General features: G+C 71.5%; 51 protein-coding genes (1 of these 51 running past the window's edge). 12 read left to right on the top strand and 39 right to left on the bottom strand.

Annotated elements, in window-relative coordinates:
- The 3 genes from ACZ53K_RS09765 to ACZ53K_RS09755 form a co-directional block, all read right to left on the bottom strand.
- Positions 1 to 978, bottom strand: the 5' portion of a protein-coding gene (locus ACZ53K_RS09765; RefSeq protein ID WP_468833991.1) for a sugar-binding transcriptional regulator. It extends 12 nt beyond the left edge of the window; the window shows 978 of its 990 coding nt (coding positions 1–978); the start codon lies at positions 976 to 978; its stop codon lies beyond the left edge, outside the window.
- A 238-nt stretch (positions 979 to 1,216) separates the two neighbouring features.
- On the bottom strand, positions 1,217 to 1,900 hold the full coding sequence (gene rpe, locus ACZ53K_RS09760; protein WP_125057405.1) for a ribulose-phosphate 3-epimerase: 684 nt from the start codon (positions 1,898 to 1,900) through the stop codon (positions 1,217 to 1,219).
- Between the two features lie 92 nt (positions 1,901 to 1,992).
- Positions 1,993 to 2,349 (bottom strand): hypothetical protein, encoded by a 357-nt coding sequence (locus tag ACZ53K_RS09755; RefSeq protein ID WP_468833491.1) that lies wholly within the window; start codon positions 2,347 to 2,349, stop codon positions 1,993 to 1,995.
- Between the two features lie 580 nt (positions 2,350 to 2,929).
- Here ACZ53K_RS09755 and ACZ53K_RS09750 point away from each other — a divergent pair.
- The gene (locus tag ACZ53K_RS09750) at positions 2,930 to 3,382 is read left to right on the top strand and encodes a DUF6188 family protein (RefSeq protein WP_468833490.1); all 453 of its coding nucleotides are present in this window, start codon (positions 2,930 to 2,932) and stop codon (positions 3,380 to 3,382) included.
- 191 nt (positions 3,383 to 3,573) lie between these two features.
- Here ACZ53K_RS09750 and ACZ53K_RS09745 read toward each other — a convergent pair whose 3' ends face one another.
- Complete coding sequence (locus ACZ53K_RS09745) at positions 3,574 to 5,004, bottom strand: RsmB/NOP family class I SAM-dependent RNA methyltransferase (RefSeq protein WP_468833489.1); 1,431 nt, start codon at positions 5,002 to 5,004, stop codon at positions 3,574 to 3,576.
- Between the two features lie 120 nt (positions 5,005 to 5,124).
- A complete protein-coding gene (gene fmt / locus ACZ53K_RS09740; RefSeq protein ID WP_468833487.1) occupies positions 5,125 to 6,057 on the bottom strand; it encodes a methionyl-tRNA formyltransferase in 933 nt (310 codons plus the stop codon).
- A gap of 247 nt (positions 6,058 to 6,304) precedes the next feature.
- Here fmt and ACZ53K_RS09735 point away from each other — a divergent pair, with 247 nt between their 5' ends.
- Positions 6,305 to 6,847, top strand: a complete 543-nt coding sequence (locus ACZ53K_RS09735; RefSeq protein WP_468833486.1) for a hypothetical protein — start codon at positions 6,305 to 6,307, stop codon at positions 6,845 to 6,847.
- Positions 6,848 to 6,973: 126 nt separating this feature from the next.
- On the opposite strand, the gene ACZ53K_RS09730 is transcribed toward ACZ53K_RS09735, so the two are convergent.
- Entirely contained in the window at positions 6,974 to 9,097 is a 2,124-nt protein-coding gene (locus tag ACZ53K_RS09730) for a primosomal protein N' (RefSeq protein WP_468833484.1), read from the bottom strand.
- Positions 9,098 to 9,676: 579 nt separating this feature from the next.
- Here ACZ53K_RS09730 and ACZ53K_RS09725 point away from each other — a divergent pair.
- The 5 genes from ACZ53K_RS09725 to ACZ53K_RS09705 all read left to right on the top strand — a co-directional run bounded on the left by ACZ53K_RS09725 (position 9,677) and on the right by ACZ53K_RS09705 (position 16,359).
- Positions 9,677 to 10,870 (top strand): DUF6895 family protein, encoded by a 1,194-nt coding sequence (locus tag ACZ53K_RS09725; protein WP_468833483.1) that lies wholly within the window; start codon positions 9,677 to 9,679, stop codon positions 10,868 to 10,870.
- 262 nt (positions 10,871 to 11,132) lie between these two features.
- Positions 11,133 to 12,263, top strand: coding sequence for a helix-turn-helix domain-containing protein (locus ACZ53K_RS09720; protein WP_468833480.1), 1,131 nt, complete (start codon positions 11,133 to 11,135; stop codon positions 12,261 to 12,263).
- A gap of 157 nt (positions 12,264 to 12,420) precedes the next feature.
- Positions 12,421 to 13,194, top strand: coding sequence for a toll/interleukin-1 receptor domain-containing protein (locus ACZ53K_RS09715; protein ID WP_468833478.1), 774 nt, complete (start codon positions 12,421 to 12,423; stop codon positions 13,192 to 13,194).
- The gene (locus tag ACZ53K_RS09710; protein WP_468833476.1) at positions 13,191 to 15,149 is read left to right on the top strand and encodes an ABC transporter substrate-binding protein; all 1,959 of its coding nucleotides are present in this window, start codon (positions 13,191 to 13,193) and stop codon (positions 15,147 to 15,149) included. The genes ACZ53K_RS09715 and ACZ53K_RS09710 overlap by 4 nt, the downstream gene beginning before the upstream one ends.
- A 19-nt stretch (positions 15,150 to 15,168) precedes the next feature.
- Positions 15,169 to 16,359 carry a hypothetical protein gene (locus ACZ53K_RS09705; RefSeq protein ID WP_468833475.1) on the top strand — a complete coding sequence of 397 codons (1,191 nt, stop codon included), beginning with the start codon at positions 15,169 to 15,171 and terminating at the stop codon, positions 16,357 to 16,359.
- Positions 16,360 to 16,458: 99 nt separating this feature from the next.
- On the opposite strand, the gene metK is transcribed toward ACZ53K_RS09705, so the two are convergent.
- The 13 genes from metK to pyrR form a co-directional block, all read right to left on the bottom strand.
- Positions 16,459 to 17,667, bottom strand: a complete 1,209-nt coding sequence (metK, locus tag ACZ53K_RS09700; protein WP_468833473.1) for a methionine adenosyltransferase — start codon at positions 17,665 to 17,667, stop codon at positions 16,459 to 16,461.
- A gap of 205 nt (positions 17,668 to 17,872) precedes the next feature.
- Positions 17,873 to 19,171 (bottom strand): bifunctional phosphopantothenoylcysteine decarboxylase/phosphopantothenate--cysteine ligase CoaBC, encoded by a 1,299-nt coding sequence (coaBC, locus tag ACZ53K_RS09695; RefSeq protein WP_468833470.1) that lies wholly within the window; start codon positions 19,169 to 19,171, stop codon positions 17,873 to 17,875.
- 164 nt (positions 19,172 to 19,335) lie between these two features.
- Positions 19,336 to 19,608 (bottom strand): DNA-directed RNA polymerase subunit omega, encoded by a 273-nt coding sequence (gene rpoZ / locus ACZ53K_RS09690; protein ID WP_003982715.1) that lies wholly within the window; start codon positions 19,606 to 19,608, stop codon positions 19,336 to 19,338.
- A gap of 40 nt (positions 19,609 to 19,648) precedes the next feature.
- A complete protein-coding gene (gene gmk, locus ACZ53K_RS09685; protein WP_468833469.1) occupies positions 19,649 to 20,242 on the bottom strand; it encodes a guanylate kinase in 594 nt (197 codons plus the stop codon).
- A gap of 38 nt (positions 20,243 to 20,280) precedes the next feature.
- Positions 20,281 to 20,604, bottom strand: coding sequence for an integration host factor (locus ACZ53K_RS09680; protein WP_468833467.1), 324 nt, complete (start codon positions 20,602 to 20,604; stop codon positions 20,281 to 20,283).
- A 192-nt stretch (positions 20,605 to 20,796) separates the two neighbouring features.
- Positions 20,797 to 21,654: an orotidine-5'-phosphate decarboxylase gene (gene pyrF, locus ACZ53K_RS09675; RefSeq protein WP_468833465.1), complete on the bottom strand. Its 858-nt coding sequence runs from the start codon at positions 21,652 to 21,654 to the stop codon at positions 20,797 to 20,799.
- A complete protein-coding gene (locus tag ACZ53K_RS09670; RefSeq protein ID WP_468833464.1) occupies positions 21,651 to 22,760 on the bottom strand; it encodes a quinone-dependent dihydroorotate dehydrogenase in 1,110 nt (369 codons plus the stop codon). Before ACZ53K_RS09670 ends, pyrF begins: the two co-directional genes overlap by 4 nt.
- Positions 22,761 to 22,849: 89 nt before the next feature.
- The gene (gene carB / locus ACZ53K_RS09665; protein WP_468833462.1) at positions 22,850 to 26,161 is read right to left on the bottom strand and encodes a carbamoyl-phosphate synthase large subunit; all 3,312 of its coding nucleotides are present in this window, start codon (positions 26,159 to 26,161) and stop codon (positions 22,850 to 22,852) included.
- Entirely contained in the window at positions 26,154 to 27,335 is a 1,182-nt protein-coding gene (gene carA / locus ACZ53K_RS09660; protein WP_468833460.1) for a glutamine-hydrolyzing carbamoyl-phosphate synthase small subunit, read from the bottom strand. The genes carB and carA overlap by 8 nt, the downstream gene beginning before the upstream one ends.
- Positions 27,332 to 27,913 (bottom strand): PH-like domain-containing protein, encoded by a 582-nt coding sequence (locus tag ACZ53K_RS09655; protein ID WP_468833458.1) that lies wholly within the window; start codon positions 27,911 to 27,913, stop codon positions 27,332 to 27,334. Before ACZ53K_RS09655 ends, carA begins: the two co-directional genes overlap by 4 nt.
- The gene (locus ACZ53K_RS09650; RefSeq protein ID WP_468833456.1) at positions 27,910 to 29,205 is read right to left on the bottom strand and encodes a dihydroorotase; all 1,296 of its coding nucleotides are present in this window, start codon (positions 29,203 to 29,205) and stop codon (positions 27,910 to 27,912) included. The genes ACZ53K_RS09655 and ACZ53K_RS09650 overlap by 4 nt, the downstream gene beginning before the upstream one ends.
- Positions 29,206 to 29,207: 2 nt before the next feature.
- Positions 29,208 to 30,245 carry an aspartate carbamoyltransferase catalytic subunit gene (locus ACZ53K_RS09645; RefSeq protein ID WP_468833453.1) on the bottom strand — a complete coding sequence of 346 codons (1,038 nt, stop codon included), beginning with the start codon at positions 30,243 to 30,245 and terminating at the stop codon, positions 29,208 to 29,210.
- A 94-nt stretch (positions 30,246 to 30,339) separates the two neighbouring features.
- Complete coding sequence (gene pyrR, locus ACZ53K_RS09640) at positions 30,340 to 30,915, bottom strand: bifunctional pyr operon transcriptional regulator/uracil phosphoribosyltransferase PyrR (protein WP_468833451.1); 576 nt, start codon at positions 30,913 to 30,915, stop codon at positions 30,340 to 30,342.
- A 222-nt stretch (positions 30,916 to 31,137) separates the two neighbouring features.
- Here pyrR and bldD point away from each other — a divergent pair, with 222 nt between their 5' ends.
- On the top strand, positions 31,138 to 31,638 hold the full coding sequence (gene bldD / locus ACZ53K_RS09635; RefSeq protein WP_003982726.1) for a transcriptional regulator BldD: 501 nt from the start codon (positions 31,138 to 31,140) through the stop codon (positions 31,636 to 31,638).
- Positions 31,639 to 31,811: 173 nt separating this feature from the next.
- Here the strand turns inward: bldD and nusB are convergent, their stop codons facing one another.
- The 14 genes from nusB to ACZ53K_RS09565 form a co-directional block, all read right to left on the bottom strand.
- Entirely contained in the window at positions 31,812 to 32,246 is a 435-nt protein-coding gene (gene nusB, locus ACZ53K_RS09630; RefSeq protein ID WP_468833449.1) for a transcription antitermination factor NusB, read from the bottom strand.
- 2 nt (positions 32,247 to 32,248) lie between these two features.
- Positions 32,249 to 32,815: an elongation factor P gene (gene efp, locus ACZ53K_RS09625; RefSeq protein ID WP_468833448.1), complete on the bottom strand. Its 567-nt coding sequence runs from the start codon at positions 32,813 to 32,815 to the stop codon at positions 32,249 to 32,251.
- 66 nt (positions 32,816 to 32,881) lie between these two features.
- Positions 32,882 to 33,988, bottom strand: a complete 1,107-nt coding sequence (locus tag ACZ53K_RS09620) for a M24 family metallopeptidase (protein WP_468833445.1) — start codon at positions 33,986 to 33,988, stop codon at positions 32,882 to 32,884.
- Between the two features lie 122 nt (positions 33,989 to 34,110).
- Positions 34,111 to 34,956: an AAA family ATPase gene (locus ACZ53K_RS09615; RefSeq protein WP_468833443.1), complete on the bottom strand. Its 846-nt coding sequence runs from the start codon at positions 34,954 to 34,956 to the stop codon at positions 34,111 to 34,113.
- A 271-nt stretch (positions 34,957 to 35,227) separates the two neighbouring features.
- Complete coding sequence (aroQ, locus tag ACZ53K_RS09610) at positions 35,228 to 35,665, bottom strand: type II 3-dehydroquinate dehydratase (protein ID WP_468833440.1); 438 nt, start codon at positions 35,663 to 35,665, stop codon at positions 35,228 to 35,230.
- Complete coding sequence (gene aroB / locus ACZ53K_RS09605; protein WP_468833438.1) at positions 35,662 to 36,753, bottom strand: 3-dehydroquinate synthase; 1,092 nt, start codon at positions 36,751 to 36,753, stop codon at positions 35,662 to 35,664. The genes aroQ and aroB overlap by 4 nt, the downstream gene beginning before the upstream one ends.
- On the bottom strand, positions 36,750 to 37,331 hold the full coding sequence (locus ACZ53K_RS09600) for a shikimate kinase (RefSeq protein WP_468833435.1): 582 nt from the start codon (positions 37,329 to 37,331) through the stop codon (positions 36,750 to 36,752). The genes aroB and ACZ53K_RS09600 overlap by 4 nt, the downstream gene beginning before the upstream one ends.
- A complete protein-coding gene (gene aroC / locus ACZ53K_RS09595; protein WP_468833434.1) occupies positions 37,328 to 38,512 on the bottom strand; it encodes a chorismate synthase in 1,185 nt (394 codons plus the stop codon). Before aroC ends, ACZ53K_RS09600 begins: the two co-directional genes overlap by 4 nt.
- Positions 38,513 to 38,629: 117 nt before the next feature.
- Entirely contained in the window at positions 38,630 to 39,469 is an 840-nt protein-coding gene (locus ACZ53K_RS09590; protein ID WP_468833433.1) for a shikimate dehydrogenase, read from the bottom strand.
- A gap of 111 nt (positions 39,470 to 39,580) precedes the next feature.
- On the bottom strand, positions 39,581 to 41,422 hold the full coding sequence (gene mltG, locus ACZ53K_RS09585) for an endolytic transglycosylase MltG (protein WP_468833430.1): 1,842 nt from the start codon (positions 41,420 to 41,422) through the stop codon (positions 39,581 to 39,583).
- A 125-nt stretch (positions 41,423 to 41,547) separates the two neighbouring features.
- A complete protein-coding gene (gene ruvX / locus ACZ53K_RS09580) occupies positions 41,548 to 42,012 on the bottom strand; it encodes a Holliday junction resolvase RuvX (protein WP_468833989.1) in 465 nt (154 codons plus the stop codon).
- Between the two features lie 13 nt (positions 42,013 to 42,025).
- Positions 42,026 to 44,695: an alanine--tRNA ligase gene (gene alaS, locus ACZ53K_RS09575; protein ID WP_468833428.1), complete on the bottom strand. Its 2,670-nt coding sequence runs from the start codon at positions 44,693 to 44,695 to the stop codon at positions 42,026 to 42,028.
- Entirely contained in the window at positions 44,695 to 45,048 is a 354-nt protein-coding gene (locus ACZ53K_RS09570) for a DUF6167 family protein (protein ID WP_468833427.1), read from the bottom strand. Before ACZ53K_RS09570 ends, alaS begins: the two co-directional genes overlap by 1 nt.
- Positions 45,049 to 45,056: 8 nt before the next feature.
- A complete protein-coding gene (locus ACZ53K_RS09565) occupies positions 45,057 to 45,491 on the bottom strand; it encodes a DUF948 domain-containing protein (RefSeq protein WP_468833425.1) in 435 nt (144 codons plus the stop codon).
- Between the two features lie 168 nt (positions 45,492 to 45,659).
- On the opposite strand from ACZ53K_RS09565, the gene ACZ53K_RS09560 reads away from it, so the two are divergent.
- Positions 45,660 to 47,945: an ATP-binding protein gene (locus tag ACZ53K_RS09560; RefSeq protein ID WP_468833422.1), complete on the top strand. Its 2,286-nt coding sequence runs from the start codon at positions 45,660 to 45,662 to the stop codon at positions 47,943 to 47,945.
- A gap of 55 nt (positions 47,946 to 48,000) precedes the next feature.
- On the opposite strand, the gene rpsD is transcribed toward ACZ53K_RS09560, so the two are convergent.
- Complete coding sequence (rpsD, locus tag ACZ53K_RS09555; RefSeq protein WP_030023487.1) at positions 48,001 to 48,612, bottom strand: 30S ribosomal protein S4; 612 nt, start codon at positions 48,610 to 48,612, stop codon at positions 48,001 to 48,003.
- Between the two features lie 185 nt (positions 48,613 to 48,797).
- Here rpsD and ACZ53K_RS09550 point away from each other — a divergent pair, with 185 nt between their 5' ends.
- On the top strand, positions 48,798 to 49,556 hold the full coding sequence (locus ACZ53K_RS09550) for a DUF2470 domain-containing protein (protein WP_468833986.1): 759 nt from the start codon (positions 48,798 to 48,800) through the stop codon (positions 49,554 to 49,556).
- A gap of 63 nt (positions 49,557 to 49,619) precedes the next feature.
- Here the strand turns inward: ACZ53K_RS09550 and ACZ53K_RS09545 are convergent, their stop codons facing one another.
- The 5 genes from ACZ53K_RS09545 to ACZ53K_RS09525 all read right to left on the bottom strand — a co-directional run bounded on the left by ACZ53K_RS09545 (position 49,620) and on the right by ACZ53K_RS09525 (position 54,769).
- Positions 49,620 to 50,135 (bottom strand): 2,4'-dihydroxyacetophenone dioxygenase family protein, encoded by a 516-nt coding sequence (locus ACZ53K_RS09545; protein ID WP_468833420.1) that lies wholly within the window; start codon positions 50,133 to 50,135, stop codon positions 49,620 to 49,622.
- A gap of 340 nt (positions 50,136 to 50,475) precedes the next feature.
- On the bottom strand, positions 50,476 to 51,831 hold the full coding sequence (locus ACZ53K_RS09540; protein WP_468833418.1) for a replication-associated recombination protein A: 1,356 nt from the start codon (positions 51,829 to 51,831) through the stop codon (positions 50,476 to 50,478).
- Positions 51,832 to 51,923: 92 nt separating this feature from the next.
- Complete coding sequence (locus tag ACZ53K_RS09535) at positions 51,924 to 52,568, bottom strand: vitamin K epoxide reductase family protein (RefSeq protein WP_468833416.1); 645 nt, start codon at positions 52,566 to 52,568, stop codon at positions 51,924 to 51,926.
- A gap of 207 nt (positions 52,569 to 52,775) precedes the next feature.
- Complete coding sequence (gene hisS / locus ACZ53K_RS09530) at positions 52,776 to 54,038, bottom strand: histidine--tRNA ligase (protein ID WP_468833414.1); 1,263 nt, start codon at positions 54,036 to 54,038, stop codon at positions 52,776 to 52,778.
- An 11-nt stretch (positions 54,039 to 54,049) separates the two neighbouring features.
- The gene (locus ACZ53K_RS09525) at positions 54,050 to 54,769 is read right to left on the bottom strand and encodes an MBL fold metallo-hydrolase (RefSeq protein WP_468833413.1); all 720 of its coding nucleotides are present in this window, start codon (positions 54,767 to 54,769) and stop codon (positions 54,050 to 54,052) included.
- 155 nt (positions 54,770 to 54,924) lie between these two features.
- On the opposite strand from ACZ53K_RS09525, the gene ACZ53K_RS09520 reads away from it, so the two are divergent.
- Both ACZ53K_RS09520 and ACZ53K_RS09515 read left to right on the top strand, forming a co-directional pair.
- Positions 54,925 to 55,755, top strand: a complete 831-nt coding sequence (locus ACZ53K_RS09520; RefSeq protein WP_468833411.1) for a peptidylprolyl isomerase — start codon at positions 54,925 to 54,927, stop codon at positions 55,753 to 55,755.
- 252 nt (positions 55,756 to 56,007) lie between these two features.
- Complete coding sequence (locus ACZ53K_RS09515; RefSeq protein ID WP_468833408.1) at positions 56,008 to 57,240, top strand: DUF349 domain-containing protein; 1,233 nt, start codon at positions 56,008 to 56,010, stop codon at positions 57,238 to 57,240.
- The last annotated feature ends 128 nt before the right edge of the window (positions 57,241 to 57,368 follow it).

Below are 57,368 nucleotides of genomic sequence, written 5' to 3'. Positions count from 1 at the left end.
CGGGTCCGCCCGCTCCAGCGCCGGACGCGGCCCGGGGCCCGTCTCCAGCAGCAGATGATCAGCCGCGGCCGTGTCCGTCACCAGGCTGGTCACCAGCCCGGAACGCAGCACCGCGCCGATCGCCGCCGCCTTCTGCCGGCCGCCCGCGATGGCCACCACCTCGGGGATGCGGCGCAGCCGGTCCGCCTCGACCGTGATGCACCGCTCGCCCAGGTCCCGCCCGATACGGCGGCCCTCCGCGTCGAAGAGGTGCGCGGACATCTCGGCGGCGGCCCCCAGCGAGGCGTAGTGCTCCCGCTCCTGCTCCGAGAGCATGTCGTAGACGGTCGAGATGCCCGGCGCCCAGGAGCCGATGGAGACGCAGGCGACGGTGACCTTGTCGAAGTACTCGAAGGCGCGGGCGATACCGGTCTGGCCGCGCAGCGCGGCGGCCGTCGCCGAGTCGGGCAGCAGCATCGGCGCGTAGATCGGGTGCGCCTCGCCGCCGGAGACGTCGGCCGCCCGGCGCACCGCCTCGACCGAGCCGCGGTCCGCGGTGCCCGCGTCGTACACACCGGTCAGCTGCACGACCGTGCACGGCGGGAGCCGGTGCAGCGCGGCCGCCATGTGGATGGTCGACCGGCCCCAGGCCAGCCCGAGCACATCCCCCTCGGTCACCAGCTCCCCCAGCAGGTCGGCCGCGACCTCGCCGAGGTTCTCCGGGTCGGGGGCATCGTCGGTGGCGTCGGCGGGCGACTCCACCACGACCGCGTGCCGCAGGCCGTAGCGGGCCCGCAGCGCGTCGGACCGCTCGGCGTCCAGCTCCGCCGGGACACGGATCTCGATCCGTACGAGGTCACGCTCCAGCGCCGTCTCCAGCACCCGGGCGACCTTGAAGCGGCTGACGCCGAACTCCTCGGCGATCTGGATCTTGGACTTGCCCTCCAGATAGAAGCGGCGGGCCATGGCCGCGGCCTGCACCAGCTCGGCGGGGCCCATTGCGGACTGCGGGCGGCTGGCAACCACGAGATTCTCCCCTTGTGCGCACCTGATCGAGTCTTTGCTCATCCTTGCAGAAACCCGAGGTGGTCGGGGACCATCACCGCCCCGGCCGTCGTGAACGCTCGGTAGCGGCAACACCAAGAAACACCGGCGTGCGGGAGTCGGTGCGCACCCTCCCCCCACGCCACGTGCGGCGCCGACGCCCCCGGCCGAACCACCGCGGGCGCCCCTTGCGTCAGTGGGCGCAGCCCCAGCCTGCCGCGGCCGTCGCCGACTCGGCCTGCGCGCGCAGCTCACGCACCGCCTTCGCCGGGTCGTCCGCGCCGTAGACCGCCGAACCCGCCACGAACACGTCCGCGCCGGCCTCCGCGCACCGCTCGATCGTGGCCGCGGAGACCCCGCCGTCCACCTGGAGCCACATCTCCAGGCCGTGCTTGGAGATCAGCTCCCGGGTCCGGCGGATCTTCGGCAGCATGATGTCCAGGAACGCCTGACCGCCGAAGCCCGGCTCCACGGTCATGATCAGCAGCATGTCCAGCTCGGGCAGCAGATCCTCGTACGGCTCGATCGGCGTCGCCGGCTTGAGCGCCATCGACGCCCGCGCCCCCTTGGCCCGGATCTCCCGCGCCAGGCGCACGGGCGCGGCCGCCGCCTCCGCATGGAAGGTGACGGAACCGGCCCCGGCCTCGATGTACTGCGGCGCCCACCGGTCCGGATCCTCGATCATCAGGTGCAGATCGAGCGGAGTGTCCGTCGCCTTGCTCAGCGCCTCCACGACCGGAGCGCCCAGCGTCAGGTTCGGCACGAAGTGGTTGTCCATCACATCGACATGCAGCCAGTCGGCGCCTTCGACGGCCTTCGCCTCCTCGGCGAGCCGGGCGAAGTCTGCGGACAGGATGCTGGGGTTGATCAAGGCCATGCCTCCAGTATGTCCTGCCACGCCCCATGCGCCGAAGCGGGTGGGGCAGGGCGGGTCCGGGCGGCCCCGGAACAGCGGCGTCCGGCCGTCCGTCAGCCGCCGGCCAGCCGCCGGGCCGCCGCTACGAGAACGTCCCGCTGCTCCTGACTCACGGGAACGTCGCCGCGGCCCTCGTCCCACACTTCCCGCAAGACGTCCCAGAAGGGCGCGAAAACCTCCGGACACGGGAGCCCCAGCTCGCTCGCGGCCCGGTCCCGGATCAGCTGCGCACCGTCCACCGCGTCCAGGTCCCCGCGCACGATCCGGCCGGCCCACCACCGCGCCAATGTCCAACGGGCCGCCGCGACGCCCTCCGGAGTCAGCGGAACCAACTCCAGCTCCGCCAGCACGCTGTCGAACAGCTCGTCCACCGCATCGAGTTCATTGCGCCCGAGCCCCGCCAGGAGCACGAGGGAAGGCGAATCGACACCCGCGAGAAGGGCATCCAACGCCGCCCGGACGCACTCGGCCCGGGTCCCGTACCACCCGGCAAACCCGTCTTCACCGAAACTCCGGTCTGCCGCCAGACACCGGAGCGCGCTGAGCGCAACGTCCACCGTCATCGACGGCCCGCCACTCGGCGCTCCCTCACCCCGCAGGTCCCCCACCATGCTCAGGCCCTCGTTTCGTCTCACGATCCTGGCCCAGCCTTGGGACCGTCAGCAGTGCTCGCCCCAGCCTCCGACAGGAGGAAGCGGCGAGAGGGCCAGATTAGACCGGTCGGCCCGGACGCAGTCAGGCATTTTTCGCATCGGTCTGGCCGACTGACCAGACGTCGGCCAACCGAAGGGGGAATGGGTCACTCATTGTCCACTCGTTGACCACTCACATTGGTCATTCGTTTCGGGAATCTGCATGGCTCCGCTGAGCGAGAGGCCGGCCGAGCCGATGTCCCGTCGCACCGAAGCCGACTCAAACGGTTGGCCTGACCTGTTGGTTCATCAAGTGGATCCAGCCCGAACACATGGGGTCGTGCCCCATGATGAGGTGATGAGCACGGAAGCAGAACCGGTCGAACACGAAGACCGGTGGGTTTTGGATCTCCGCAGGCGGGGCGTTGCCGGGATCGCTGTCGACCACCGCCTCACGTTGGCCCTCGACGGAGGTTGGGACGTCGTACTCGAAGCACCTGCTCAGCTCTCATCCGGGCCGAGGCACACCGATCCCGGCGTGCCTCTGATGCCGGAGACTCAGGACGTGGCCGCGGTCCTCCCGCTTTTCGGGACGGCAGTCGTCTCCGCGGTCGCTTTCACGTCCGGCACGCTCCGGATGGTGTTCGAGGACGGCACGCACCTGACGTGTCCAGCCGATGCGGCGTTCGAGGCGTGGCAGATCACAGGGCCTGGAGGGTGGCGGTTCGTTTCCCTGCCGGGAGGCGACCTCGGCGTCTGGTCCGCCTCCGCGGCGAAGGAGAATCCGCACGGTCATTCTGCGCGGCATTGAGCATCCGCCGAGTGGAGTGCGACGAGACAGCCGGAATTTTAGCTCAGCGTCGGATGTGACTTGGCCCGACATCTTCATGCTCATGGGATTCCGACACGGAAATGGAGACCCTGCATCTTCGTAGCCCTTGGGCCGGCCAGGGGCCACGAAGAATGAGAAAGGGTCACTTATTCCGAGACGCTACACGCGCCCTACGCCGTCCGCCGCAGCAACGCCAGATACATCGCGTCCGTCCCGTGCAGATGCGGCCACAGCTGCACGTCCGGGCCGTCGCCCAGTGCGGGTACGCCCGGGATCAGGGGGCGCGCGTCGATCCACTCCGCCGTCACCTCCGCGGCGGCCCGTGTCTTGAGGACGTCTTCCACCACGGCCCGGGTCTCGGCCGGGTGTGGGGAGCACGTCGCGTAGCCGACGACGCCGCCGACCCGTACCGATACCAGTGCCTGGCGCAGCAGCTCGCGCTGCAGGGGCGCGAAGCCGTCCAGGTCCTCCGGGCGGCGGCGCCAGCGTGCTTCGGGGCGGCGGCGCAGGGCGCCGAGGCCGGTGCAGGGGACGTCCATCAGGACCCGGTCGAAGACGCCGGGCCGCCACGGCGGGCGGGTGCCGTCGGCCGCGATGACCTCGTACGGGCCGGGGTTGCCCGCCAGCGAGCGGGCCACCAGGCGCGCGCGGTGCGGCTGCTTCTCGGAGGCGAGCAGCCGGGCGCCGCGCTGCGCGGCTAGCGCGCCCAGCAGTGCGGCCTTGCCGCCCGGTCCGGCGCAGCCGTCCAGCCAGGTGCTGTCGGTGCCTTCGACGGGTGCGTTGGCCAGCGCCGCCGCGACGAGCTGGCTGCCCTCGTCCTGCACACCGGCCCGTCCCTCGCGTACCGCGTCCAGGGCGCCGGGCTCGCCGCCCTCGGCGAGCCGTACCGCGTACGGGGACCAGCGTCCCGGCAGGGCGCTCTCCTCCCCCACGGCCTCGATCAGTTCCTCGGTGGTGGACCGTCCCGGCCGGGCCACCAGTGTGACCTCGGGCCGCTCGTTGTCGGCCTCCAGCAGGTTCTCCATGCCGGCCCGGCCGCCGCCGAGGGCGTCCCAGAGCGCCGAGACGATCCAGCGCGGGTGGGCGTGCACGATCCCCAGGTGCTCTTCGGGGTCGGCGTCGTACTCGGGCGCGACGTGCTCCAGCCAGCCGTCCAGGTCGTCCGCGGCGATCTTCCGCAGCACCGCGTTGACGAACTTGGCCCGTCCGTCCCCCAGCACCACCCGCGCCAGTTCGACGGTCGCGCTCACGGCGGCGTGCGTCGGGATGCGCGTACCGAGCAGCTGGTGCGCGCCGAGCGACAGGACGTCCAGGACCGGCGGGTCCACCTCCCGCAGCGGCCGGTCCACGCAGCGCGCGATGATCGCGTCGTAGGTGCCCTGCCGCCGCAGCGTGCCGTACACCAGCTCGGTGGCCAGCGCCGCGTCCCGCCCGTCGAAGTCCTCGTTCTCACGCGCCTTGCGCAGCATCGGCGGCAGCACCAGGTTCGCGTACGCGTCCCGCTCGTCCACGGCCCGCAGCGCCTCGAAGGCGAGTATCCGGACCGGGTCCTTCTTGGGGCGGCGATAGGGCTTGCCGGGACGACGCGACTGACCACTCACGAGAAATGTGCTCCGCTGTTACGGGACGAGGTTCGCCCCCAGCCTACGTGGCGCGCGGGGCCGCGCCACGGCGCGGGCCGGGCGGACCCTCCGCGCGCGACTGCGACGGGCCGCGGCCCGTCAGTCCCCCAGCCTCTCCCCTGCACCGATCCGCACCCCGCGGGCCCAGTCCGCGCCGCGCATCGGCTTCCTGCCCTGCGGCTGCACCCACAGCAGTTCCACCGCGTGGCTGCCCGTACCGGCGTACACCGCCTTCTTGGTGACGGCGAGTTCGCCGGGCGCCAGGTCCGTACGGTCGGGGACCGGCGCGACCGTCATCAGCTTCAGGCGCTCCCCCCGGAAGACGGTCCACGCGCCGGGCGCGGGCGCGCACCCGCGCACGACCCGGTCCACCCGCAGCGCGGGCGCCGTCCAGTCCGCCTTCGCGTCCTCGACCTCGATCTTCGGCGCGAGAGTGATGCCTTCGGCGGGCTGCGGGACCGCCTGCAGCGTGCCGTCCTCGATGCCGTCCATCGTGGCGGCCAGCAGCCCGGCGCCGGCCAGGGCCAGCCGGGTGAGCAGGTCGCCGCTGGTGTCGGTCGGCCGTACCTCCTCCGTCACCACCCCGAACACCGGCCCGGAGTCGAGGCCTTCCTCGATGAGGAACGTGGAGGCGCCGGTCACCTCGTCGCCCGCCAGCACCGCGTGCTGCACCGGGGCCGCGCCGCGCCACGCGGGCAGCAGCGAGAAGTGCAGGTTGACCCAGCCGTGTGCGGGAATGTCCAGGGCCGGCTTGGGCAGCAGGGCGCCGTAGGCCACCACCGGGCAGCAGTCCGGCGCGATCTCCCGCAGCCGGGCGAGGAAGTCCTCGTCGCGCGGCTTGGCGGGCTTGAGCACCTCGATACCGGCCTCCTCCGCACGCTCGGCGACCGGGCTGGCGACCAGCCGGCGGCCGCGGCCGGCGGGGGCGTCGGGCCGGGTGACGACGGCGACGACCTCGTGCCGGTCCGAGGCGATCAGGGCATCCAGGGCGGGTACGGCGACCTCGGGGGTGCCGGCAAAGACGAGCCTCATGGGTGGCGTACTACCTCTCACACGCTGCGGAACGGCGCACCAGTCTATGGGCCACACCTTCAGGGGGGCGCGCGAACAGACGCGCGCCCCTCATTGGAGCCGGTACGCCCCCATACCGTGACCGAAGCCGCGTCTGTTGCGTTGGTCAAGCAGCATTGACCGACCGGGCCGCCCTCGCGGCCCGCTCGTTTTCACCTCTTACGTCACGTATCTCCGCACATTCAACGCCGGTTCGAGAGGCTTGTTCATGGCCGACCACGCAACCCACGACGCCCAGGCACGCGCCAGCCTGCACCTACTGGTACGGGACATCGAGCGGGTCCGCCGGCAGGTGGACGCCCTGCGCACCCTGACAGCTCAGCTCGGCAACGTCTACCGGCCGCGGCGCACCGGCCCGTCCGCCGGCTTCGTCGTCTACGGCCGCGCCCCCGCCCCGACCGTACGCCTCGCCCAGGAACTGCGCGACAGCGTCGAAACCCTCGTCACCGCCGCGGTGGACTTCGACCGTTCGCTGGGCTTCTCCTGGGATGCCGTGGGTTCCGCTCTGGGCGTCACCAAACAGGCCGTGCACCGCCGTTACGGCGCCCGCCGCTCCACCGCCCAGCCCGGCCCCGAGAGCGGTGAGACGGTCCGTACGCCCGAGCCGTCCGCGGCCCGGAGCATGGCCGTCTCCCCCGGCCTGCCGAGCGCGCCGGCCGTGCCCGCCGCACGCACGCTGCCGGGCCAGTCCCCGGTTCCCGCCCGGGAAGAGGCCCGCCCCGGCGTCTTCCCCGGCCCCCGCAACGGCTGACGTACCGCACCGCCCCGGCCCGCCCCCGGGGCGGCCCCTTTTCTCCCCTCCCCCATTCCTTCCCGGCCGCGCCCGCAGCACCACCGGCACCCCTTGCGTCACCGGCACCACCCGCCCGCGCGGGTCTCACCCGAGATCGGGCGGATCGACCCGTATCCGCACCGCCTCCCCCTCCCGCTTGACCAGCCGCGCCGCCTGCGCCGTCTTCAGCGCCGCCGCCAGCTCGGCCCCCTGGCCGGGGCGTACCCGTACCAGCGCCCGTTCCCATTCCTCCCCGGGCGGCGGGTCCCCCGGCCGGCGCGGCCGCCCCGCGTCGGGGGACGGCACCGGTACGGGGCCCAGCACCTCGGCCCCCGCCGGCAGCGCGGCCGCCGCGAGCATCTCCGCCACGTCCTCGGGACGGCCGGTCACCGACGCCATCCGGGAGACGGGCGGAAAGCCCAGCTCGGCCCGCTCCGCCAGCTCGCGCACCGCGTGCCCGGCCGGGTCCCACCGCACCAGCGCCTGCACCGGGCGCAGCGTCGCCTCCGCGATGACCGCGACCGTGCCGCCGTCGGCCTGGCCCCGGACCAGCGCCGCGGCCTGGATCCAGAGCCGCAGCGCCTCCTCGCCCGCCCGCAGATCGGGCCGGCTCAGCAGTGCCCAGCCGTCCAGCAGCAACGCGGCGGCATAACCGCCCTCGGCGACCGGCTCGGCCCCCGGCGTACTCACCACCAGGGAGGGGGCGCCGGGCACCGTGTCCAGCACATGGTCCCGCCCCGACGTGCGCACCGGCACGGCCGGAAACGCCCGCCCCAGCTCCTCCGCCGTCCGCCGCGCACCCACGATCTGCGCCCGCAGCCGCACACCGCCGCACTCCGCGCAGTGCCAGTCGCCCTCCTCGCGCCCGCACCAGCCGCACCGCAGCTCCCCGGCGTCCCGCGCCTCCAGCGGACCCGCGCAGGCCCGGCAGCGCGCGGGCTCCCGGCACCGCTCACACGCCAGCCGCGGTACGTATCCCCGCCGCGGCACCTGCACCAGCACCGGGCCGTGCTTGAGCCCTTCGCGCACCACCTGCCAGGCGAGCGTCGGCAGCCGCGCGGCCCGCGCCGCCGCGTCCCGCGCCTCGTCGGCGTCACCGACCGTACGGACCAGCGGCGCCGCGGCCCGTACCTGCTCACGCTCGGCCGTCAGCGGGCGCGCCCATCCCGTCTCCACCAGCTGCGCCGCCTCGACCGTGCAGCTCAGGCCGCCCAGCAGAAAACCGGCCCGCTCCGTCACCGACCGCTGCAACAGCACTTCCCGCGCATGCGGCTGCGGCGCATGCGGATCACTGTGGCTGCCGTCCCCGTCATCCCAGATGGCCACCAGGCCCAGATTCCGCACCGGCGCGAACATCGCCGCCCGCGTCCCGATCACGGCGCGCACCACGCCCCGGCTGACCGCCAGCCAGCGGCGGTACCGCTCCTCGGGCCCGGCGTCGGCGCTCAGCACCACATGCCGCCCCTCCCCGACGATCTCCCGCAGCGCCGCGTCCACCCGCGTCGCGTCCCGTCCGTCCGGCAGCACGGCCAGCGCCCCGCGCCCGGACGCCAGCGCCGCGGCCATCGCCCGGGCCAGCTCCTGCGGCCAGTACGGCCCCGGCAACGCCGTCCACACGGCCCGCGGCGAGTCCCCCCGCCCCAGCGCCTCCAGAAACCCCGGCCCCGCCGGATACCTACCCCAGCTACCGGCCTCTGGCGGCGCGTTGGGCGGCAACGGCGCCCCGCTCCCCTTCCCCTCCACCTTCGCCCGCCGCGGCGGCACCGCCAGCTGCACCACATCCGCGAGCGTCCCCGCATACCGGTCGGCGACGGCCCGGCACAGCGACAGCAGCTCCGGCGTCAGCACCCGCTCGGGTGACAGCACCTGCGCGATCGGCGCGAGCACCCCACGGAAATCGCTCTCCGCCACCCGCTCCACCACGAACCCGTTGACCAGCTTCCCCCCTTCCCGCCGGCCCCCCTTCTCCCCGGCCCCGAACCGCACCCGCACCCGCACCCCGGGCTGCGCCTCCTCGTCCATCGCCGCCGGCACCGCGTAGTCGAAGTACCGGTCGAGGTGCACCAGACCCTTGTCCACCAGCACCCGCGCCACCGGCAGCCGCTCCGCCAGGTCGGCCCCCCGCCACGTCCGCGGCTTCGCCCGCGCCTCCTTGGTCCCGCGCACCGCCTCCCGAATCAGCGCAAGCTGCTCCGGCCCCGCACCCTGCCCCTCGTCTTCCCTGCTCACAGCACCAGTCTTAGCAGACAGCACCGACAGCCCCGCCCGCCCGGAAGAGCCGCCGACACGTAGCCACCCGCGTACGGCCCAGGCCTCGATACGGACCATCCGGATGTCGTCACCACTGACCGGCCGGCCTACGCGCGGCCCGCCCGAAGCGGAACGACCGCATACGGGAAGCCGCACCCCGCAGCCCGCAATTCCCTCCGCTGCACACCCGTCCCGTTGAGAACACGGCTCCGCTTGCGGACTTTGTCACAGCCCTGAGGCATTCCCGCTCCCGTGCAATCCAGCCCCCTCAAGCCCGCCGAACAACGCAGCAGAACACCGGCGAAAGGAAGAACATGAAAGAGAGCCTGACGCACAGCGAGGTCGCCAAGATGGTCTCGGGACTCATCAAGGCGGGCGTGATCGACGGCGGCATGACCCTCGGGAAGCTTGGTCGAGTCGCAGGCGGGAATGCTGGAGGACGGGCCCCCGGACCCGGCCTGCACGTCCTGTGCTGCAACGAGTACTTCCTCGCGGCCCAGGGAATCCCGCAGCCCACCGAGGACTCCGAGGCGGTCGCGGAAAGCGTGCGGAGCGACCTTGCCCAGCCGGGATCAGGTGCCCGCCGGTTCGCCGGCGGGCACCGCCGCGGACGGAACGTATCTCAGCGGCCGGATATGCGACATCCTGGAATTCGCCGTGCGCCACATTCCGCGGCTCCCTTCCTACGAGAAACACTGGAAGGGAAAGCAGGACCCCATCGTCTCGATGAGCGAGAAAATCGTGGTCGAGGCGGCGCTTCTCGCCTTCACCTGCCACCGGGTGCGCCACGCCCAGCCGCGTATCGCGACTGCCGTCCGGACGCTCGTGAAGGCCCTGCTACCGCACGCCAGAAGCGCACGGAACGCGGACCTGCTCGCGCGCCTCCCGCAGTCCGCCACCTCGATCGGCACCTCGAACCTGCTCCTCGACCGCATCGGGTTCCCCGACGCGCGCCACGAGGCGCTCCACGCGGCGGCGGTCGCCGCGGCGCACCCCTGCGTGCCCGAACGGCTGCCCTACCGCTACATGGAACAGCGCTGGCTCGCCTCGCTCGCCCCCGGCGGCAGCAGCTCACACGCGGTCGAGGCGCCGCCCGGGTCCATCCTGTACGCGGATCTGACAGCGGTCGAGATGCACCCCGACGACATCTACGCGCTCACCCACGCGATCATGTTCGGCACCGACTTCGGGCGCCGCCCGGCCGATCCGCGGGTCGACACCGAAGCCGTACTGGCCACCCTCGACTCCTGCCTGGCACTCCAGCTCGGCACGGAGAACCTCGACCTGACCGGCGAACTGCTCTTCTCCGCCACGATGCTGCGCCCCGGCACCACCTGCGCGTACACCCGCGCGGGCCGGGACCTGCTGACCGGCGTGTGGGAACGGTTCGGCTACCTGCCGAGCCCGCAGTTCTCGACACCCGAGTACGAGGCACTGGCGCCCGAGGCCCGCCCCGCCTACTCCTTCCCGCACACGTACCACACGATGTTCGTCGCCGGGATCCTCTGCGCGGTGCTGTACGACGCCCTCGACCGGCCTCCCCGGCCGCACCCGCACACCGCCCCCGACGACGTGGCCTCGGACGCCACGCTGGCGCTGGCCGCAAGGGAGTACCAACTCGACGTACTCACCCAGCAGCTCGGACAGCTCACCGCGGCGAAGAGCCCACTCTCCCCAACAGCCACAGCAGCATCCCGCTACCTGGCACTCCAACCCGCCCCACCCCGCGACACCACCACCCCAAAGGGCTGACAAGCCGGCCTCGGCGCCCCCACCGCTCCACCGGCACACGAGAAACGCCCCGGCCCCGGCCCGCTTCGGCGCACCGGGGCCGGGGCGTGCGACCAGAGCGGCCGGAGCGCCGTTCGGTGGTCTCGACACGCGTCCCTCCATCCGATTCGCTCCGAGGTGGAAACGGGAAACAGCCCCATTCGCCTTGTTCCGCCGTGCCGTCTGCCGCACGCTGACACGCGACGCTCGCCGGCTGCCCGGACGAACAGTTACGGAGGATGCAGTGCTTCCGCAGCAGCCCTACGCGTTCGGTAAAGAACTCCGCAGACGCCGTCTGGCCGCGAACCTCTCGCTGGAACAGCTGGGCCGACGGGTCCACTTCAGCAAAGGGCAGCTGAGCAAGGTGGAACGGGGGCTCAAGCCTCCGACTCCGCAGCTCGCCCGGCTCTGCGACGAAGAACTCGGTGCGCAAGGGGCCCTGGCCGGCCTTGTGCCGGTGCCCGCGCCGACGAGCGGTGTACCGCCGACAAGTCATGAGGGTGAGGTGTGGTTGATGCACTTGGACAAGGACGGGTCCGGATCGTTCCAGCCGATCGGCCGCCGTCGCGTGATCAGCGCCGGGGCCGCCTCGGTCCTGGGCATCGGGGTGGGCGGTATGCACATCTCGACCGATACCGGAGCCACGACGCTGGTCGACGCGTCACGGACGCTGTTCGGCCAGTACCGGCGGCTCGGGCAGGTCTCCGGACCCGGCGCGTTGTTACCGCAGCTGATATCCCAGACCCACAGCCTGCAACAGCTGGCCGCCCGCAGCGGTACGCACACCCGCCAGGCCCTCCTGGTACTGGCGTCCCGGTTCGCCGAATACACCGGCTGGATGGCCCAGGAATCGGGGAACGACGACGCCGCACTGTGGTGGACCGACCGCGCCGTGGAACTCGCGGAAGCGGGCGGCGACCCCAGTCTGGCCACGTACGCGCTGGCCCGCCGTTCCCTGATCAGTCTCTTCCGCGGTGATACGGCCGGGGCCATCGGCCTGGCCTCGCACGCGCTCGACAGCCCCGCCCCGCCACGGATCAGGGGGCTGGCCGCGCAGAAACTGGCCCAGTGCCAGGCCGTACAGGGCGACTACGACGCCTGTATGCGCAGCCTGGACCGGTCCCGGGAACTCCTCGCACTCGAACACCGCGACCCGCAGGAGCCCGTCATCGGCGCGTCCCACCTGCCTGACGTGGCGGCGATGTTCACCGGGTGGTGTCTCTACGAACTGGGGCGGCCGCAGAACGCCGCCGAAATCCTCGGCAGGGAAACCGCACGGCTTCCGGGGCATGCGCTGCGCACTCGCGGCCTCCCCTCCACCATCGGTCCCGTCCGATCCGCGGCGATCACTGCCTACCTGCGGCGGTCGGCATGAACGCAGGGCCTCCACCACCGCGACTCGTCGGTACGGAAACTCAGCCAGAACCCCTCCACAGTGCTGGCCCCAGCCTCTCGACAAAGGCTGTCCGCACCTGCGAGACAGGCCGCGCTCCGCCCGGCTCGCCCGACCGGATCAGAAAGGTCACTCGGTCATGCCTGAAATATTCGTCAACTACCGCACCTGTGACGGTAAGGAAACCGCACGACTCCTTGCGGAGGCGCTGTCCGAACGCTTCGGTGAGGACAGCACGTTCCTGGCCGGCACGTCGATTCCCCCTGGTTCGCATTACGTACGGGTCATGCTCGGCGCCGTTCGGCGCAGCTGCGTCCTACTCGCCCTCATAGGCGAACGCTGGCTGGATGCCTCTGACCGGCAACAGCCTGGCCGACGAGCACTGGACAATGAAGGTGACTGGGTACGCCGTGAGATCGAGGAAGCATTCACCTGCGGGATCCTGGTCATACCGCTATTGCTGGGTCGGCGCGTGGAACAGCTTGACCCGAAGACACTGCCGCCCTCACTCGCAGAACTCGCGGAGTGCCAGTACGAGCGGCTGTGGTTGCGGGACGGCCGGGCGGAGATCGTGCGGCTCGGTGACCGCCTCATCACACAGGTTCCCGAGTTGGCGCCTTTGGACACGACAAGGCCGTCCACTGAGCGCACCCACCAGGAACCACGGCACGAGTCCACCCCGACGGTGCACAATGCGGGGCAGCGTGGTGGTATCGGTGCCGTGCTCGGCACCGTCGGTACCTTCGTCAACGAGTCCAACGCGCCGATGCACACCGGATCCGGCGATCAGATCGGACCCCACGCCACGGAAATTCAAGGCGACGGAACGACACAGATTTCCGGCGATCACGCCCGCGCGCCGCTCAGCCACCGGTTTGGCTCATCTCCCCGGCCCCGGGGAGATGAGCGATGAACGAACGCGTCGAAAGCCGATTCGGCTCCTACGTCCATCAGGCACACGCTCCGCTGAGCACCGGGGAGGGGCCCCAGTACATTTTCTACCTTCGCGAAGCCGTGTCACGCCCGGCCACAAGAGCGAGGACGTCGCTCGCCATCGCGTACGACGACCGCCGCTGGCTCTACCAACGATTCATCTACCCTCGCGGATTCCGCTGGGCACGGAACCTGCTGCGGGTCCACGGCACTGTTCTGATCACGGGTCAGCCTGGCAGCGGACGACGGGCTGCCGCGCTGATGCTGTTGCATGAACGCTCGGAAGGCGCGGGCAGATTCCATGAAATTTTCGGCACCCTGGGCAGCGCAGCCGAGCGGGTTCTCGATACCGCGCTGATCGGCAATCACGATCGGATGCTGCTGGACCTGTCCAGTAGTGACGCCGAACAGTACAAAGCCGTGCAGGCCGAGCTTTCCGACTTCCGGTCCGTGGCGGAAGCCCGTACTGCGTATCTCGCCATCGTCCTGCCTCAGCAATTCGACTGCCTGCAACGTCAGGAACTGCACCGGCTCACAGCCGAGATCGGCCGCCCGGAGGGCCGCAAGCTGCTGATGCGGTACCTGCGGAGGGCCGGTATCCGCCCGGACCCAGTCGATCTCGCCGCACCACGACTCACTCGGTACGCAGCGGACGCTTCGATGGAGGATCTCGCCAAACTCGCCAATTTGATCCGTCGGGCGCGGGATCTGCAAGGCGTGCACGAGAACATTGGTCACTGGTGTGATCGAGCGATGGCCGAGTGGGCCGACAGCCGCAGGCTCCAGGTGGCCGACTTCATAGCCCACCTCACCGGCCGCCAACGCGCCCTGGCCCTGGCCCTGGCGATGTTCCACGGCCGTGCCCCTGCCGTCGTACTGCGGGCGGCCGACACGCTTCAGGGCATCCTGGGCCATCCCGACGACGACCGTCCCCGCCTCGACCGCACCGACCTCTCGGCCGAATTCAAGGCTGTCGAAGCAGGTACCGGTAGGGACGGCGGAGTCCGGTTCCGCGTTCTCGGGTATGACGCGGCGATACGCGCACACTTCTGGACGTACTTGTCGGACCTTCGCCGGCAGTTCCGCGACTGGGTGCGTGACTGTGTCAGCCGGCACGAGCTGCCCCAGGAGGCCCGGAAGGAGCTGATCGGCTGGTTCGCGGAGCAGTGCCTGGCCAGTGGGCGCCCCCAGGATCTGTGGTGGCTGGCCGAGCAGTGGGCCGGGCGCCACGCCGGCCGGCTGCTCGCCGATATCTCGCAGGCGTTGACGGAGGGGCTGAACCACGACGCGTTCGGCCGCGCGTTCCGTCAGAAGATCTACGAGTGGTCGCTCGTGGCGGGCCTGCCCAGGGACCTGCGCCAAGCGCTCGTCGTGGTCTGCTCCCAGGTGATGGCCGTGCAGCACCCTGACCAGGCGTTGGTGCGTCTGCATCATCTGGCCCGGGCCGCCGGCTCCGATGGCGGCGAAGGGTTCGAGGCGCTGCTGGGCCTCGCGCGCGGAGGCAGCCGGCTCTTCCGGATGCTGCTCGGCCGTCTGCAGCCGGAACGGTGGCCGACCGACGCGGCGATCCTGCTGGCCATGGCTGCGGTGGCGGCCCGTACCCGCGCCCTTTCCGGGAGTCCGGCCGTCCGGGAGCGGTTGACCGCCGGCTGGGCCGCCGTACTGCGCCATCATCCGTACGAGGAGTGGCGCGGCCCGCTGGCGGACTGGCTGACGGCGGCGCTCCGCGCCGGGTCCCACCGGGAACCGCTGCTCGCTGTGGTGGTCGAGGCGGCCGCCCGGACTCCGGGCGTCCTCGCCCGCCTGCACACCGTCGCCCGTGACTGGGTTCCGGCCGTGCCCGCCGAAGGGGCGGAGCGGCGTCTGCTGTTCGCCGAGCTCGAACGCCGGATCGATGCCGCGCACGGTATCGAACCCGCCGTTCCCCGTCTGTGACCGGCCGCGGGAGATCACCATGAGTTCTGGCCACAAGACCGCCACGGTCTTCATCACCGTCATCTGCGCCCTGCTGCTGATCATCGCCGGGCTGAGCCTGCGGTGGCCCACCTGGGCCTGGTCCGCGTCGGCCGCGGTTCTGCTCGCCGGTTCAGCCACGGCCTTCCGGTTCGACGCCCGGCGCGAGGCCACCGCGGTGTGGGACCACCCCGCCCACCCTGATCTGCCGGTTCCGCCGGTCGAACGCTGGGAACGCACGGTGGCCGGGGTGGCACTTCCCAGCTCCACGCCGGACTACGACTTCCTGTTCTCCGCCACGATCCGCTGGCGCCCGCTCAGCGCCGCGCTGGACGCCCCTCGCGTGAACGCGGGCGGGCTGGCGGTCGACGCCGTACTCGCCCGGGCACGCGCGATCACCGCGCGGCAGAATCCGCACCACAGCACCCTGGCCCAGCATCAGCTCGACGGGGCGCTGGGCACCATGGAGCCCGATATGACGGACCGGGTCGAGGCGATGGCCGAGAACGTCACGCTGCAGCTGTCCGACGCGGACCGGGAACGCCTCGCCAAGCTTTCGACCGTCCGCAAGGACGAGGATGTCTGGGAGCACGAACGCAACTACGAGCGCAGCAAGCGCGCGTATCTGGGCACCGAGGTGCTGAAGGACACCGGCAGCGCCGTGGTCTGGTGGATGGCCAAGCACGACGACCGGATCGAGAAGACCGTGGACCTCATCGGCCCACTGGCACAGCTCTCCTCCGCCGCCAACAACCAGGAGGTACCGGAGCTGTTCCGGCACCTGGTATCGCCACCCGACGCGTCCGGCGACCCTTGGTTCGCCCGGCACGGTGGGACGGTGAACGGCAGTACCGCACCGCACGGCGCGTATTCCTCGCCGTTCGTCACCCCGCCCGGGCAACCGTCCGGGGACGGGGAGCGGGAACCGGAGGAGCCGGACGTCCTCGCTGCTCTGGGGGCCTTCATGGATGATGCCGGGCTGGCTCCCGACGAGCACGTGAGAGCCCTCTGTGCCCGCCGGATCGCGGAGTATCTGGCCGCGGAGGGGTGCGAGGAAGCGGCGTCGGCCATCCGCCGGCGGTTCGACTCGCCGGAATCCGCCGCCGAAGGCCCCGAAGCTCCCGAAGACCTCGATGAGGAGGCGTCGGACGGGCGGGACGGATTCGGTTTCGGAGCGTCCGAGGAGCTGTGACGGAGCGGGGGCGTCGCGCGAGGTACGCGCATACGCCCCGGCCCCGGCCCGCCGAAGCGGGCCGGGGCCGGGGTGTGCGGCAACAAGAAGAGCCGGCGGTCAGAGCCCCGCGGCCTTGCGCAGCGCGTCCACGCGGTCCGTGCGCTCCCAGGTGAAGTCGTCCAGCTCGCGGCCGAAGTGGCCGTACGCGGCGGTCTGGGCGTAGATGGGGCGCAGCAGGTCGAGGTCGCGGATGATGGCGGCCGGGCGGAGGTCGAAGACCTCGGCAATGGCGTTCTCGATCTTGTCGACGTCGACGGTGGCGGTGCCGAAGGTCTCCACGAACAGGCCCACCGGCTCGGCCTTGCCGATGGCGTAGGCGACCTGGACCTCGCAGCGGGCGGCCAGCCCGGCCGCCACGACGTTCTTGGCGACCCAGCGCATGGCGTAGGCAGCCGAGCGGTCGACCTTGGACGGGTCCTTGCCGGAGAAGGCGCCGCCGCCGTGGCGGGCCATGCCGCCGTACGTGTCGATGATGATCTTGCGGCCGGTCAGGCCGGCGTCGCCCATCGGGCCGCCGATCTCGAAGCGGCCGGTGGGGTTGACCAGCAGGCGGTAACCGTCGGTGTCCAGCTTGATGCCGTCCTCGACGAGCTGGTTGAGGACGTGCTCGACGACGAACTCGCGGATGTCGGGTGCGAGCAGCGAGTCCAGGTCGATGTCCGAAGCGTGCTGCGAGGAGACGACGACGGTGTCGAGGCGGACCGCCTTGTGGCCGTCGTACTCGATGGTGACCTGGGTCTTGCCGTCGGGGCGCAGGTACGGGATGGTCCCGTTCTTGCGGACCTCGGACAGGCGCTTGGACAGGCGGTGCGCGAGGTTGATCGGGAGCGGCATCAGCTCCGGGGTCTCGTCGCAGGCGTAGCCGAACATCAGGCCCTGGTCGCCCGCGCCCTGCTTGTCCAGCTCGTCCTCGTCGCCCTCGACGCGCTTCTCATAGGCGGTGTCGACGCCCTGGGCGATGTCGGGGGACTGTGCGCCGATCGAGACGGAGACGCCGCAGGAGGCGCCGTCGAAGCCCTTCTTCGACGAGTCGTAGCCGATCTCCAGGACCTTGTTGCGCACGAGGTTGGGGATGTCGGCGTACGCCTTCGTCGTCACCTCGCCGGCCACGTGGACCAGGCCGGTGGTGATCAACGTCTCGACGGCGACCCGGGAGGCCGGGTCCTCCTTCAGCAGGGCGTCGAGAATGGTGTCGCTGATCTGGTCAGCGATCTTGTCGGGGTGACCCTCGGTGACGGACTCCGAGGTGAACAGGCGGCGGGACACATCGCTCCCTGGGGTTGCAGCGGCTGCTGGCTGATCATTGGCGGAAAGGCCGAGAGCTGCGCTCGGCGCGATCCGGGGCCAGTTTATCGGTCATGAGCGGCGTTCGGGCACGCAGTCTCGATTTATGGACCCGCCGTGACCTGGGACACCTTGCCGGAGAGAGGAAGATCTCGTTCCGGCAAAGCCCCGGGAGGAGGGTTCCCGATCATGAGGAGGACGGGCCGGAGGAGGTCCGGGAGGCGGTCAGACGGGGGGTCACCAGGTCCCAGATCCGGTCGGAGAGGGCTTCCTTCGGGCCGTACGGTACGGGCGTCTCGGCACCGTCGGCGGCCAGGATCACCGCCTCGTTCGCGGCCGTACCGAACGCCTTGTGGTCGCCGACCTCGTTGACGACGAGGAGGTCGCAGCCCTTTCGGGTGAGTTTGGCGCGGCCGTTGGCCAGGACGTCGTCGGTTTCGGCGGCGAAACCGACGATCACCTGGCCGGAGCGGGGGCGGTCTGCGGAGATCTCGGCGAGGACGTCCGGATTGCGGACCAGGGCCACCGGCTCGGGCTCCTGGCCGTCCCGCTTCTTGATCTTGCCGGTGGCGTACGCGGCGGGGCGGAAATCGGCCACGGCGGCGGCCATGACCACCGCGTCGGCGTCCGCCGCCGCCTTGAGCACGGCTTCCCGCAGTTGGACGGCCGTACCGATGTGCACCACGTCCACCCCAGCCGGGTCGGGCAGCTCGCTGTTGCCGGCGACGAGGGTGACCCGGGCGCCGCGGGCCACGGCCGTACGGGCGAGCGCGTAGCCCTGCTTGCCGGAGGAGCGGTTGCCCAGGAAGCGGACCGGGTCCAGGGGCTCGCGGGTGCCGCCGGCGCTGATCACCACGTGCCGTCCGGCGAGATCCCGGGCGAGTCCGAGCGGGCCGCGGGCCAGCACGCGGCGGCAGGTCTCGAAGATCTCGGCGGGGTCGGGGAAGCGGCCCTTGCCGGTGTCCACGCCGGTCAGCCGGCCGACGGCGGGCTCGATGACGACGGCGCCGCGGCGGCGCAGGGTGGCGACGTTCTCCTGGGTGGCCGGGTGCTCCCACATCTCGGTGTGCATCGCCGGGGCGAAGACCACCGGGCAGCGTGCGGTGAGGAGGGTGTTGGTCAGCAGGTCGTCGGCCAGGCCGTGGGCGGCTTTGGCCAGCATGTCGGCCGTACAGGGGGCCACCACGACCAGGTCGGCGGACTGGCCGATGCGTACGTGCGGGACCTCGTGGACGGATTCCCACACCTCGGTGGAGGCCGGGTTGCCGGAGAGTGCGGCCCAGGTGGCCTCGCCGACGAAGTGCAGGGACGCCGTGGTCGGCACGACCCGGACGTCGTGGCCGGACTCGGTGAGCCGGCGCAGCAGCTCGCACGCCTTGTAGGCGGCGATGCCGCCGCTGACTCCCAGGACGACCTTGGGACGGCGGGCCGGGCCGCTCCCGTCCGCCGGTCCGGCGGCCTGCTGCGGCTGTGTCGGCTTGTCCATCGCGTTCTCTCCCCACGCCGTGGGTTCCGTCCCGTGCGGGGTGCGGACCCGGTCGGTTACTCCCCCATGACACACCAAGGGCCCGGCAGCGGCGCTGCCGGGCCCTTGGTGGAGGCGCCGTGACGGGGTCCTTCAGGACGCCGTGCCACCCGGCGCCGCACTGCTCACTGAGCCGGGCCCTCGACGGCCTCGGAGGTCAGCAGGCCCGCGTTGATCTCGCGGAGCGCGATGGAGAGGGGCTTCTCGTGCACGTGGGTGTCGACCAGCGGGCCGACGTACTCCAGCAGGCCCTCGCCGAGCTGCGAGTAGTACGCGTTGATCTGACGGGCGCGCTTGGCGGCGTAGATCACGAGGCTGTACTTCGAGTCGGTGGCCTCGAGAAGCTCATCAATCGGCGGGTTGATGATGCCCTCGGGCGCGGTGATGGAAGAGGACACTCTCTGCCTTCCGAAGGGGGGTGTGAAACCGGTGTAAAGATCAAAGAACCTTCATCAAGGCTAGCAGCTCACGGCTGACGTCCTCGACGGAGGTGTTGACCAGGGTGACGTCGAACTCGGTCTCGGCGGCCAGCTCGACCTTGGCGGCCGCCAGGCGGCGCTCGATGACCTCGGGCGCCTCCGTACCGCGGCCGGTGAGCCGGCGGACCAGTTCCTCCCAGCTCGGCGGAGCCAGGAAGACCAGCTGGGCCTCCGTCATGGACTCGCGGACCTGCCGCGCGCCCTGGAGGTCGATCTCCAGCAGGACCGGTTCGCCGGCCTCCAGGCGGTCCTGGACGGCCTTGCGGGGTGTGCCGTAGCGGTTGCCCGCGAATTCGGCCCACTCCAGCAGTTCGCCGTTGGCGACGAGCTTGTCGAATTCCTCGTCGTCCACGAAGAAGTACTGAACGCCGTGCCGCTCCCCGGGGCGCGGCTTGCGCGTGGTGGCCGACACCGAGAGCCAGACCTCGGGGTGGACCTTGCGCATATGGGCGACGACCGTGCTCTTGCCGACCCCCGAGGGGCCGGAGAGCACGGTCAGCCGCGGACGGGCGTCCGGGGATGCGGGGGATGAGCCCCGGGGTGTTGCTGCCATGCGGCGATTATTCCAGTTCCCCGGCAGTGCCAGGAAACTCAGCCGGCCTTGTCGCCGAACTCCCGCTCCAGGGCGGCGATCTGGTTGGTGCCCAGACCGCGGACCCGGCGGCTTTCGGAGATGCCCAGCCGCTCCATGAGCTGCTTGGCCCGGACCTTGCCCACGCCGGGCAGGGATTCCAGGAGGGCGGAGACCTTCATCTTGCCGATGACGTCGTTCTCCTGGCCCTGCTTGATGACGTCATGGAGGGAGGCGCCGGAGTTTTTGAGCCGATTCTTGACCTCGGCGCGCTCCCGGCGAGCCGCGGCGGCCTTTTCGAGCGCGGCTGCGCGCTGTTCAGGGGTAAGGGGCGGAAGAGCCACGCCTACGTCACCTCGGATGTAGAACTGTCGGATACGGACCGGTGTGGAACCTAGTCGCCCCGCATCTGCGGAGCAACGAGCAACGCGCTTACGTGCACTGCTCTCGTCGGAGACTAGCGGCCAAGGCGCTCGGAGTCAGCGAGAACAGACGAAAAGTCCTGGTCAGACTCTGCTGACCAGGACATAACGGGACTAAAGTCCCTGTCGTTCGACCGCTGTCCGCACCTCATCGGCACATCCGAGGGCGGCCGCGCGAAGTGCGGCGACGTCCGGACCGTGCCGCAGCACCCCCCGGCTGACGCTCGGCACGACGTTGCGGACCGCGTCCCCGAAGACCCGCGGAAGGTCCGCCGGGGTCGCGCCCTGGGCACCGATGCCGGGCGCGAGCAGCGGTCCGCCGGTCGCCAGGTCGTACGAGGACAGATCGCCCAGCGTGGCACCGACGACGGCGCCGTACGAGCCCAGCTCACCGCGGGCGACGGCGTCGGCGTTGGCCGCCTTCAGATGGCCCAGTACGGTCGCGGCGACGGTACGGCCGTCGGCCCGTACCGCGTGCTGCACCTCCTGGCCCTCCGGATTCGAGGTCAGCGCGAGCGCGAACAGGCCACAGCCGTGCTCCCCGGCCAGCTCGACGGCCGGGGCGAGCGACCCGAAGCCCAGGTACGGGCTGACCGTGACCGCGTCCGAGAACAGCGGCGAGGCCGGGTCCAGGTAGGTCGCGGCGTACGCGGCCATGGTGGAACCGATGTCGCCGCGCTTGGCGTCCATCAGCACGAGGGCACCGGCCTGCCGGGCCGCCGCGACGGTCTCCTCCAGGACGGCGATGCCGCGCGAGCCGAAGCGCTCGAAGAAGGCGGACTGCGGCTTGAGGACGGCGACGCGGTCGGCCAGCGCCTCGACGACGGTGCGCGAGAAGGCCGTCAGGCCCGCCACGTCGTCGTTCAGGCCCCAGCCGGCCAGCAGCGAGGCGTGCGGGTCGATGCCGACGCAGAGCGGGCCGCGTTCGTCCATGGCGGCTCGCAGGCGGGCGCCGAAGGGTTCGAGGCTCACGAGGTCACCTTCCTGTGCTCGGCGCCGACGGCGTCGGCGAGGGTGGCGTACGGGCTGTTGCGCAGGCGGGCGGCCAGGCCCTTGTGGATCGCGCGGGCGTAGAACGGGCCCTCGTAGATGAAGGCGCTGTAGCCCTGCACGAGGGTGGCACCGGCGAGGATGCGCTGCCAGGCGTCCTCGGCGTTCTCGACGCCGCCGACGCCGATCAGGGTGACGCGGTCGCCGACGCGGGCGTACAGGCGGCGCAGCACCTCCAGGGAGCGCGCCTTGACCGGGGCGCCGGACAGGCCGCCGGTCTCCTGGACCAGGGCCGGGTCGGAGGCCAGGCCGAGGCTCTCGCGGGCGATGGTGGTGTTGGTGGCGATGATGCCGTCCAGGCCCAGTTCCACGGCGAGGTCGGCGACCGCGTCCACGTCCTCGTCGGCGAGGTCCGGTGCGATCTTGACCAGCAGCGGGACACGGCGGCCGGTGACGGTGCGGTCGGCCGCCTCGCGGACCGCGGCGAGCAGCGGGCGCAGGTGGTCGACGGCCTGGAGGTTGCGCAGGCCGGGGGTGTTCGGTGAGGAGACGTTGACGACCAGGTAATCGGCGTGGGCGGCGAGGCGCTCCGTCGAGGTCACGTAGTCGGCGACCGCCTCGTCCTCCGGGACGACCTTCGTCTTGCCGATGTTGACGCCCAGCGTCGTACGGAAGACCGGGTTGCGGGCCGCCAGACGGGCCGCCACGGCCGCCGAACCGTCGTTGTTGAAGCCCATGCGGTTGATGAGCGCGCGGTCCGGTACGAGGCGGAACAGGCGCTTCTTGGGGTTGCCGGACTGCGGCTCGGCGGTGACCGTGCCGATCTCGACGTGGTCAAAGCCGAGCATGGCCATGCCGTCGATGGCGACGGCGTTCTTGTCGAAGCCGGCGGCCAGCCCGAAGGGGCCGTGCATCCGGCGGCCCAGGGCCTCGGTGCGCAGCTCCTTGTGGCGGGGCGCCAGGACGGCCGCGGCGAAGGTGCGCAGCACCGGGACGCGCGCGGCCAGCCGGATCCAGCGGAAGGCCAGGTGGTGGGCCTTCTCGGGGTCCATGCGGCGGAAGATCAGGTTGAAGAAGAGGGAGTACACGGGCAGGCGGGCCTTCCGCAGTTCGAGTGGGCGAGGTGGGCGGGCATGAAGAGGGGGACACCGCTGCGGTGTCCCCCTCCCCGGTGGCCCTACTCCTCGCGGGCCGCGGTCAGCTGCCGCGCGTGTTCCTGGAGGGAGCGCACGCCCACGTCGCCGCGGGACACCGCCTCGATGCCCTGCACGGCGGCGGCCAGCGCCTGGACCGTGGTCAGGCACGGGACGGCGCGGGCGACGGCCGCGGTGCGGATGTCGTAGCCGTCCAGGCGGCCGCCGGTGCCGTACGGCGTGTTGACGATGAGGTCGACCTCGCCGTCGTGGATGAGCTGGACGATGGTCTTCTCGCCGTTGGGGCCCTCGCCCTCGCTCTTCTTGCGCACCACGGTGGCGTTGATGCCGTTGCGGCGCAGCACCTCGGCGGTGCCGGAGGTGGCGAGCAGCTCGAAGCCGTGGGCGACCAGCTCCCGGGCCGGGAAGATCATCGAGCGCTTGTCGCGGTTGGCGACGGAGACGAACGCGCGGCCCTTGGTGGGCAGCGCGCCGTACGCGCCGGCCTGCGACTTGGCGTACGCCGTGCCGAAGACCGAGTCGATGCCCATGACCTCGCCGGTGGAGCGCATCTCCGGGCCCAGCACGGTGTCCACGCCGTGCCCCGCCGCGTCGCGGAAGCGCGACCAGGGCATCACGGCCTCCTTGACGGAGATCGGCGCGTCCAGCGGCAGCGTGCCGCCGTCGCCGCTCTTGGGCAGCATGCCCTCGGCGCGCAGCTCGGCGACGGTGGCGCCCAGCGAGATGCGGGCGGCGGCCTTGGCCAGCGGTACCGCGGTGGCCTTCGAGGTGAAGGGCACGGTGCGCGAGGCGCGCGGGTTGGCCTCCAGCACGTACAGGATGTCGCCGGCCATCGCGAACTGGATGTTGATCAGTCCGCGCACGCCGACGCCCTTGGCGATGGCCTCGGTGGAGGCGCGCAGCCGCTTGATGTCGTAGCCGCCGAGGGTGATGGGCGGCAGCGCGCAGGCGGAGTCGCCGGAGTGGATGCCGGCTTCCTCGATGTGCTCCATGACGCCGCCGAGGTAGAGCTCGGTGCCGTCGTAGAGGGCGTCCACGTCGATCTCGATGGCGTCGTCCAGGAAGCGGTCGATGAGGACCGGGTGCTGGTCGATCAGGCCGGCGTGCCGCTCCAGGTACTCGCCGAGGGAGGGCTCGTCGTAGACGATCTCCATGCCGCGGCCGCCGAGGACGTAGGACGGCCGGACCATGACCGGGTAGCCGATCTCGGCGGCGATGCCCTTGGCCTCGCCGAAGGAGTAGGCGGTGCCGTACTTGGGGGCGGGCAGGCCCGCCTCGGTCAGCACCCGGCCGAACGCGCCGCGCTCCTCGGCCAGGTCGATGGCCTCCGGCGAGGTGCCGACGATCGGTACGCCGTTGTCCTTGAGCGCCTGCGCCAGGCCCAGCGGGGTCTGGCCGCCGAGCTGGACGACGACGCCGGCGACCGGGCCGGCCTGCTGCTCGGCGTGCACGATCTCCAGGACGTCCTCCAGGGTGAGCGGCTCGAAGTAGAGCCGGTCGGAGGTGTCGTAGTCGGTGGAGACGGTCTCCGGGTTGCAGTTGACCATGACGGTCTCGTAGCCCGCGTCGCTGAGCGCGAAGGAGGCGTGCACGCAGGAGTAGTCGAACTCGATGCCCTGGCCGATGCGGTTCGGGCCGGAGCCCAGGATGATCACGGCGGGCTTCTCGCGCGGCGCGACCTCGCTCTCCTCGTCGTAGGACGAGTAGAAGTACGGGGTCTTCGCGGCGAACTCGGCGGCGCAGGTGTCCACCGTCTTGTAGACCGGGCGGATGCCGAGGGCGTGCCGGACCTCGCGGACGACGTCCTCCGTCAGGCCGCGGACGGCGGCGATCTGGCTGTCGGAGAAGCCGTGCCGCTTGGCGTACGCCAGGACCTCGGGGCCGAGCTGGTCGGCGGCCGCGATCTCGTCGGCGGTCTCCTTGACCAGGAACAGCTGGTCGACGAACCAGGGGTCGATCTTCGTGGCGTCGAAGATCTCCTGCGCGGTGGCCCCGGCCCGGATGGCCTGCATGACGGTGTTGATCCGGCCGTCGGTGGGGATCTCGGCCTTGACCAGCAGCTCCGCCTTGTCGCCGGGGTCGCCGGCGAAGTCGAACTGGCTGCCCTTCTTCTCCAGCGAGCGCAGCGCCTTGTTGAGCGCCTCGGTGAAGTTGCGGCCGATGGCCATGGCCTCGCCGACCGACTTCATGGTGGTGGTCAGCCGGGCGTCCGCCGCCGGGAACTTCTCGAAGGCGAAACGCGGCACCTTGACCACGACGTAGTCGAGGGTGGGCTCGAAGGAGGCCGGGGTCTTCTCGGTGATGTCGTTGGGGATCTCGTCGAGCGTGTAGCCGACGGCCAGCCGGGCGGCGATCTTCGCGATCGGGAAGCCGGTGGCCTTGGAGGCGAGCGCCGAGGAGCGCGAGACGCGCGGGTTCATCTCGATGACGATGACCCGGCCGTCGACGGGGTTGACGGCGAACTGGATGTTGCAGCCGCCGGTGTCCACGCCGACCTCGCGGATCACGGCGATGCCGATGTCGCGCAGGGTCTGGTACTCGCGGTCGGTGAGCGTCATCGCCGGGGCGACGGTGATGGAGTCGCCGGTGTGCACGCCCATCGGGTCGAAGTTCTCGATGGAGCAGACGACCACGACGTTGTCGTTCTTGTCGCGCATCAGCTCCAGCTCGTACTCCTTCCAGCCCAGGATGGACTCCTCCAGGAGCACCTCGGTGGTCGGCGACAGGGTCAGGCCCTGGCCGGCGATGCGGCGCAGCTCCTCCTCGTCGTGGGCGAAGCCGGAGCCGGCGCCGCCCATGGTGAAGGAGGGGCGCACGACGACCGGGTAGCCGCCCAGTTCCTCGACGCCCTTGAGGACGTCGTCCATGGAGTGGCAGATGTAGGAGCGGGCGGACTCGCCGTGGCCGATCTTGCGCCGGACGGCTTCCACGACGTCCTTGAACAGGTCGCGGTCCTCGCCCTTGTTGATCGCCTCGACGTTGGCGCCGATCAGCTCGACGCCGTACTGCTCCAGGGTGCCGGACTCGTGCAGCGAGATCGCGGTGTTCAGCGCGGTCTGGCCGCCCAGGGTGGGCAGCAGCGCGTCCGGGCGCTCCTTGGCGATGATCTTCTCGACGAACTCCGGGGTGATCGGCTCGACGTAGGTGGCGTCGGCGATCTCCGGGTCGGTCATGATCGTGGCCGGGTTGGAGTTGACCAGGATGACCCGCAGGCCCTCGGCCTTCAGGACCCGGCACGCCTGGGTGCCGGAGTAGTCGAACTCGGCTGCCTGGCCGATGACGATCGGGCCGGAGCCGATGACCAGGACGGACTGGATATCGGTGCGCTTAGGCACGCTGGCCCTCCATGAGCTGGACGAAGCGGTCGAACAGGTAGGCCGCGTCGTGCGGACCCGCGGCGGCCTCGGGGTGGTACTGGACGCTGAAGGCCGGCCGGTCGAGGAGCTGGAGCCCCTCCACCACGTTGTCGTTGAGGCAGACGTGGGAGACCTCGGCGCGGCCGTAGGGGGTCTCGGAGACCCGGTCGAGCGGCGCGTCGACGGCGAAGCCGTGGTTGTGCGCGGTGACCTCGACCTTGCCGGTCGTACGGTCCTGCACCGGCTGGTTGATGCCGCGGTGCCCGTACTTGAGCTTGTACGTGCCGAAGCCCAGCGCGCGGCCGAGGATCTGGTTGCCGAAGCAGATGCCGAACAGCGGCGTACCGCGCTCCAGCACGCCCCGCATGACGGAGACGGGGTGCTCGGCGGTGGCCGGGTCGCCCGGGCCGTTGGAGAAGAACACGCCGTCGGGCTCGACCGCGTACACGTCCTCGACGGTGGCGGTGGCGGGCAGCACGTGCACCTCTATGCCGCGCTCGGCCATCCGGTACGGGGTCATGCCCTTGATGCCCAGATCGACGGCGGCGACCGTGAAGCGCTTGGTGCCCTGCGCGGGCACGACGTACGCCTCCTTGGTGGCGACCTCGGCGGACAGGTCGGCGCCCTTCATCTGCGGGGCCGACTGCACCTTGGCGAGCAGCGACGCCTCGTCGGCGAGACCGGTGCCGGCCGGGCCGTCGAGCGCCGGGCCGGAGAAGATGCCGACCCGCATCGCGCCGCGCTCGCGCAGGTGGCGGGTGAGCGCGCGGGTGTCGATGCCGCTGATGCCGACGACGCCCTGGGCGGCCAGCTCGTCGTCGAGGGAGCGGGCCGAGCGCCAGTTGGACGGGGTGCGGGCGGGGTCGCGTACGACGAAGCCGGACACCCAGATGCGGGCGGACTCCGGGTCCTCGTCGTTGACGCCCGTGTTGCCGATGTGCGGGGCGGTCATGACGACGACCTGGCGGTGGTACGAGGGGTCGGTCAGGGTCTCCTGGTAGCCGGTCATGCCGGTGGAGAACACCGCCTCGCCGAAGGTCTCCCCCACGGCCCCGTAGGCGCGGCCGCGGAAGCTGCGGCCGTCCTCCAGGACGAGTATGGCGGGAGACGCCGCCCTCCTCTTCGAGGCGTTCCCCTGGATGGAGGTCGTCATCGTGCGCCTTCCGTTTCGGTGGTCTTGCTGTTCTTGCTGGTCAGGTCGGTGAGGGCGGTGACCCATGCGGCGTGCTCGGCGGCCTGGTCGGAGCGGAAACCGGAGTCGATCTCCTTGTCCCCGTGCGTCCAGGTGACCACCAGCAGGCCGCCCTCGGGCAGGACCTTGCCGGCGATGCCCTTGTCCAGGCGGGCGCCGCGCAGCGCGGCGGCCGGGACGAAGAAGTCCTGCGCGCCGGGCCGTACGACGTCCAGGCCGGCGTCCGTGAGGGTCAGCTCCGCACGGCTGCGGGTGCCCAGGCCGCGTGCGACGATGCGGTCCAGCCACTGTCCGGCGGTCGTGGAGCCGTGGTAGCGGCCGGTCATCGCCAGCCGCGGCTCGCCGGCGTCCTCGGGGGCCGTGGGCAGCTCGGGCAGGTCGCCCTGGAGGGTGCCGCGCCACTTCCAGCCCTCGCGCATCAGCCAGTAGACGAGCGCGACGAACAGGAGCAGTCCGACGACCCAGCCGATGCGGGCCGCCCAGTCGGTGACCTCGGCGGACTTCTGCTCGGCTGCCAGTTGGATGGTTGAAGATGTCACGCGAGTTTCCCGTCCACGACCGTTGCCCGGCCCCGCAGGAAGGTGTGGGTCACGCGCCCCGGCAGCTCACGGCCCTCGTAGGGCGTGTTACGGCTGCGGGAGGCGAAGCCCGCGGGGTCCACGGGTCCACGGTATGCCGGATCGAGCAGCGTGAGGTTGGCGGGCTCGCCAGGCGAGACGGGGCGGCCGTGCCCCTTGAGACGGCCGATTCCGGCGGGCCGGAAGGACATCCGGTCGGCGACGCCGGCCCAGTCCAGCAGGCCGGTGTCGACCATCGTGTGCTGGACGACGGACAGGGCCGTCTCCAGGCCGACCATGCCCATGGCGGCCGCGCCCCACTCGCAGTCCTTGTCCTCGTGCGGGTGCGGGGCGTGGTCGGTGGCGACGCAGTCGATGGTGCCGTCGGCCAGCGCCTCGCGCAGCGCCAGCACGTCGGCCTCCGTACGCAGCGGCGGGTTCACCTTGTAGACGGGGTTGTACGACCGTACGAGCTCGTCGGTGAGCAGCAGGTGGTGCGGGGTGACCTCGGCGGTGACGTTCCAGCCCTTGGACTTGGCCCAGCGGACGATCTCGACGGACCCGGCGGTGGACAGGTGGCAGATGTGCACCCGCGAACCGACGTGCGCGGCGAGCAGCACGTCCCGCGCGATGATCGACTCCTCGGCCACCGCGGGCCAGCCGGCCAGGCCCAGCTCGGCGGAGACGATGCCCTCGTTCATCTGGGCACCCGCGGTCAGCCGGGGCTCCTGGGCGTGCTGGGCGATCACGCCGTCGAAGGCCTTCACGTACTCCAGCGCGCGGCGCATGATCACCGCGTCGTCCACGCACTTGCCGTCGTCGGAGAAGACCCGCACGCCGGCGGCGGACTCGTGCATGGCGCCCAGCTCGGCGAGCTTCTTGCCCTCCAGGCCCACGGTCACCGCGCCGACCGGCTGGACGTCGCAGTAGCCGGACTCCTTGCCCAGGCGCCACACCTGCTCGACGACGCCCGCGGTGTCGGCGACCGGGAAGGTGTTGGCCATGGCGTGTACGGCGGTGAAGCCGCCGACGGCGGCGGCCTTGGTGCCGGTCAGGACGGTCTCGGAGTCCTCGCGGCCGGGCTCGCGCAGGTGGGTGTGGAGGTCGACCAGGCCGGGCAGCAGGATCCGGCCCGCGGCCTCGACGACGGTGGCGCCCTCGGCGCTGGAGACGGTCAGGCCGGTGCCGACGGCGGTGATCGTGCCGTCGGTGATCAGGACGTCCTGCGGCTCGCCACCCAGGACCTTCGCCCCGCGGATCAGGGTCTTGCTCATGATTACTTGCTCTCCTCGGTGCGAGTGGAGGGGCGGCGCGCAGCGCCTCCGTCCGGGGTGGTGGCGGGCGACGGGTGGGCGGTGGGGGCGGTGGTCGTGACGGCGGGCTCGTTGCCGCCCAGCAGCAGGTACAGGACGGCCATCCGGATGCTGACGCCGTTGGCCACCTGCTCGACGGCGGTGCAGCGCGGCGAGTCGGCGACCTCGGCGGTGATCTCCATGCCGCGGTTCATCGGGCCGGGGTGCATCACGATCGCGTGGTCGGGCATCCTGCCCATGCGGTCGCCGTCCAGGCCGTAGCGCCGGGCGTACTCCCGCTCGGTGGGGAAGAAGGCGGCGTTCATCCGCTCACGCTGGACGCGCAGCATCATCACCGCGTCCGACTTGGTCAGTACCGCGTCGAGGTCGTAGCTGACCTCGCAGGGCCACCGCTCGACGCCGATCGGCACCAGCGTGGGCGGCGCGACCAGCGTCACCTCGGCGCCCAGCGTGGTCAGCAGGTGGACGTTGGAGCGGGCGACGCGACTGTGCAGGATGTCGCCGACGATGGTGATGTGCCGGCCGGACAGGTCCTGGCCGGCGCCGTCGGTCAGGTGCCGGCGCATGGTGAAGGCGTCCAGCAGGGCCTGGGTGGGGTGCTCGTGCGTCCCGTCGCCGGCGTTGACGACCGAGCCGCCGATCCAGCCGGAGGTGGCCAGGCGGTGCGGGGCGCCGGAGTCGCCGTGCCGGATGACGACGGCGTCCGCGCCCATCGCCTCCAGGGTCAGCGCGGTGTCCTTGAGGGATTCGCCCTTGGAGACGGACGAGCCCTTGGCGGAGAAGTTGATGACGTCCGCCGACAGCCGCTTGGCGGCCGCCTCGAACGAGATGCGGGTGCGCGTGGAGTCCTCGAAGAAGAGGTTGACGACGGTGCGTCCGCGCAGGGTGGGGAGTTTCTTGATCGGCCGGTCCGCCACCCGGGCCATCTCCTCGGCGGTGTCGAGGATCAGGACGGCGTCGTCGCGGGTGAGGTCGGCGGCCGAGATGAGATGACGCTTCATCCGGTTTTCTCCGTGAGTGAGGGAGGGGTACGGGTATGTCCGTCGAGCAGGCATGACTGGGGGCCCGGTCGCACCGGGTCCGTCCAGGGGTGTGCTACTGCTCGCCGGCCGGGGCGGTCCGCTTGACGCCGAGCAGCACGGCGTCGCGGCCGTCCTCCTCGGTGAGCTGGACCTTGACCGTCTCCCGCAGCGACGTGGGGAGGTTCTTGCCCACATAGTCGGCGCGGATCGGCAGCTCGCGGTGGCCGCGGTCGACCAGGACCGCGAGCTGCACGGCGCGCGGCCGGCCGATGTCGTTGAGGGCGTCGAGTGCGGCGCGGATCGTACGGCCGGAGAAGAGCACGTCGTCGACGAGCAGGACCACGCGGTTCTCGATGCCGTCACCGGGGATGTCGGTGCGCGCGAGGGCGCGGGCCGGGCCCAGGCGGAGGTCGTCGCGGTACATGGTGATGTCGAGCGAGCCGACCGGGACCGTGCGTCCGGTGATCTCTTCGAGTTTGGCGGCCAGCCGGCGGGCGAGGAAGACCCCGCGGGTGGGGATGCCGAGGAGCACCACGTCGTCGGCGCCCTTGGCGCGTTCGACGATCTCGTGGGCGATGCGGGTGAGCATGCGCGTGATGTCCGGCCCTTCGAGGACCGGACGCGCAGCATTCGTGCTGGGGGCGTCCATGAAGAACGGACCTCCTTCTCCGCCTCACGGGACGGACTTTAAAGGACGTCGGAATTACGCTGTTCACGGTACCAGGAGCCGCGCCGAAGTCCGACAGCACCCCTTCGGGGCCACCGTGTGACTCATTCGGCTTGACGAAGCCAAATTACGCTGCGTAACCTCACAGTGAGTTACCAGCCGCGCGGCCCGCGCCGCACGTCTACACAGCGTCCGGGGAGCTTTATGTCCAGCGAATACGCCAAACAGCTCGGGGCCAAGCTCCGCGCCATCCGCACCCAGCAGGGCCTCTCTCTCCACGGTGTCGAGGAGAAGTCCCAGGGTCGCTGGAAGGCGGTCGTGGTGGGTTCGTACGAGCGCGGCGACCGTGCCGTGACCGTACAGCGCCTGGCCGAGCTGGCCGACTTCTACGGCGTGCCGGTGCAGGAGCTGCTGCCGGGCACGACCCCGGGCGGCGCGGCCGAGCCGCCGCCGAAGCTGGTCCTGGACCTGGAGCGCCTCGCCCACGTCCCCGCCGAGAAGGCCGGCCCGCTGCAGCGCTACGCCGCCACGATCCAGAGCCAGCGCGGCGACTACAACGGCAAGGTCCTCTCGATCCGCCAGGACGACCTGCGCACCCTCGCGGTGATTTACGACCAGTCGCCCTCCGTGCTGACCGAGCAGCTTATCAGCTGGGGTGTGCTGGACGCCGATGCGCGCCGCGCCGTGCAGCACGAGGACATCTGACCCCTCGGGCGTCACCTGCAGAAACGTACCGCCGCTTCCGACTCCGTCGGGGCGGCGGTTTTCTGTGTCCACCCCCGCCGGCCCCCGACCCGCGCCTCCCGCCCTCCCCCGCCCATGCGAAGGGCCCGGAGCATTCCCGTGCTCCGGGCCCGTTCACGGGATCCACCGCCGCCTTACTGCTCCTCGCGCCGCAGGCCGGGCTTCAGTTCCTTCAGGCGGGCCAGCAGGCCGTTGACGAAGGCCGGGGATTCGTCCGTGGAGAACTCCTTGGCCAGCTGTACCGCTTCGTCGATCGCCACGGCGTCCGGGGTCTCGTCCACCCAGATCAGCTCGTACGCGCCGAGCCGCAGGACGTTGCGGTCGACCACCGGCATCCGGTCGAGCGGCCAGTCGACGGAGTAGTCGGAGAGCAGATCATCGATACGCTCGATGTGCTCCGCGTACCCCTCGACCAGCTCCAGGGTGTACTCGTTGACCGGCGGCTGCCGCGGGTCGGTCCGGGCGTGCCGCATCCAGTCCGCGAGCACGGACTGCACATCGGCACCGCGCTGGTCGGCCTCGAAGAGAATCTGGAAGGCGCGCTTACGGGCCTTGTTACGGGCGGCCACGGTTAGCTGTTCACCCGGCCGAGGTACTCGCCGGAGCGGGTGTCGACCTTGATCTTCTCACCGGTCGTGATGAAGAGCGGCACCTGGATCTGGTAGCCCGTCTCCAGCGTGGCGGGCTTGGTGCCACCGGTGGAACGGTCGCCCTGGACGCCCGGCTCGGTCTCCTTGATGACCAGCTCGACGGCGGCCGGCAGCTCGACGTAGAGCACGTTGCCCTCGTTCTGGGCGACGACGGCCTCGAAGCCTTCGAGCAGGTAGTTGGCGGCCTCACCGACGGTCTTGCGGTCGATGTGCAGCTGGTCGTAGGTGTCCATGTCCATGAAGACGAAGTAATCGCCGTCCATGTACGAGAACTGCATCCCGCGCTTGTCGACAGTAGCCGTCTCGACCTTCACACCGGCGTTGAAGGTCTTGTCCACCACCTTGCCGGACAGCACGTTCTTGAGCTTGGTGCGGACGAAGGCCGGGCCCTTGCCGGGCTTGACGTGCTGGAACTCGACGACGGACCAGAGCTGGCCGCCTTCGAGCTTGAGCACCAGGCCGTTCTTGAGGTCGTTCGTGGAAGCCACGGTTGCGGAATCTCCTGGACTGCGGGTGGTGGGACCCCGGGCACCCGCGCGGCGAACCGGTTCGGCTCAGAGCGCGAGCAGCTCCTTGGTCGTGATCGTGAGTAGCTCGGGCCCGCCGTCCGCCTCGGGGCGGACGACGAGTGTGTCGTCGATGCGGACGCCGCCGCGGCCCGGGATGTGAACCCCCGGATCGACGGTGACCGGCACGCAAGCGTCCAGTTTACCCATGGCCGCAGGTGACAGCCGAGGGTCCTCGTCGATTTCGAGTCCCACACCGTGTCCGGTACCCGGCCCCAGCCGCTCGCCGTGGCCCGCGCCGACCAGGACCTGACGCGCCGCGCGGTCCACTTCGCGGCACTCCACCCCCGGCGCCAGCGTCTCCCGTCCGGCCCGCTGGGCTGCGAAAACGAGGTCGTACAGCTCGATCTGCCAGTCCGCCGGCGTGGTGCCGATGACGAACGTACGGCCGATCTCGCAACGGTAACCCCGGTAGTTCGCGCCCAGGTTGACGGACAGGAAGTCACCTTCCTCGACCCGCCGGTCGGTGGGCAGATGTCCGGGCCGTCCCGAATGGGGACCCGAGGCGACCGAGGTGGGGAAGGCGGGGCCGTCCGCGCCGTGGTCCACCAGGCGGCGTTCCAGTTCGAGGGCGAGGTGCCGTTCCGTACGGCCCACCAGAATCGATTCCAGCAGCTCTCCGAGGGCCTGGTCGGTGATCTCGGCGGCGATCCGCAGACAGGAGATCTCCTCGTCGTCCTTGACGACCCGCTGCGCCTCGACGGCGCGGGCGAGGTCGGCGAGCCGCAGCCGGGGGGCCACCTGGGTCAGCGCGCGGTGCCGGGCGACCGTGAGGTGGTGTTCCTCGACGGCGAGCGAGGCGGCCCCGGCCCGCGCGGCCTGGTCCGCTGCGGCCACGACCGGGTCGCCGCCCCGGGCGGGCAGCTCGGAGACCCGCAGCTCCTCCGCGGGCCGTCCCTCGGCGGGGTCGCCGCTCAGCGGCCCCCCGGTCAGCAGGAGGTCGTCGGCGGGACCGAGCAGCAGGGCGGCGCCGGGCGGCGCGCAGCCGGTGAGGTAGCGGACATTGGCGGGACGCGAGATCAGCGCCGCGGCGCTTCCGGCGGCGGCGCAGCGGTCACGCAGCCGCGTACGCCGGGCCGAGTACAGCTCGGACATGCACCGAGCGTACGGGCCCCGGTCCGGCCCGGCCGGTCGGGCGGGTCCGGCCGGGGGACCGCCCGGCGGGGGCCCGCGCCCCGGTCGCCATAGGAGGCCGCGATCTGTCTCGTCTTCCGCCGCTACCAGCTGGGCGGGCTCTGGATGCTGCGGGCGACCACGTCGTCCAGGAGGCGGGCCGTGGTGGGCACGTCGTGCGCGGAGTTGTCGATGATGGGCAGGCCGGAGCCGTACCAGCCCGCCATCCGGCCGTGGATGCGGGCGACCTCCTCGTCGGAGAGACGGCGGTTGCCCGTACGGCGGGCGTTGCGCTCCAGGACGATCTCCAGGCCCGGCAGCAGCACGATCGGCAGCAGCCCGGGGCCCACGTGCCGCTTCCAGCCACCGAGGCCGATGACCGGGCGGTCCGGGAAGACCGCGTCGTCGAGGATGCAGGAGATGCCGTTGGCGAGGAAGTTGCGGGCCGCGAAGCCGCAGGTGCGGCGGGCCAGGCGGTACTGCGCCTCGGAGTGGTCGTTCCAGCCCGTCTGGGGGTCGGCGAAGCCGGAGCGTACCCATTCGCGGACGTCGTCGAGGCTGATGTGCGCCGTGGGCACCCGGCGGCTGTCGGCCCAGTGCCGGGCGACGCTGGTCTTGCCGGCGCCGGCCGGGCCGATGAGCAGTACGGCCACGGCGGCGTGCGCGGCGTCCTGCGCGGAGGTGCCGGCGGGCGGGCTGGGCAGCGCCACGGGGGCGCCGGGCGGGAGCTGGATGTGCCCGGTGGCCTCGGCGGGCGGCGGGGCCGTCGGCGCGCCGTGCGGCGGTGCCGCGGGTGGCGGAGCGGCGGGCCAGCCGGGCGCGGGCGGCGCGGCCTGCCGCTGGTGCGGCGGTATGGGGTGACCGGGGCTGGCGTGCGGAGCCATCGCGGCCCCGTGGCCCGGCACCGGTCCGTGAGGCGGTGGCAGCGGAGTCCCCCCTGCGTGCTGCATCCGGTGGCTCTCCGTCTCGTGCGGTCGAATCTCGTGGCCCGCCCGCGTGTGCTTGCGGAGTGCTCGCGATACGGGCGGGATGTCCGTCCGTACGGTGCTCGCTCGTCCGGTGCGCCGGGCGTCCGGCCCGGGTGGGCCGAGGTGGTTGTCCGGCGAACGGTACCCGCAGAAGGCAGCCGCAGTCGTCCCCCGGTCAGGGGCGGCCGGTGTCCCCCGGCCGCCGGTGCGGCGACGGCCGGGGGATGGCGCGGTGTGGTGCGGAGGGCCGCGCTCAGCCGGTGAGTTCGGCGGCCAGCGCGCGCAGCGCGAGTTCGTAGGAACCGATGCCGAAGCCGGCGATCGTACCGCTGGCCACGGCCGCGATGACCGAGGTGTGGCGGAACTCCTCGCGGGCGTACGGGTTGGAGATGTGCACCTCGACGAGCGGCGCCGTGCGCTGGGCGGCGGCGTCCCGCATCGCGTACGAGTAGTGCGTGAACGCTCCGGGGTTGATGACGACCGGAACCGAACCGTCCGCCGCCTCGTGCAGCCAGCGGACCATCTCGCCCTCGTCGTTGGTCTCCCGGACCTCCGCCTCGAAGCCCAGTTCCTTGCCGAGCGCGGTGCACCGCTCCACCAGTCCGGCGTAGGAGGTGGCGCCGTACACGTCGGGCTCGCGGGAGCCGAGGCGGCCGAGGTTGGGCCCGTTGAGGACCAGGACGCGCCTCACGCGGCGATCTCCGCGTGCGCGGCGAGCAGCATCGCCGGGTCGGGGCCCTCCAGGACGGTGGGCTTGGCCAGGCCGTCCAGGACGATGAAGCGCAGCCGGTCGCCGCGGGTCTTCTTGTCGACCTTCATCGTCTCCAGCAGCTTGGGCCACTGGTCGCCGCGGTAGGTCAGCGGCAGGCCGACCGCGCCCAGCACGGCGCGGTGCCGGTCGGCGGTGGCGTCGTCCAGCCGGCCGGCGATGCGGCCCAGCTCGGCGGCGAAGACCATGCCGACGGAGACCGCGGCGCCGTGCCGCCAGTTGTAGCGCTCGTTCTTCTCGATGGCGTGCGCCAGGGTGTGCCCGTAGTTGAGGACCTCGCGCAGCCCGGACTCCTTGAGGTCGGCGGAGACCACCTCGGCCTTGACCCGGATGGCGCGCTCGATCAGCTCGGCGGTGTGCGGCCCGTCGGGGCGCTTGGCGCCCTCGGGGTCGGACTCGATCAGCTCCAGGATCGCCGGGTCGGCGATGAAGCCCGCCTTGATGACCTCGGCGAGCCCGGAGACGTAGTCGTGCACCGGCAGGGAGTCCAGCGCGGCCAGGTCGCACAGCACACCGGCCGGCGGGTGGAAGGCGCCCACCAGGTTCTTGCCCTCGGCGGTGTTGATGCCGGTCTTGCCGCCGACCGCCGCGTCCACCATGCCCAGCACGGTGGTGGGTACCGCGATCCAGCGCACCCCGCGCAGCCACGTCGCCGCGACGAAACCCGCCACATCGGTGGTGGCGCCGCCGCCGACGCCCACGATCACATCGGTGCGGGTGAAGCCGGTCTGGCCCAGCGCCTTCCAGCAGTACGCGGCGACCTCGGCGGTCTTGGCCTCCTCGGCGTTGGGCAGCTGGACGGCGATGGCCTCATAGCCCTGGCCCGCCAGGTCCTCGCGCAGCGCCTCGCCGGTGGCGGCCAGCGCCTCCGGATGCAGCACGGCGACACGCCGGGCGCTTGGGCCGATCAGGCCCGCCAGCTCGCCCAGCAGCTGCCGGCCGACCAGGACCTCGTACGGGTCGGTGCCCGCGGTACCGCCGACCTGGATACGGGTGGCCTGCTGTGTCACGGGTGTTCCTTCCTCCCGGGCGTGCCGTGGGCCGCGGCGTCCGCCGCCGGTGCCCCGGCCTCCGGTGATATGGGTAGCTGCAATGCGTCCAGGACGGCCGCGGCGACCTCGTCGGGCGTCCGGCCGTCCGTGCTGACCACGGCGCGCGCGACCTCCGTGTACAGCGGGCGGCGCGCCTCCATCAGCTCGCGCCAGCGCTGGCGGGGGTTCACGGCGAGCAGCGGGCGCGGTGCGTCCAGTCCCACCCGCCGTACGGCGTCGGCCAGTTGGACGTCCAGGAAGACGACCGGCAGGCCGGTCAGCAGGGCGCGGGTGCCCTCGTCCATGATCGCGCCGCCGCCCAGCGAGAGCACTCCGGGGTGGCTCTCGACCGCGGCCCGCACGGCGCGCCGCTCCAGCTCGCGGAAGTGCGGCTCGCCCTGGTCGATGAAGATCTCCGGGATGGGCTTGCCCGCGTCCGCCTCGATGTCCGCGTCGGTGTCGCGGTAGCCGGCGCCCAGCCGCTCGGCCAGCAGGGCCCCGACGGTGGACTTCCCCGCGCCCGGGGGGCCCACCAGCACGACCAGCGGCGGCGTCACCTGATCGCCAGGCCGTCGAGGAAGGAGCGCACGTTGCGGCGGGTCTCCGGCACACTGTCGCCGCCGAACTTCTCCGCCACCGCGTCCGCCAGCACCAGCGCGACCATCGCCTCGGCGACGATGCCGGCCGCGGGGACCGCACACACATCCGAGCGCTGGTGGTGCGCCTGCGTCGCCTCACCGGTGGCCACATCGACGGTGGCCAGCGCACGCGGCACGGTCGCGATGGGCTTCATCGCCGCCCGCACCCGCAGCAGCTCCCCGGTGGACAGACCGCCCTCCGTGCCGCCGGAGCGGCCCGTGGTGCGGCGGATGCCCTCGTCTGTCGAAACGATCTCGTCGTGCGCCTTGGAGCCGGGCACCCGGGCCAGGTCGAAGCCGTCGCCGACCTCGACACCCTTGATGGCCTGGATGCCCATCAGGGCACCGGCCAGGCGCGCGTCCAGGCGCCGGTCCCAGTGCACGTGCGAGCCCAGGCCCACGGGCACGCCGTACGCCAGCACCTCGACAACGCCGCCGAGGGTGTCGCCGTCCTTGTGGGCCTGGTCGATCTCGGCGACCATCGCCGCGCTCGCCTCCGCATCCAGGCAGCGCACCGGGTCGGCGTCCAGCCGCTCCACGTCCGAGGGCTTGGGGACCACGCCGTAGGGGGCCTTCGCGGCGGCCAGCTCGACCACGTGCGAGACGATCTCGATGCCGGCCGTCTCCTTCAGGAAGGAACGGGCGACCGTGCCGAGCGCGACCCGGGCGGCGGTCTCACGGGCGGAGGCGCGCTCCAGGATCGGGCGGGCCTCGTCGAAACCGTACTTCTGCATGCCGGCCAGGTCGGCGTGGCCGGGGCGGGGCCGGGTCAGCGGGGCGTTACGGGCCAGCTCGGCCAGCTCCGCCTCGTCGACCGGGTCGGCCGCCATGACCTTCTCCCACTTGGGCCACTCGGTGTTGCCGACCATGACCGCGACGGGCGAGCCCAGGGTGCGGCCGTGCCGGACACCGCCGAGGAAGGTGACCTCGTCCCGCTCGAACTTCATGCGGGCACCGCGGCCATAGCCGAGCCGGCGACGGGCCAGGGCGTCCGCCACCATGTCCGTGGTGATCGGGACGCCGGCCGGAAGGCCCTCCAGCGTCGCCACCAGTGCGGGGCCGTGCGACTCCCCCGCCGTCAGCCAGCGCAACCTGCTCAACGATGCTCCTCATGTCCTGCTACTGCGCGAACAGTCTTCCCCTGATCCTCCCACGTCCGCGCGGGCGGCCCGCTGCCCGTCCAGGAACCGGACCACCGGCCGGACGGGCCGGGCGGGTCACCGCCCGGCGAGCGCCGCCTCGCCCGCCGCGCGCATCGACTCCAGCGGCGCCGGCGAGCGTCCCGTCATCTGCTCCACCTGCAGTACGGCCTGGTGGACGAGGAGGTCCAGGCCGCCCACGACCGCCCCGCCGCGCGCGCCCCACGCGGTGGCCAGGGTGGTCGGCCACGGCTCGTACAGGACGTCGAAGAGGGCGCCGGGCTGTTCGGGCACGTCGGCGGCCAGCGCGTCGGTGGTCCCGGCCGGGGTGGTGGCGATGACGAGCGGCGCCTCGAAGGCCTCGGCCGCCTGCGACCAGTCGGCGGTACGGACGGCCACGCCCAGCCGCTCGCCCCAGCCGCGCATCTCCTCGGCCCGCGCGGCGCTGCGTACGTAGGCGGTCACCTCGCCCACGCAGATGCGGGACAGGGCCGCGAGGGCGGAGGAGGCGGTGGCGCCGGCGCCCAGGATCGCGGCCTGTTCGACCTGCTGCACCCCGCGCTCACGCAGGGCGGCCAGCATGCCCGGGATGTCGGTGTTGTCGCCCACGCGCCGCCCGTCCTCGGTGAAGACGACAGTGTTCACGGCCTCCACGGAGGCGGCGGTGTCGCTGATCCCGTCCAGCAGCGGAATCACCGCGCGCTTGAGCGGCATGGTCAGGGAGAGCCCCGCCCAGCCGCCGTCCAGCCCCGCCATGAAATCGGGCAGAGCGGCCTCGTCGACCTCGTGCCGGCCGTACTCCCAGCCGGTCAGGCCCAGTTCGGCGTAGGCGGCCCGGTGCAGGACCGGGGAGAGGGAATGGGCGATCGGCGACCCGAGGACCGCCGCGCGGTGACGGCCCTGGACTTCACTGGACATGCTGCTCCTCAGCTCGGACCCGCGACACGATAGACGAACCGTGCACGGCGGCCGAGGCGCCCCCGGTACCGGCCGCCGAGGCGGGACCGCGGCGGCGGCCGGTAGCAGGATCTACGACTGGCGCTTGCGTTTGTTGAACTCTGCGACCAGCTTCTCGTGGTCCTTGAGGTTGGTCGTGAAGTCCGTCTTCTTGCCGTCGATCGAGATGAAGAACAGCCACTTGGCGCTGTCGTCCGGGTCGATCGACGCCTTCAGCGCGTCCTCGCCCGGGTTGCCGATCGGGCCGGGCGGCAGGCCCTTGTAGAAGTACGTGTTGTACGGGTCGTCGTAGTTGCGGATCTCGCGCGTACCGATATCGATCTTGCTCTGGTTCTTCAGATAGTTGTACGTCGAGTCGAATTCGAGCTTCTGGTTCGTGACCGTGTTGCTCGGCGCCAGCCGGTTGTAGACGACCGCGGCCATCTTCCGGAAGTCGTCGTGGGTGATGCCCTCGGCCTGGGTGAGGCTGGCGACCGTGATCAGGTCCAGCGGCGACTTGAGGTTGAGCTTCCTGGCGTTCGCCTCCAGGTCGTACTTGGCGTACTCCCGGTTGGCCCGCGCCACCATCTCCTTGAGGACGTCCTCCGGCTTCGCCTTGCCGCTGACGCTGTACGTGGAGGGGTAGAGGAACCCTTCCAGCGGATCCTTGATCTTCGGGTTGCCGTTCGCCCACGAGGGCAGCCCGAGGTTCTTGGCCTGCGCGGTGGCGACGTCCTTGGTGGTGCCGGACTTGAGGCGGAGCTTCTTGTCGATCAGCTCGTAGACGGCGCCGTTGCGCAGTCCCTCGCGGACGGTGAGGCCGTTGCGGCTCTTGGGGTCGAGCATGAGCTTCACCGCGGCCGCCGCCGACATCTGCTTGCGCATCGTGTACGCGCCGGCCTGGAGCTGTTTGTCGCTCGCCGCCTCGGTGAAGGCGTCGGCGCTCTTGACGACGCCCTCGCGCTTGAGGATCAGGCCCATCTCCATGACGGAGGTGCCCGACGGGATCTGGACCTGCACGTCCCCCGCCCCGTCGCCCTCGAAGTCGGGGGCCGGGCCGAAGTGGCTCTTCCAGAAGTCGTAGCCGAAGTAGGCGACACCGCCGCCGCCGACGACGAAGACAGCGGCGACGATCAGGCAGGCCATCCGGCTGCGCTGTTTGCCCTTGCGGCCGCGGCGCTCGCGGCCGGCGCGGCGTTCCTCGCGCGGGTCGGTGTCGGCGTCGTCGTCGCCGTCCCGGTCGTCGCGGTCGTCCTGGAAGAAGGAGTGCGCCGGGTCGCGTACCTGCTCGTCCTGCTCGGACCCGGGCCCGGCCCGGAAGTCGTCGCCGGGCGGTGACGGGTGCGGCGGCTGGCGCAGCTGCTCCGGGCGCACCGCTTCGAACTGAGCGGTCTGCGCGACCTGGTCACCCTGGTCGCCGTGGCCCTGCTGCCCATGCGGCCCTTGCTGCCCGTGCGGGCCGGGCTGCCCGGGAGGTCCGGTCTGGCCGTGGGGCCCGGGCTGTCCGGCCTGCTGCTGCCGGAGGTGCTGCGGCTGCGGCGGCGGGTAGGCGTCCTGCGTCCCGTAATAGTCGGGGCTCTGCCCGCTGTACGGGTCGACCGGCGGGTGCTGTCCGTACGGGTCGTACGGTGCGCCGCCCTGGGAGGCGTCCCATCCGCCGCCGTACTGCTGCTGGGCCGGAGGGTAGGGGCCGGACAGCTCGTCCCACTGCCCGCCCTGCGGCTGCTGCCCGTAGGACGACTGCCGGCCGTCCGGCTGGCGGCCACCGTGCTGCTGGCCTCCGTAGGCGGCCTGCTGCTGCGGGCCGCCGTACTGCTCCCCGTAGGGACCTTGCTGAGGTTGTTGCGGCTGACCCCCGTAACGACCCTGGTCTCCGTAGAGAGGGTCGTCGGGATGCCACGGTTCGGAGCCGTAGCCCCGGCCATACTCAGTCATCGATCCCCTAGAGCCGCGAGGCGGTGCGCTCCTGGGTGGCAGCGCCTGCGGTACCGACCGCCTCTTTCTGCACGTGCGGTTGTTCGATCCGCCGCGACGTCGCGCGGAACGTTACCGTACCGCGATCAGATGACCACTTCGACGCTCTCTCCGGGTGGGTTACCGGACACCCGTTCGGTCTCCAGTGCGCTCTGCAGAATCACCACGGCAGCGGCCTGATCCACCACCGAACGGCCCTTCTTGCTGCGGACCCCGGAGGCCCGCAACCCCTGCGTCGCTGTGACGGTTGTCATGCGCTCATCTACGAGACGTACCGCCACCGGAGCGATCCCGCGCGCCATTTCCTGCGCGAAGGCCCGCACCTTGGCCGCGGCCGGCCCCTCTCCCCCGTTCAGGGAGCGGGGCAGGCCGACGACGACCTCGATGGGCTCGTACTCCTCGACGATCGCCCTGAGCCGCCGGTGCGCGGCCGGGACGTCCCGGCCGGGCACCGTCTCCACGGGGGTCGCGAGGACCCCGTCGGGGTCGCACGAGGCGACCCCGATCCGCGCGTCCCCCACATCGATGGCGAGGCGCCTGCCGCGCCGCATCCCACTCACGCGCTCAGGCCGCCTCGGCCACGAGGCGCTCGACGGCCTCGATGGCCTCGGGCACCGCGGCGGCGTTCTGGCCGCCGCCCTGGGCGACGTCCGGCTTGCCGCCGCCACCGCCACCGAGCGTCTTGGCGGCGGTACGGACCAGGTCACCGGCCTTGATGCCGCGCTCCCGGGCGGCCTCGTTGGTGGCGATGACGGTCAGCGGGCGGCCGTTGGCCACCGTGAACAGGGCGACCACGGCCGGGCGGTCGCCCGGGATGCGGCCGCGCACGTCCAGCACCAGCTTGCGCAGGTCGTCGGCGGAGGTGCCCTCGGCGACCTGGGCGGCGGCCAGCGCGACGCCCCGTACGTCCTTGGCGCCCTGCGCCAGCCCGGCGGCGGCCTGGAGGACCTTCTCGGCGCGGTAGCGCTCGATCTCCTTCTCGGCCTCCCGCAGCTTGGCCAGCATCCCGGAGACCTTCTCGGGCAGCTCCTCGGGACGGCCCTTGACCAGCTCGGTCAGCTGCGAGACGACGGTGTGCTCACGGGCCAGGAAGTGGTACGCGTCCACGCCGACCAGGGCCTCCACGCGGCGCACGCCGGAGCCGATGGAGGACTCGCCGAGCAGCTTGACCAGGCCCAGCTGGGCGGTGTTGGCCACATGGGTGCCGCCGCACAGCTCCTTGGAGAAGTCGCCGATGGTCACCACGCGCACCCGGTCGCCGTACTTCTCGCCGAACTCGGCGATGGCGCCCTGCTTCTTGGCGTCCTCCATGCTCATCACCTCGGCCTGGACGTCCAGCTCGCGGGAGAGCACCTCGTTGATCCGCTGCTCGACGTCGGTCAGGACCGTGCCGGGCACGGCGGCCGGCGAGCCGAAGTCGAAGCGGAAACGGCCCGGGGAGTTCTCCGAACCGGCCTGGGCGGCGGTCGGGCCGAGCGCGTCGCGCAGCGCCTGGTGGGTGAGGTGGGTGGCGCTGTGGGCGCGGGCGATGGCCCGGCGCCGCTTGACGTCGATGACGGCGTACGCGGCCGAGCCGACCACGACCTCGCCGACCTGGACGACGCCCTTGTGGACCACGACGCCGGGGACCGGCCGCTGGACGTCGCGGACCTCGACGACGGCGCCCGACTCCAGCTTGATGCGGCCGGTGTCGGCGAGCTGGCCGCCGCCCTCGGCGTAGAACGGGGTGCGGTCCAGGACGACCTCGACCTCGTCGCCCTCGTGGGCGGCGGGCGCGGCCACACCGTTGGCCAGCAGGCCCACGACGGTGGACTCGCCCTCGGTGGTCTCGTAGCCGGTGAAGGCCGTGGCGCCGGCCCGGTCGGCGACCTCGCGGTAGGCGGACAGGTCGGCGTGGCCGTGCTTCTTGGCCTGGGCGTCGGCCTTGGCGCGCTCCCGCTGCTCCTTCATCAGGCGGCGGAAGCCGTTCTCGTCCACCGAAAGGCCCTGTTCGGCGGCCATTTCGAGGGTGAGGTCGATCGGGAAGCCCCAGGTGTCGTGGAGCAGGAACGCCTTGTCGCCGGCGAGGACCGTGCCGCCGGCGGCCTTGGTCTCGGTGACGGCGGTGTCCAGGATGTTGGTGCCGGCCTTGAGCGTCTTGAGGAAGGCGGCCTCCTCGGCGAGGGCGACCGTCTCGATGCGCTTGCGGTCCTCCAGCAGCTCCGGGTACTGCTGTCCCATCGTCTTGATGACGACGTCCAGCAGGTCGTGGACGACCGGTCCGGTGGCGCCGAGCAGCCGCATGTTGCGGATGGCGCGGCGCATGATGCGGCGCAGTACGTAGCCGCGGCCCTCGTTGCCGGGGGTGACGCCATCGCCGATGAGCATGGTGGAGGTGCGCATGTGGTCGGCGACCACGCGCAGCGACACGTCGCTGTCCTCGCCGGCGCCGTAGCGCACGCCGGTCAGCTCGCCGGCCTTGTCGATGACGACACGCAGGGTGTCGGTCTCGTACATGTTGTGGACGCCCTGGAGAATCATCGCCAGGCGTTCCAGGCCGAGGCCGGTGTCGATGTTCTGGCTCGGCAGGTCGCCGAGGATCTCGAAGTCCTCCTTCGAGGTGCCGGCGCCGCGCTCGTACTGCATGAAGACCAGGTTCCAGATCTCCACGTACCGCTCGTCGTTGACGGCCGGGCCGCCCTCGACGCCGAACTCCGGACCGCGGTCGTAGTTGATCTCGGAGCACGGGCCGCACGGGCCCGGCACGCCCATGGACCAGTAGTTCTCCGACTTGCCCAGACGCTGGATGCGCTCCTTGGGCACGCCGACGACCTCGTGCCAGATGCGCTCGGCCTCGTCGTCGTCCAGGTAGACCGTGACCCAGAGCTTCTCCGGGTCCAGGCCGTAGCCACCGTCCGCCTGGGAGCTGGTCAGCAGCTCCCAGGAGTACTTGATGGCACCTTCCTTGAAGTAGTCGCCGAAGGAGAAGTTGCCGCACATCTGGAAGAAGGTGCCGTGCCGGGTGGTCTTGCCGACCTCTTCGATGTCCGGCGTGCGCACGCACTTCTGGACGCTGGTGGCACGGTCGAAGGGCGGCTTGACCTCGCCGAGGAAGTACGGCTTGAAGGGCACCATGCCCGCGGGGACCAGCAGCAGCGTCGGGTCGTCCGCGATGAGCGACGCCGACGGCACGACGGTGTGCCCGCGCTCCTCGAAGAAGCGCAGCCAGCGGCGGCGGATTTCAGCCGACTCCATCAGTGGTCCTCATTTCCGGTCGGTCCGGTCGGGCCGGGTGTTCTCGTTCGGTGCTGCGTGATCTGGTACTGCGTCGTTTCGAGTGCGGCGCGGGAGCGCGCCGGCGGCAGCTCGCGGGCGTCGCCCTGGTCCGTCAGGCCCAGTGCTTCGTGCAGCTGTCCTTCACGGTCCGCCATTCCCGTCCGGACGTCCAATGCGAATTGGCGGAGCCGGTGTCCGGTCTCGACGGCCTTGCCGGCGGCCTGCGCCGCGAGGCTGTCGGGCTGCAGCTTGCGCAGCTTGCGGTTGACCTTGGTGGTGGCCCAGACCCCGGCGGCGGCGCCGGTGGTGAACCAGAATGCGCGGCGGAACATCGCGGCGATCAGTCCTTGGAGCGACGGTTGCGGCGCCCGCCGCGGCGGGCGGCGGGCAGGGTACGGCCGACGACGGTGCGCTTCGGCTCGGGCGGTGCGCCCTTCCTGCCGATCGCGCGGCGCACGCCGTAGCCGAACGCCGCGACCTTGACCAGCGGTCCGCCGAAGGCGGAGGAGACGGTCGAGGAGAGCGCGGAGGCGTTGGCGGTGACCTCCTGGACGTCGGAGGCGATCGCGTCGACGCGGGCGAGCTGGGTGTGCGCGGAGCGGACGGTCGCGGACGCATCGGCCAGGAGCGGTACGGCCTGCTCGGACACCTCGGCGACCATCTTGGTCGTCACCTTGAGCGTCTGTGCGAGCCTCACCAGCACGAGGGCGAGGAAGGACACGAGGATCGCCCAGAAGACGGCCACGAGGATCCCGGCCACCTCTCCACCGGACACGTTGGCACCACTCTCCGACTGATTTGGTCTGGTCCCGTCCTGCTCGAACGGCAGAGCCCGAGCCTATCGCGCCGCGGCCGCCCGCCCGTACCGCGTTCCCCGTGCGGCGCGGGGCCCGTCGACGGGCGATTGTACGGTGCGCACACCTCCGAGTACGCTCCGTGTTCCATGCGACGCTCGATGCGCCCCGGTCCCGCTTCCCGCCCCTTCGCCGCGCGCCGCCCGGTGCCCGGGAACCTGCCCGCGGAGCTGACCCGCTTCGTCGGCCGGGACGGCGAACTCGCCGCGCTGGCCGGTCATCTGGGGTCCGCCCGGCTGGTGACGCTCACCGGTGTCGGCGGGGTCGGGAAGACCCGGCTCGCCCTCCAGGCCGCCACGACCTTGCAGGATCGCTTCTGCGACGGGGTGTGGCTGGTCGAGCTGGCCGCCCTGCGCCACGGCCACCTGCTGGACCACGCCGTCGCCGAAGCACTGGGACTCGCCGGCCAGACGGGCCGGCCGCCGCGCGCCGCGCTGCGCGACCATCTCGCCGGGTGCGAGTTGCTGCTCGTCCTGGACGGGTACGAGCACCTGGTCGACGACTGCGCCGCGCTCGCCGCCGACCTGCTGCGGCGGGCGCCCGGGCTGCGCGTCCTGGCAGCGGGCCGGCGGCCGCTCGGACTGCCCGGCGAGCAGAACCTGCCGCTGCCGCCGATGAACGTCCCGGACGCGGCCGCCCTCTTCCACGACCGCGCCGCGGCCGTCGTCCCCGGCTTCCGCACCGACGCGGACGGCGAGGCCGCCGTGGCCGAGTTGTGCCGCCGGCTGGACGGCATCCCGCTCGCCCTGGAACTGGCGGCCGGGCGGCTGCGGGTCCTGTCGCTGGAGCAGGTGCTGCACCGGATCGACGACCGCTTCCGGCTGCTGACCGGCGGCACCCGCACCTCTCCCCCGGCCTTTCCGGACCAGCCCGGCCAAGGGGCTCCCCCGTCACGCCACCAGACGCTCCGGACGACGATCGGCTGGAGTCACGAACTGTGCACGCCCGCCGAGCGGCTGCTGTGGGCGCGGCTCTCGGTCTTCGCCGGGCAGTTCGACCTGGACGCCGCGGAGTACATCTGCTCCGGCCCCGACCTGTCGGCGGACGAACTGCTCGACGTCCTCGGGGAACTGGTGGCCCAGTCCGTGGCCGTACGGGAGGAGACCCCGGCGGGCCTGCGCTACCGGATGCTGGACACCGTCCGGGAGTACGGGGCGGGCTGGCTGGAAGCGCTGGGCGACGTCGAGCGGCTGCGCCGCAGGCACCGCGACTGGTACGTGGGCCTGGCCACCTGGTGCGAGCTGGACTGGTTCAGCCCGCGTCAGGCCGAGGTCGCCGCCCGTATCGAGTGCGAGCTGCCCAATCTGCGGATCGCCCTGGAGTACAGCCTCGACAGTCCGGGCGACGCGCACCTGGGGCAGTACCTGGCGGGCACGCTGTGGTTCTACTGGGTCGGCTGCGGCCGGCTCTCGGAGGGGCGGCACTGGCTCGGCCGTTCCCTGGAGCTGGACGGCGAACACGACGACGCCCGGCTGAAGGCGCTGTGGGTGGCCGGGTACGTGGCGGTACTCCAGGGCGACACGGTCGGCGCGATGAGCGCGCTCCAGGAGTGCGGCGAAGAGGCGGAGCGCGCGGGCAACGCCACCGCGGCCGCATACGCCGTGCACCGCACCGGCTGCCTGGCGCTGGTCCGGGACGACATGCCGCGCGCCGAGCGGCTGCTGCGCGACGCGCTCGGCCGCTACCGCGAGATCGGCGAACTCAACAGCAACGTACTGATGGGCCAGGTCGAGCTGGCGATGGCGGTGGCCTTCCAAGGCGACCTCGCGCAGGCGGTAGGGCTGTGCGAGGACGTACGGCAGGTCTGCGACGACCACGGAGAGCGGTGGACTCTGGCGTACGCGCTGTTCGTGCTGGCCTACGCGGCCTGGAGCCGCGGCGAAGCGGCGCGGGCGCGCGCGCTGCTGGAGGAGTGCCTCGCCATCGACCACGCCTTCCACGATCTGCTGGGTGCGGTGCTGGCCATCGAACTGCTGGCGCTGGTGACGCTCGGCGAGGGGGACGCGGCGGAGGCGGCGCTGCTCCAGGGGGCCGCCGGGCGGATCTGGCCTTCGGTGGGGCTGCCGCTGTTCGGCTCCCGCTACTACAACCAGCCGCACCGGCTGTGCGAGGAGCAGGCGCGGAAGCTGCTCGGGGCGGAGCGCTACGAGCGCTGTGTGGGAGCCGGCACCCGGCTGGACCTGGACGCGACGGTCGCCCGCATCCTCGACAGCGACAGCGATGGCGGCAGCATCAGCGACGAGGTGGGCGGGGACGGCGACGCCCGGCCGGACGGGACCGTACCGGGCCCGCGTGCCACCGCGCCGGAACCCTGTCCGGAAACGGACGAACCCGCCGCCTCCCGCACCACGAGGGGCGGGGAGACGACGGGTTGAGCACGCGTCCGGCTGCGCGCGCGGGGCGCGCGGCCGTGCGGTGATTACGCCTGGATCAGCGGGCGTAGTACTCGACGACGAGCTGCTCGTCGCAGATCACCGGGATCTCCTTGCGCTGCGGGTCACGGTCCAGGCGGAACGCCAGGGCCTTCAGGTTGACCTGCAGGTAGCGGGGGGTCTCGCCGTCGGGGGCGTAGCCACCCTCGCGCGCGACCTGGAAGGGGTGCTTCTCGCGGCTGCGCTCGCGGACCATCACGACGTCGTCGGGACGGACGCGGAAGGACGGCTTGTCGACCTTGCGGTCGTTCACCGAGATGTGGCCGTGAACGACCATCTGGCGGGCCTGGTAGATCGTCCGGGCGATGCCCGAACGCAGGACGAGCGCGTCCAGACGGCGCTCAAGCTCGATGATCAGGGCTTCGCCCGTCTTGCCTTCGACCTTCCGAGCGCGGTCGTAGGCACGCGCCATCTGGCGCTCGCTGATGTCGTACTGCGCACGCAGACGCTGCTTCTCGAGCAGACGGACCTTGTAGTCACTGTTCTGCTTGCGGCCACGGCCGTGCTCGCCGGGCGGGTAGGGACGGGCCTCGAAGTACTTGACGGCCTTCGGCGTCAGGGCGATGCCGAGAGCGCGCGACTTCTTGACCTTGGGACGCGACTGGTTCACGTGGAACGGACCTCCGTGTAGGTTAGGTTAGGCTTACCTTACTTCGAGGAGAACGCATGTTTCGACCTGGGATCCCCCTGCCCGGTGCTGGTCAGAGCACCAGGACGGGTCAGCCGCGTCCCGTGGAAGACGCCCAGCAGCCAGCCGCCGCCGAGCGCGTACGCACCCTCGTCGAGTCCAATGGTATGGCCTCGCTGAGCATCCCCGGAATCGAGGACCCCGACGACGCCGGACTCAGCGCACCAGTATGCCGTACGGTCACCCCTGCCGGCGACGTACTGCTACTGGTCCCCGGGGACTCCGCGGCCGCCAGGGCCGCCGCACACGCCCAGGACGACGACCTGACCGCCGTGATGGAGATCACCGATGTGGCACCCGTCTCGGTGCCCCATCGCATCCGCGGCCGGGCCTGGGTCGCGGGCTGGCTCACCCCCGTACGCAACGAGGAGCGCGCCCGCGCGGCCATGCTGCTCGCCGAGCGGCACCCGGTCGGCGAACTGCTCGGCATCGGCGAGGCCCTGCAGCCGGACCCGCCGCCGGGCATGTTCGGCCGGCCCGCGTGGATGATGCTGCGCATGGAGGTCGGCGAGGCCGCCGTGGACGACCTGTGGGGCGCGCAGGCCATCGAACCGGAAGAGTTCGCCAGGGCCGAACCCGACCCGCTGGCGGCCCACGAGGCGGAGCTGCTCCAGCATCTCCACTCGGCCCACAGTGACCAGGTCCGCGGCCTGTGCACGCTGCTCGGCGACCGCTCGCAGCGCGCGTGCGACTTCCGCGACCGCGCCGTACCGGTGGCCCTGGACCGCTTCGGCCTGCGGGTGCGGTTCACCGACGCCGCACACCGCTCCTTCGACGCCCGCTTCGACTTCCCCGAACCGGTCCGCGACGTCTCCGAACTCCGCCGCGCCATGCACACCCTCTTCGACGCGGCCGCGTCGGGATGAGACCGAGAGCCGCCTCTCGCCGGACGGGCGACCAGCCGGCCCGTCCGGCGACCGGGCGGTGGATCACAGATAGAGCGCCCGGTTGACGGGGATGCCCTGCTCCTCGCAGCCGCGCTCGTAATGGTCGATGAACCAGAAGACGTCGATCACCTCGGTCACCCGGTCCTGCTCGTCGAGGAACTCCACCGGCCCGTTCAGCCAGAAGACGGTCTTCATGCCCGCGTCGGAGACCAGGGTGTGGGTACGGCCCGGGCTCTCCCGGACGAAGTCGCCCGGCCGGCCGACCCAGTCGTACTCCAGGTACCGCCAGCTGCCGTCGAGCACATAGCCCGAGACCGGGCCGCGATGCCGGTGGCGGCCCAGCGCTCCGCCGGCCTGCACCCACAGGACGTTCGCGGCCGAGCTGCCGCGGACGTCGAACGTCAGATGCTTGATCATCACCTGCGGGACGAAGGGAAGCCAGGGCGAGTCCGCCTCCGCGATATGCCCTTCGGGCAGCGCGTACCGGTCCCGTCGCCGGTCGATCCGCGCTTCGATCGCGGCCAGGCTGTCCGCATCCGGATTCGAGCTGATCGTCATGGCGGGATCCTTCCTGCCGGAGCTGGGGCGAACACGCAGGCACCGCCATGCTCGGCGCTCCCCGGCCCGGCGCGACAGTCACCTTCCGGACGGCGGCCGGGTCAGCAAAAAATCAGCCCGTCCCACGGTTGAGGACGGCCGAAGGACACAAGGGCCCGCGCCTGACGACCGGCCTCAGCAAAATCCAGCCCGTCCGGCGGTTGAGGACGACCGTGGGACACAAGGGCCCGCACCTGGCCACCCGCCTCGCAAAATCCAGCCCGTCCGGCGATTGAGGACGGCCCTCAGCCACGAGTGACCCGCACCCGGCGCGCGACCGCCCCCGTCCACGCACTCGCGTCTACGGTTCCTCGCCGCGCAAGCGGCCCCGCACGCGCTCCGTCACATCCGCATACCGCGCCTCGGCGCCATACCGCGTCGGCTCGTAATACCGCTTCCCGTGCACCTCGTCCGGCGCGTACTGCTGTGCCGCGATCCCGCCGGGCAGGTCGTGGGGGTACTGGTAGCCCTTGCCGTGGCCCAGCTTCTCGGCGCCCTTGTAGTGGCTGTCGCGCAGATGCGACGGCACGGGGCCCGCCAGACCGGCCCGTACGTCCGCGAGGGCCGCGTCGATGGCCAGATAGGCCGCGTTGGACTTCGGGGCCAGCGCCAGCGCGATCGTGGCCTGGCTGAGCGTGATCCGGGCCTCCGGGAAGCCGATCAGCGCGACGGCCTGGGCCGCGGCCACCGCGGTCTGCAGGGCGGACGGGTCGGCGAGCCCGATGTCCTCACTCGCCGAGATCATCAGCCGCCGGGCGATGAACCGGGGGTCCTCGCCCGCCTCGATCATCCGCGCGAGGTAGTGCAGCGCCGCGTCCACGTCGGAGCCCCGGATGGATTTGATCAGGGCGCTGGCTACGTCGTAGTGCTGGTCGCCGGCCCGGTCGTACTTCACCGCGGCCCGGTCGACGGACTCCTCCAGTGTCTGGAGGGTGATCTGCTTCTCGCCCTTGGAGATGGCCGACCCGGCCCCCGCCTCCAGGGCCGTGAGCGCGCGGCGCGCGTCCCCGCCCGCGATGCGCAGCAGGTGCGCTTCGGTGTCTTCGGGCAGCGTGACCGCGCCCGCCAGTCCCCGCGCGTCCGTCAGCGCGCGCTTGAGCAGGCCGCGCAGGTCGTCGTCGGTGAGCGGTTCGAGGGTCAGCAGGAGGGAGCGGGAGAGCAGCGGGGAGATCACCGAGAAGTACGGGTTCTCGGTCGTCGCGGCGATCAGCGTGACCCAGCGGTTCTCGACGGCGGGCAGCAGGGAGTCCTGCTGGGCCTTGCTGAAGCGGTGGATCTCGTCGAGGAAGAGGACGGTCTCCTTGCCGTAGCCACCGGAGGCGCGGCGTGCGCCGTCGATGACGGCCCGCACCTCCTTGACCCCGGCCGTGATCGCGGAGAGTTCCACGAAGCGCTTGTTGGTGGCCTGGCTGACCACGTACGCGAGGGTGGTCTTGCCGATGCCGGGCGGCCCCCACAGGAAGACGGAGGACGGGCCGGCGGGTCCGCCGTCGCCCTCGCCGACCAGGCGCCGCAGCGGCGAGCCGGGCTTGAGCAGATGCTGCTGGCCGACCACCTCGTCGAGGGTGCGCGGACGCATCCGTACGGCGAGGGGCGACCCCGTGGGGTCTTTCTCCTGGCGGTCTTCGGCAGCGGCGGTGAACAGGTCGGGCTCCACGCTCCAGAGCCTAATTCACCGCACTGACAACGCCGCCGGGGAGCCGGTCCCCCGGCCGCCCGACGGCGTGGTGGAAGGACTCGCGGACCGGTTCAGATCAGCGTGCTCCAGTACGACCACCACTTGGTGAGGATCAGCAGCGCGATCACGCCGTACCAGAGGACCGGCACGACCCAGTGGAACTCCAGCACGGCCTTCCGCAGGCCGGCCGGCGCGGGGATGATCCGGTGCTTGAGGTTGTGCACGGTGGTGTACCAGAACATCAGGATGGTGACGCACCAGGTCAGCGTGCACCACAGGCACAGCGAGTTGATGACGTACAGCGACTGCGACATCAGCCACATGCAGAAGACGGCGCCCGCGAGCGTGCCGATGTTCAGGCCGATCCAGTACCAGGCGCGGTAGCGGGCGCCCGCGAGCAGTCCGACGCCGATCGCGATGACCACGCCGAACGCGATCAGGCCGGCGACCGGGTTGGGGAAGCCGAAGACCTCGGCCTGCTCGCTCTGCATCACGTTGCCGCAGGAGATGATCGGGTTCAGGCTGCAGGCCGGCTTGAAGTTGGGGTCCTTCAGCAGCTCGATCTTGTCCATGGTGATCACCCAGGACGCGAGGAGGCCCAGGGCGCTGGTGATCACCAGCAGCCAGGCCAGCCCCCGTCCCGAGCCGGTCGGGCCGCCGCGGCGGCCCGGGTGATCGTCGCCGGTGGACACGTCGTCAAGCGCTGTCGTCGTCATATCGCCGTTCCGTCGGTGCCTTGGGGAGTGAGCGGACGGCGCGTTCCAACTGGCGCGCGCCGGGCCCTCATTCTGCCCCAACCGGACACGTGACCACCGTTCGATGCGCATAAAGACCCCCTTCCGAGCCACCCGCGCACAGCGCGGTGGACGGCCGGAAGGGGGCCTCTACACGACGGCGGGCGCCTCGTACAGAGGCAGCCGGGGTCAGCCGAGCCTGCGGCGGACCTCTTCGACCACCGAGTCCAGCGCGACCGGGGTCTGCTCGCCGCTCTCCAGGTCCTTGAGCTGCACGACGCCTTCGGCCAGATCCCGCTCACCCGCGACGACCGCGAGGCGGGCGCCCGAGCGGTTCGCCGACTTCATGGCGTTCTTCAGGCCCTTGCCGCCGTACGCGAAGTCGGTCGCGACGCCGGCCCGGCGCAGCTCGGTGACGGTGGCGAACAGGGCCCGCCGGGCCTCCTCGCCGAGCGGCACGGCGAACACGGCCGTGCTCGCGGGCAGCTCCAGCTCGACGCCTTCGGCCTCCAGTGCCAGGACCGTGCGGTCCACGCCGAGCGCCCAGCCCACCGAGGGCAGCGCGGGGCCGCCGATCATCTCGGACAGGCCGTCGTAGCGCCCGCCGCCGCCGACCGCGGACTGCGAGCCCAAGCCGTCGTGAACGAACTCGAAGGTCGTACGGGTGTAGTAGTCCAGCCCGCGCACCAGCTTCGGGTCGTCCTCGTACTCGACGCCCGCCGCGGTCAGCAGCTCGCGTACCTGCTCGTGGTACGCCTTGCACGCCTCGCACAGGTGGTCGCGCAGCAGCGGCGCGCCCACCAGCTGCTTCTGCACGTCGGGACGCTTGTCGTCGAGCACCCGCAGCGGGTTGATCCCGGCGCGGCGGCGGGTGTCCTCGTCCAGGTCGAGCCCGTACAGGAACTCCTGGAGGGCCGCCCGGTAGACGGGACGGCACTCCTTGTCGCCGAGCGAGTTGAGCAGGATGCGGAAGTTCTTCAGGCCCAGCGACCGGTAGGCGTCGTTGGCCAGGATGATCAGCTCGGCGTCCAGCGCCGGGTCCTCGGCACCGATGGCCTCGGCACCGACCTGGGAGAAGTGGCGGTAGCGGCCCTTCTGCGGGCGCTCGTAGCGGTAGTACGAGCCGGAGTACCAGAGCTTGACGGGGAGGTTGCCCGCCTTGTGGAGGTTGGCCTCCAGGGCGGCACGCAGCACGGAGGCGGTGCCCTCGGGGCGCAGCGCGAGCTGGTCGCCGCCCTTCGTCTCGAAGGCGTACATCTCCTTGGTCACGATGTCGGTGGACTCACCGACACCACGCGCGAACAGCTCGACGTTCTCGAAGCCGGGCGTCTCGACATAGCCGTACCCCGACCGCTTGAGCGGCCCGGAGATGGCCTCGCGCACCGCCAGGAAGGTCGCGGACTGCGGCGGAATCAGGTCGTAGGTGCCCTTGGGGGCCTTGAAGGTGCTCACGGAAGTTCTCGTCACATTCCTCGTCGCGGAGCCGGGCGCTCGGGTGCGCCGTCTCCGAGGCCGGCGGCCACTTCCCGCAGGAACGGGTTGGTGGCGCGCTCGCGGCCGATGGTGGTCTGGGGGCCGTGGCCGGACAGTACGACGGTCTCGTCCTGGAGGGGCAGGCACACCCGCTCCAGTGACCGCAGTATCTCGGCGTGGTCGCCGCCCGGCAGGTCGGTGCGTCCGATGGAGCCGGCGAACAGCAGGTCGCCCGAGAAGAAGACCGGCGGGATGTCGGTCTGCTCGGGCATCCGGAAGGTCACCGACCCCTTGGTATGGCCCGGGGCGTGCGCGACGGAGAACTCCATCCCGGCCAGTTCCAGCCGCGCGCCGTCGCCCAGCTCCCTGACGTCGTCCGGCTCCCCCACGGTCAGCTCGCCCATGAGCTGCTGACCGATGGAGCGGCCGAGGGCCTTCTCCGGGTCGCTCATCATGTAGCGGTCCTCGGGGTGGATCCAGGCGGGCACGTCGTGCGCGCCGCACACCGGGACGACCGAGGCGACATGGTCGATATGGCCGTGGGTGAGGACGACGGCGACGGGCTTGAGCCGATGCTTCTTCAGTGCTTCCTCGACGCCCGGTGCGGCCTGGTGGCCCGGGTCGATGATCACGCACTCCTCACCAGCGGCCGGGGCGACCAGGTAACAGTTGGTCCCCCAGGCCCCGGCGGGGAACCCGGCAATGAGCACGTTCGTCCTCGGCATTCGACGGCGGCGGACGGATCACCGGCGGTGATCCGGAAGATTTCGGCTGCTGAAGAGCCTACCGGCGGGACTCCCGCCCGGGCGAACCCGTATACGGTACGGCCCACGGAAGACCTCAGCACACCCCAAGGAGACGACCGGTGGTCAGCAGCGATCAGCGGCGGCGGCAGCTCGCCCGCGAGAAGTTCGAGCGCCAGCAGCAGCGGCGTGCCGCGGCCCGGCGCAAGCACAAGCGCCGCAACGTGATCGTCGCGGCGGCCGTGGCGGTCGCCCTGGCCGCGGGCGCGGCCGCGTACGCCTCGGTCGGGCTGGCGAGCGGCGGCGACGGCGGCACGACGGACTCGGCGGCGCCGTCCCCGAGCAAGGCCGCCGACCCGTGCGGCAAGCCGGCACCGGGCGCGCCGTCCAAGGACCGCTGGGAGAAGGAACCGGCGATGTCCGTGGACACCTCGGCGTCGTACGCCATGAAGCTCCAGACGACCTGCGGCGACATCGGCCTCAAGCTGGATGCCGCGAAGGCGCCGCACACCGTCAACTCCTTCAGTTTCCTGGCGGGTAAGAAGTTCCTCGACCACAGCAAGTGTCACCGGCTGGTCGACCAGGGCATCTACGTCCTCCAGTGCGGCGACCCGACCGGCACCGGCTCGGGCACCCCCGGCTACACCATCCCGGACGAGAACCTGAAGGACCCGAAGCTCAAGGGCGACATCTACCCGGCGGGCACGGTCGCGATGGCCAACCGCTACGACGGCAAGAGCGACAAGACCCGTGACAGCGGCGGCAGCCAGTTCTTCCTCGTCTACCAGGACAGCAAGCTGCCGCCGAACTACACGCCCTTCGGAACGATCACCGAGGGCATGGACGTTCTGAAGAAGATCGCGGCGGCGGGGTCGACGCCCGACCCGGCGACCGGCAACACCGCCCCCAACGCGACGGTGGTGATCAACCGGGCGACGGTCACGAAATCCTGACCCGGGTGCGCCCCCGGCACGCCGGAGGCGCCTCCGTGGCGGGCGAACCGCGAAATTTCGGTCGCGCTGGATGCGGACAGCCGGCCCGCCGGTCGCCTAGATTGGCGTTGTGTAGGGTGCCTGCTCCGACGGCTGCCACCCGCACCCGCAAGACACCCGTCGGACCGGCCGGGGCGCTGCCCCGCCGGACAGAAACTGTGGACGATGCCGGGGGGCGACGCGCTCTCGTCGGCATCATGTGGAGGAGGCGCTGTGAGCAGCGACCCATGGGGCCGCGTCGACGAGACGGGGACCGTGTACGTGCGTACCGCCGACGGCGAGCAGGTCGTCGGATCGTGGCAGGCGGGAACTCCCGAAGAGGCCCTCGCCTACTTCGAGCGCAAGTATGAGGGCCTGGTCGTCGAGATCGGCCTCCTCGAACGGCGGGTCAGGACCACCGACCTGTCGGCCAAGGACGCGACGGCCGCGATCGACCATCTGCGGCAGCAGGTGGACGAGCATCACGCGGTGGGCGACCTGGAAGCGCTGCGCAAGCGGCTGGACCAGCTCGTCACCGACGTGGAGGCGCGCCGCGAGGAGCGCAAGGCACAGAAGGCGCGGCAGAGCGACGAGGCCCGGCAGGCCAAGGAGAAGCTGGTCGCCGAGGCCGAGGAACTGGCGGCCAGCGAGCAGTGGCGGTCGGCCGGTGAGCGGCTGCGTGCCCTGGTGGACACCTGGAAGGGGCTGCCGCGGCTGGACCGCAAGGCGGACGACGAGCTGTGGCACCGCTTCTCGCACGCCCGCTCGGCGTTCTCCAAGCGGCGCAAGGCGCACTTCGCGTCGCTGGACGCCCAGCGCGAGGAGGCCCGCAAGGTCAAGGAGCGGCTGGTCTCCGAGGCCGAGTCGCTGTCCGGCTCGACGGACTGGGGGCCCACCGCGGCCCGTTACCGCGAGCTGATGGCGGACTGGAAGGCCGCGGGCCGCGCTCAGCGTGAGCACGAGGACGATCTGTGGAACCGCTTCCGCGGCGCCCAGGACATCTTCTTCCAGGCGCGCAGCGAGGTGTTCGCGGAGCGCGACGCCGAGCAGCGGGAGAACCTGACGCGCAAGGAGGAGCTGGTCGTCGAGGCCGAGAAGCTGCTTCCGGTCTCGGACCTGAAGGCGGCGCGGGCCGCGTTCCGTTCGATCAACGAGCGGTGGGAGGCCATCGGGCACGTGCCGCGGGACGCCCGCCCGAAGATCGAGGGCCGGATGCACGCGGTCGAGCGCGCCCTCCAGGAGTCCGAGGAAACCGAGTGGCGCCGTACGAACCCGGAGGCGCGGGCGCGCGCGGCGGGTCTGACCGGGCAGCTCCAGGACGCCGTCGACAAGCTGCAGAAGCAGATCGACGCGGCGCGCGCGGCGGGCAACGACGCCAAGGCGGACAAGCTCGGGCGTGAGCTGGAGGGCCGGCAGGCGCTGCTGGACCAGGCTCTGAAGGGGCTAGAGGAGTTCGGCGGCAAGTAAGGCCGCAGGAGGAGGGCCCCGGTACGGAGATCCGACGCTGTTGGTTTATTCGGGGCCTCGCGTGACGTCGGCCTTCGAGACCTGGTTGTGGTCTTGACGGCCGACGTTGTCGTGTGGGGTGGGTGCGG

The organism is Streptomyces sp. NPDC033221, assembly GCF_055577005.1.
The sequence above is the reverse complement of the archived record's forward strand: the minus strand, read 5'-3'. Positions and strand labels throughout refer to the sequence as shown.

Coding starts and splice junctions, on each gene's coding strand:
- rpe (WP_125057405.1), bottom strand. CDS start 1,900: ATGGCCTTGATCAACCCCAGCATCCTGTCCGCAGACTTCGCCCGGCTC.
- ACZ53K_RS09750 (WP_468833490.1), top strand. CDS start 2,930: ATGAGCACGGAAGCAGAACCGGTCGAACACGAAGACCGGTGGGTTTTG.
- fmt (WP_468833487.1), bottom strand. CDS start 6,057: ATGAGGCTCGTCTTTGCCGGCACCCCCGAGGTCGCCGTACCCGCCCTG.
- ACZ53K_RS09735 (WP_468833486.1), top strand. CDS start 6,305: ATGGCCGACCACGCAACCCACGACGCCCAGGCACGCGCCAGCCTGCAC.
- ACZ53K_RS09715 (WP_468833478.1), top strand. CDS start 12,421: ATGCCTGAAATATTCGTCAACTACCGCACCTGTGACGGTAAGGAAACC.
- ACZ53K_RS09710 (WP_468833476.1), top strand. CDS start 13,191: ATGAACGAACGCGTCGAAAGCCGATTCGGCTCCTACGTCCATCAGGCA.
- ACZ53K_RS09705 (WP_468833475.1), top strand. CDS start 15,169: ATGAGTTCTGGCCACAAGACCGCCACGGTCTTCATCACCGTCATCTGC.
- coaBC (WP_468833470.1), bottom strand. CDS start 19,171: ATGGACAAGCCGACACAGCCGCAGCAGGCCGCCGGACCGGCGGACGGG.
- gmk (WP_468833469.1), bottom strand. CDS start 20,242: ATGGCAGCAACACCCCGGGGCTCATCCCCCGCATCCCCGGACGCCCGT.
- carA (WP_468833460.1), bottom strand. CDS start 27,335: ATGACGACCTCCATCCAGGGGAACGCCTCGAAGAGGAGGGCGGCGTCT.
- ACZ53K_RS09650 (WP_468833456.1), bottom strand. CDS start 29,205: ATGAGCAAGACCCTGATCCGCGGGGCGAAGGTCCTGGGTGGCGAGCCG.
- ACZ53K_RS09645 (WP_468833453.1), bottom strand. CDS start 30,245: ATGAAGCGTCATCTCATCTCGGCCGCCGACCTCACCCGCGACGACGCC.
- pyrR (WP_468833451.1), bottom strand. CDS start 30,915: ATGGACGCCCCCAGCACGAATGCTGCGCGTCCGGTCCTCGAAGGGCCG.
- bldD (WP_003982726.1), top strand. CDS start 31,138: ATGTCCAGCGAATACGCCAAACAGCTCGGGGCCAAGCTCCGCGCCATC.
- ACZ53K_RS09620 (WP_468833445.1), bottom strand. CDS start 33,988: ATGTCCGAGCTGTACTCGGCCCGGCGTACGCGGCTGCGTGACCGCTGC.
- ACZ53K_RS09615 (WP_468833443.1), bottom strand. CDS start 34,956: ATGCAGCACGCAGGGGGGACTCCGCTGCCACCGCCTCACGGACCGGTG.
- ACZ53K_RS09590 (WP_468833433.1), bottom strand. CDS start 39,469: ATGTCCAGTGAAGTCCAGGGCCGTCACCGCGCGGCGGTCCTCGGGTCG.
- mltG (WP_468833430.1), bottom strand. CDS start 41,422: ATGACTGAGTATGGCCGGGGCTACGGCTCCGAACCGTGGCATCCCGAC.
- ruvX (WP_468833989.1), bottom strand. CDS start 42,012: ATGCGGCGCGGCAGGCGCCTCGCCATCGATGTGGGGGACGCGCGGATC.
- alaS (WP_468833428.1), bottom strand. CDS start 44,695: ATGGAGTCGGCTGAAATCCGCCGCCGCTGGCTGCGCTTCTTCGAGGAG.
- ACZ53K_RS09570 (WP_468833427.1), bottom strand. CDS start 45,048: ATGTTCCGCCGCGCATTCTGGTTCACCACCGGCGCCGCCGCCGGGGTC.
- ACZ53K_RS09560 (WP_468833422.1), top strand. CDS start 45,660: ATGCGACGCTCGATGCGCCCCGGTCCCGCTTCCCGCCCCTTCGCCGCG.
- ACZ53K_RS09550 (WP_468833986.1), top strand. CDS start 48,798: ATGGCCTCGCTGAGCATCCCCGGAATCGAGGACCCCGACGACGCCGGA.
- ACZ53K_RS09545 (WP_468833420.1), bottom strand. CDS start 50,135: ATGACGATCAGCTCGAATCCGGATGCGGACAGCCTGGCCGCGATCGAA.
- ACZ53K_RS09535 (WP_468833416.1), bottom strand. CDS start 52,568: ATGACGACGACAGCGCTTGACGACGTGTCCACCGGCGACGATCACCCG.